General features: G+C 72.6%; 39 protein-coding genes and 2 pseudogenes (1 of these 41 running past the window's edge). 18 read left to right on the top strand and 23 right to left on the bottom strand.

The features are described 5' to 3' along the window. Positions 1-43 precede the first annotated feature (43 nt). Positions 44-1,156 (bottom strand): lytic polysaccharide monooxygenase, encoded by a 1,113-nt coding sequence (locus ACFXAZ_RS18090; RefSeq protein WP_384591585.1) that lies wholly within the window; start codon positions 1,154-1,156, stop codon positions 44-46. 189 nt (positions 1,157-1,345) lie between these two features. Here ACFXAZ_RS18090 and ACFXAZ_RS18085 point away from each other — a divergent pair, with 189 nt between their 5' ends. Next, positions 1,346-1,795 carry a GNAT family N-acetyltransferase gene (locus tag ACFXAZ_RS18085; protein WP_384591582.1) on the top strand — a complete coding sequence of 150 codons (450 nt, stop codon included), beginning with the start codon at positions 1,346-1,348 and terminating at the stop codon, positions 1,793-1,795. A gap of 16 nt (positions 1,796-1,811) precedes the next feature. Here the strand turns inward: ACFXAZ_RS18085 and ACFXAZ_RS18080 are convergent, their stop codons facing one another. Next, positions 1,812-1,946: a hypothetical protein gene (locus tag ACFXAZ_RS18080; protein ID WP_384591579.1), complete on the bottom strand. Its 135-nt coding sequence runs from the start codon at positions 1,944-1,946 to the stop codon at positions 1,812-1,814. 196 nt (positions 1,947-2,142) lie between these two features. On the opposite strand from ACFXAZ_RS18080, the gene ACFXAZ_RS18075 reads away from it, so the two are divergent. Continuing rightward, positions 2,143-2,799: a class I SAM-dependent methyltransferase gene (locus ACFXAZ_RS18075; RefSeq protein WP_384591576.1), complete on the top strand. Its 657-nt coding sequence runs from the start codon at positions 2,143-2,145 to the stop codon at positions 2,797-2,799. Between the two features lie 32 nt (positions 2,800-2,831). Here ACFXAZ_RS18075 and ACFXAZ_RS18070 read toward each other — a convergent pair whose 3' ends face one another. Continuing rightward, positions 2,832-3,338: a DUF402 domain-containing protein gene (locus ACFXAZ_RS18070; protein ID WP_384591573.1), complete on the bottom strand. Its 507-nt coding sequence runs from the start codon at positions 3,336-3,338 to the stop codon at positions 2,832-2,834. Beyond that, complete coding sequence (locus ACFXAZ_RS18065; protein WP_384591570.1) at positions 3,319-4,248, bottom strand: GNAT family N-acetyltransferase; 930 nt, start codon at positions 4,246-4,248, stop codon at positions 3,319-3,321. The genes ACFXAZ_RS18070 and ACFXAZ_RS18065 overlap by 20 nt, the downstream gene beginning before the upstream one ends. A 219-nt stretch (positions 4,249-4,467) precedes the next feature. Between ACFXAZ_RS18065 and ACFXAZ_RS18060 the strand changes: the two genes are divergently transcribed. Then, positions 4,468-4,836 (top strand): GntR family transcriptional regulator, encoded by a 369-nt coding sequence (locus tag ACFXAZ_RS18060; RefSeq protein WP_384591569.1) that lies wholly within the window; start codon positions 4,468-4,470, stop codon positions 4,834-4,836. Positions 4,837-5,072: 236 nt separating this feature from the next. Here ACFXAZ_RS18060 and ACFXAZ_RS18055 read toward each other — a convergent pair whose 3' ends face one another. Then, positions 5,073-6,167, bottom strand: a complete 1,095-nt coding sequence (locus ACFXAZ_RS18055) for a DUF5925 domain-containing protein (RefSeq protein WP_384591566.1) — start codon at positions 6,165-6,167, stop codon at positions 5,073-5,075. Positions 6,168-6,243: 76 nt separating this feature from the next. On the opposite strand from ACFXAZ_RS18055, the gene ACFXAZ_RS18050 reads away from it, so the two are divergent. Next, positions 6,244-7,647 (top strand): xylan 1,4-beta-xylosidase, encoded by a 1,404-nt coding sequence (locus ACFXAZ_RS18050; RefSeq protein WP_384591563.1) that lies wholly within the window; start codon positions 6,244-6,246, stop codon positions 7,645-7,647. A 67-nt stretch (positions 7,648-7,714) separates the two neighbouring features. Here the strand turns inward: ACFXAZ_RS18050 and ACFXAZ_RS18045 are convergent, their stop codons facing one another. From ACFXAZ_RS18045 to ACFXAZ_RS18015, 7 genes are all read right to left on the bottom strand, one after another. Then, a complete protein-coding gene (locus tag ACFXAZ_RS18045) occupies positions 7,715-11,584 on the bottom strand; it encodes a lipopolysaccharide biosynthesis protein (protein ID WP_384591560.1) in 3,870 nt (1,289 codons plus the stop codon). Next, positions 11,577-12,377 (bottom strand): polysaccharide deacetylase family protein, encoded by an 801-nt coding sequence (locus ACFXAZ_RS18040; RefSeq protein ID WP_384591557.1) that lies wholly within the window; start codon positions 12,375-12,377, stop codon positions 11,577-11,579. Before ACFXAZ_RS18040 ends, ACFXAZ_RS18045 begins: the two co-directional genes overlap by 8 nt. Before the next feature lie 452 nt (positions 12,378-12,829). Further along, positions 12,830-13,834: a glycosyltransferase gene (locus ACFXAZ_RS18035; RefSeq protein ID WP_384591555.1), complete on the bottom strand. Its 1,005-nt coding sequence runs from the start codon at positions 13,832-13,834 to the stop codon at positions 12,830-12,832. After that, positions 13,831-14,676, bottom strand: coding sequence for a glycosyltransferase family 2 protein (locus ACFXAZ_RS18030; protein WP_384591552.1), 846 nt, complete (start codon positions 14,674-14,676; stop codon positions 13,831-13,833). The genes ACFXAZ_RS18035 and ACFXAZ_RS18030 overlap by 4 nt, the downstream gene beginning before the upstream one ends. 352 nt (positions 14,677-15,028) lie before the next feature. Beyond that, positions 15,029-16,120, bottom strand: coding sequence for a GNAT family N-acetyltransferase (locus ACFXAZ_RS18025; protein WP_384591549.1), 1,092 nt, complete (start codon positions 16,118-16,120; stop codon positions 15,029-15,031). A 1-nt stretch (position 16,121) separates the two neighbouring features. Then, the gene (locus ACFXAZ_RS18020) at positions 16,122-16,568 is read right to left on the bottom strand and encodes a hypothetical protein (protein WP_384591546.1); all 447 of its coding nucleotides are present in this window, start codon (positions 16,566-16,568) and stop codon (positions 16,122-16,124) included. A 394-nt stretch (positions 16,569-16,962) separates the two neighbouring features. Beyond that, positions 16,963-18,171, bottom strand: a complete 1,209-nt coding sequence (locus ACFXAZ_RS18015; RefSeq protein ID WP_384591543.1) for a S8 family peptidase — start codon at positions 18,169-18,171, stop codon at positions 16,963-16,965. 317 nt (positions 18,172-18,488) lie between these two features. Here ACFXAZ_RS18015 and ACFXAZ_RS18010 point away from each other — a divergent pair, with 317 nt between their 5' ends. Further along, the gene (locus ACFXAZ_RS18010) at positions 18,489-19,292 is read left to right on the top strand and encodes an SGNH/GDSL hydrolase family protein (protein ID WP_384591540.1); all 804 of its coding nucleotides are present in this window, start codon (positions 18,489-18,491) and stop codon (positions 19,290-19,292) included. 9 nt (positions 19,293-19,301) lie between these two features. On the opposite strand, the gene ACFXAZ_RS18005 is transcribed toward ACFXAZ_RS18010, so the two are convergent. After that, entirely contained in the window at positions 19,302-20,939 is a 1,638-nt protein-coding gene (locus ACFXAZ_RS18005) for a protein kinase (RefSeq protein ID WP_384591537.1), read from the bottom strand. A gap of 384 nt (positions 20,940-21,323) precedes the next feature. Between ACFXAZ_RS18005 and ACFXAZ_RS18000 the strand changes: the two are divergent. Together ACFXAZ_RS18000 and ACFXAZ_RS17995 are read left to right on the top strand one after the other, a co-directional pair. Further along, a pseudogene (locus ACFXAZ_RS18000) lies at positions 21,324-21,689 on the top strand (anti-sigma factor); the annotation flags it as partial. 126 nt (positions 21,690-21,815) lie between these two features. Beyond that, positions 21,816-22,085 (top strand): hypothetical protein, encoded by a 270-nt coding sequence (locus tag ACFXAZ_RS17995; RefSeq protein WP_382691796.1) that lies wholly within the window; start codon positions 21,816-21,818, stop codon positions 22,083-22,085. 162 nt (positions 22,086-22,247) lie between these two features. Here the strand turns inward: ACFXAZ_RS17995 and ACFXAZ_RS17990 are convergent. From ACFXAZ_RS17990 to hmgA, 4 genes and pseudogenes are all read right to left on the bottom strand, one after another. Continuing rightward, positions 22,248-22,466, bottom strand: a pseudogene (locus ACFXAZ_RS17990) (ABC transporter permease); the annotation flags it as partial. Further along, on the bottom strand, positions 22,462-23,613 hold the full coding sequence (locus ACFXAZ_RS17985; RefSeq protein WP_384591534.1) for a type ISP restriction/modification enzyme: 1,152 nt from the start codon (positions 23,611-23,613) through the stop codon (positions 22,462-22,464). The pseudogene ACFXAZ_RS17990 and the gene ACFXAZ_RS17985, both read right to left, overlap by 5 nt. 264 nt (positions 23,614-23,877) lie before the next feature. Continuing rightward, on the bottom strand, positions 23,878-24,627 hold the full coding sequence (locus tag ACFXAZ_RS17980; protein ID WP_384591531.1) for a GntR family transcriptional regulator: 750 nt from the start codon (positions 24,625-24,627) through the stop codon (positions 23,878-23,880). A gap of 72 nt (positions 24,628-24,699) precedes the next feature. After that, positions 24,700-26,013, bottom strand: a complete 1,314-nt coding sequence (gene hmgA / locus ACFXAZ_RS17975; protein ID WP_384591528.1) for a homogentisate 1,2-dioxygenase — start codon at positions 26,011-26,013, stop codon at positions 24,700-24,702. A 188-nt stretch (positions 26,014-26,201) separates the two neighbouring features. Between hmgA and ACFXAZ_RS17970 the strand changes: the two genes are divergently transcribed. The 7 genes from ACFXAZ_RS17970 to ACFXAZ_RS17940 all read left to right on the top strand — a co-directional run bounded on the left by ACFXAZ_RS17970 (position 26,202) and on the right by ACFXAZ_RS17940 (position 33,765). Then, the gene (locus ACFXAZ_RS17970) at positions 26,202-26,885 is read left to right on the top strand and encodes a hypothetical protein (protein ID WP_384591525.1); all 684 of its coding nucleotides are present in this window, start codon (positions 26,202-26,204) and stop codon (positions 26,883-26,885) included. A 60-nt stretch (positions 26,886-26,945) separates the two neighbouring features. Further along, the gene (locus ACFXAZ_RS17965) at positions 26,946-27,602 is read left to right on the top strand and encodes a TetR family transcriptional regulator (protein ID WP_384591522.1); all 657 of its coding nucleotides are present in this window, start codon (positions 26,946-26,948) and stop codon (positions 27,600-27,602) included. 140 nt (positions 27,603-27,742) lie between these two features. Beyond that, complete coding sequence (locus ACFXAZ_RS17960) at positions 27,743-29,182, top strand: CitMHS family transporter (protein WP_384591520.1); 1,440 nt, start codon at positions 27,743-27,745, stop codon at positions 29,180-29,182. A 131-nt stretch (positions 29,183-29,313) separates the two neighbouring features. Continuing rightward, on the top strand, positions 29,314-30,546 hold the full coding sequence (locus tag ACFXAZ_RS17955) for an MFS transporter (protein ID WP_384591517.1): 1,233 nt from the start codon (positions 29,314-29,316) through the stop codon (positions 30,544-30,546). Positions 30,547-30,551: 5 nt separating this feature from the next. Then, positions 30,552-31,019, top strand: a complete 468-nt coding sequence (locus ACFXAZ_RS17950; RefSeq protein WP_384591514.1) for a DUF3574 domain-containing protein — start codon at positions 30,552-30,554, stop codon at positions 31,017-31,019. A 153-nt stretch (positions 31,020-31,172) separates the two neighbouring features. Then, positions 31,173-32,561 (top strand): aldehyde dehydrogenase family protein, encoded by a 1,389-nt coding sequence (locus ACFXAZ_RS17945; protein WP_384591511.1) that lies wholly within the window; start codon positions 31,173-31,175, stop codon positions 32,559-32,561. 118 nt (positions 32,562-32,679) lie between these two features. Next, entirely contained in the window at positions 32,680-33,765 is a 1,086-nt protein-coding gene (locus tag ACFXAZ_RS17940) for a Zn-dependent alcohol dehydrogenase (protein ID WP_384591508.1), read from the top strand. Between the two features lie 30 nt (positions 33,766-33,795). On the opposite strand, the gene ACFXAZ_RS17935 is transcribed toward ACFXAZ_RS17940, so the two are convergent. The 3 genes from ACFXAZ_RS17935 to ACFXAZ_RS17925 all read right to left on the bottom strand — a co-directional run bounded on the left by ACFXAZ_RS17935 (position 33,796) and on the right by ACFXAZ_RS17925 (position 36,424). Further along, positions 33,796-34,791, bottom strand: a complete 996-nt coding sequence (locus ACFXAZ_RS17935) for a DMT family transporter (RefSeq protein WP_384591505.1) — start codon at positions 34,789-34,791, stop codon at positions 33,796-33,798. A gap of 207 nt (positions 34,792-34,998) precedes the next feature. Next, a complete protein-coding gene (locus tag ACFXAZ_RS17930; protein WP_384591502.1) occupies positions 34,999-35,709 on the bottom strand; it encodes an ArsR/SmtB family transcription factor in 711 nt (236 codons plus the stop codon). Between the two features lie 61 nt (positions 35,710-35,770). Beyond that, entirely contained in the window at positions 35,771-36,424 is a 654-nt protein-coding gene (locus tag ACFXAZ_RS17925; protein ID WP_384591499.1) for a TetR/AcrR family transcriptional regulator, read from the bottom strand. Between the two features lie 143 nt (positions 36,425-36,567). On the opposite strand from ACFXAZ_RS17925, the gene ACFXAZ_RS17920 reads away from it, so the two are divergent. Then, positions 36,568-36,855 carry a YiaA/YiaB family inner membrane protein gene (locus ACFXAZ_RS17920; protein ID WP_382691780.1) on the top strand — a complete coding sequence of 96 codons (288 nt, stop codon included), beginning with the start codon at positions 36,568-36,570 and terminating at the stop codon, positions 36,853-36,855. Between the two features lie 94 nt (positions 36,856-36,949). Continuing rightward, the gene (locus ACFXAZ_RS17915) at positions 36,950-37,588 is read left to right on the top strand and encodes a TetR/AcrR family transcriptional regulator (protein WP_384591495.1); all 639 of its coding nucleotides are present in this window, start codon (positions 36,950-36,952) and stop codon (positions 37,586-37,588) included. Positions 37,589-37,685: 97 nt separating this feature from the next. Here the strand turns inward: ACFXAZ_RS17915 and ACFXAZ_RS17910 are convergent, their stop codons facing one another. Beyond that, the gene (locus ACFXAZ_RS17910) at positions 37,686-38,147 is read right to left on the bottom strand and encodes a MaoC family dehydratase (RefSeq protein ID WP_384591492.1); all 462 of its coding nucleotides are present in this window, start codon (positions 38,145-38,147) and stop codon (positions 37,686-37,688) included. 131 nt (positions 38,148-38,278) lie between these two features. On the opposite strand from ACFXAZ_RS17910, the gene soxR reads away from it, so the two are divergent. Continuing rightward, complete coding sequence (gene soxR, locus ACFXAZ_RS17905; protein WP_384591489.1) at positions 38,279-38,740, top strand: redox-sensitive transcriptional activator SoxR; 462 nt, start codon at positions 38,279-38,281, stop codon at positions 38,738-38,740. Positions 38,741-39,416: 676 nt separating this feature from the next. Here soxR and ACFXAZ_RS17900 read toward each other — a convergent pair. Continuing rightward, complete coding sequence (locus ACFXAZ_RS17900) at positions 39,417-40,019, bottom strand: hypothetical protein (protein ID WP_384591486.1); 603 nt, start codon at positions 40,017-40,019, stop codon at positions 39,417-39,419. 232 nt (positions 40,020-40,251) lie between these two features. Here ACFXAZ_RS17900 and ACFXAZ_RS17895 point away from each other — a divergent pair, with 232 nt between their 5' ends. After that, entirely contained in the window at positions 40,252-43,050 is a 2,799-nt protein-coding gene (locus ACFXAZ_RS17895) for a penicillin acylase family protein (protein WP_384591483.1), read from the top strand. Between the two features lie 23 nt (positions 43,051-43,073). Here the strand turns inward: ACFXAZ_RS17895 and ACFXAZ_RS17890 are convergent, their stop codons facing one another. Continuing rightward, positions 43,074-43,183, bottom strand: partial view of an exo-beta-N-acetylmuramidase NamZ domain-containing protein gene (locus ACFXAZ_RS17890; RefSeq protein ID WP_384591480.1) — the final stretch only. Its footprint extends 1,291 nt past the window's final position; 110 of the gene's 1,401 nt are visible here — the last part of the coding sequence; its start codon lies beyond the right edge, outside the window; its stop codon occupies positions 43,074-43,076.

Raw genomic sequence — 43,183 nt, 5'->3', positions numbered from 1 at the left:
GGCCTGAGCCGCCGGTCGGGCCCCGGACCAAGGGGGGCGTGCGTCAGCCGCCGTTGCGGGCCCGGCGCCGCACCGAGGCGAACAGCGCGGCCGAGCCCAGCGCCAGCGCCGCCGCACCGCCGACCGCGATCATCGGCGTGGCGCTGTCACCGCCGGTCTCGGCGAGGTTCTGGCCGGTGGAGCCGGCGTCCTGCACGGGCTGCGCCGGAGCACCGGCGGCCTGCGGCTCGTTACCACCGGCACCACTCTCACCGCTGTCGCCGCTGTCACCACTGTCAGCGCCGGCGCTGTCCGTCGTGGGGTCGGTCGTCGTCGCCGGGTCGTGGTCGCCGTGCCCGTTGTTCTCGATCGTCGACTTGTCGGTACCGGCGTCTATCTGCTCCTGCGACGGGGCGGAGGCGGTGGGCGCCGGGGTGGAGCCGGTCCCGGTCCCGGTCCCGGACCCGGCGTCGGTGCCGCTGTCGGTGCTGGTCCCGGTGCCGCCACCGCTCGCGCCACCGAAGGTGACGTCCGAGCAGGAGTAGAACGCCTCGGGGCTGTCCGAGCGCTGCCACACCGCGTACAGCACATGCTGGCCGGAACGCTCCGGAAGGGTGCCCTGGAAGGTGTAGAACCCGCCGGACGAAGTCCGGGTGGTGGCCGTCGACGCGACCGGGTTGGCCAGATCGAGGTCACCCCAGGCGAGCGCCTTCGACGGGTCGAAGCCGGGCTTGGTCAGATACACCTTCATGGCGCCCTGGTGCGGAGCCGTCACCCGGAACTTGAAGTTGTACGAACCGGCCTTGACGCTGGTCGCGGGCCAGTCGGCGCGCGCCAGATCCAGGCCCTTGAAGGTGGGGTCGTTGGCGCTGCACAGCTTGCCGTCCGGGATCAGCTCCTGGTGGCGGCCGTCGGCGTTGCCGATCCGGATGCCGTTCCAGTCGTAGAGCGCCTGGGTGCCACCGGCCGCGACCGCAGCCTTGCAGGCGGCGGACTTCGGGTTCTCCGGCCCCTCCGCCAGACACTGCGACACCCGGCTGACCGGGTCGCCCAACGCGCCGTGCGCGGACGCGGGCGCGGTGGAGAGCGCGGTCAGGGCGAGCGGGGCGACACCGACGGCCGCGACAGCGGCGGCCTTGCGGCGAACGGACAGGCGAACGGACAGGCGAACGGACATGGGGGAACTCCTCGTAGCGGTCGCTCGACGATCTCGCGGGACCCGGATGGATCTTGGTGATCCCGTGGGGGCGAGATGAAGCTAGCCGCAACGATCCGCGCGATCGGCTGCTGAGAGCCGCCTGTGGAGATCCTTATGCTCGCTTTAAGGAAGTGCTCAGACAGAGCTGAGGTAGGTACGGTTCAAGCCATGGACGACGTACGCATCCGGCCCGCGACGGCGGCTGACCTCCCCGCCGTGAAGGGCGTGACCGACGCCGCGTACCGGCACTACATCGCCCGGATCGGGGTGGTGCCGCAGCCCATGGAGGCGGATCACGCGGCGGAGGTGGCGGCCGGACGGGTGTTCGTCACGGGTGAACCGGTGACGGGCCTCGTGGTGATCGAGGCACACGCCGACCATCTCTTCCTGGACAGCATCGCCGTGCACCCCGACGCGCACGGCCGGGGCGTCGGCCGGCGGCTGCTGGAGTTCGTGGACGCACGGGCACGCGCACTGGGCCTGCCCGAGGTCCGCCTCTACACCAACGCCCTGATGTGGGAGAACCAGGAGATCTACCCGAAATTCGGGTACGAGGTCGTGGAGCGGCGCGTGGACGGGCCGTACGACCGCGTCCACTACCGCAAGCGGCTGGACTGAGAACCCGGCGGGGGGCTCAGCCTTCCGGCCACCACGTGCGGGCGATGTCCTCGCGCACCTCGGAGCGTTCCGCGGGGCGCTCCTCGCGCTTCTCGCGGACCCGTCTGGCGTCCGTCTTCTTCAGGGGCTTCTGCACGGTCACGCGGCGCATGGCTGCCTCCTTCAGTGCCTACCGGCTCCCGTGGCGGCACGGAGGTAGACCCTTTGGGCGAGAATTCCTCATCGATGCCGGTCTGTCAGTGGCGCATATCACGATTGAACTGTCCTTCGACTCACAACCCCTCTGTACCCATGTGCCCATGGGTGGTGAACGGCCGATTGTCAGTGCCGGGTGTCACTCTGGGTGCATGACGAACGACGCTGATGGTACGAAGGGGGCGGGCGCGGTGACGGACAGCGGATCCCGGGCGACGACGGACACGGTCGACTGGGACGCCGAGGCGGCCCGTTTCGACGAGGAGCCGGATCACGGACTGCGCGACCCCGAGGTGCGGGCCGCCTGGGCCGCGCGGCTGCGCTCCTGGCTGCCCGGCCGCCCCTGCGACCTGCTCGACCTCGGCTGCGGCACCGGCAGCCTGGCCCTCCTCGCCGCCGAGCAGGGGCACCGTGTCACCGGCGTCGACCGCTCCCCGGCCATGGTCGCGCGCGCCAGAGCCAAGCTCGCCGGCCGGGACGCCGCGGTCCTGACCGGCGACGCGGCGGCACCCCCCATCGGCGAGGAGCGCTACGACGTGGTGCTCGTCCGGCATGTGCTGTGGACGCTCCCGGACCCCGCCCGCGCCCTGCGCCGCTGGCGTGGCCTGATCCGCCCCGGCGGCCGGCTGGTCCTGATCGAGGGCGTCTGGGGCACGGCCGATCCGACGGGCATACCGGCCGACCGCCTCACCGCCCTCCTCACCCCGGCCGCGGCCGACCTGCGCATGGAGCCACTGTCCGAGGACACGGCACTGTGGGGGCGGGAGGTGCGGGACCAGAGGTATGCGGTGGTGGCGATGATGCGGTGACGGTCGGCCGCCCCCGGTCATGAGAGGAGCGGCTACGCCACCAGCTCCCCGAACCGCCCCGCACCCGCCAGCCGCTCCAGCTCCTCCAGCGCCGCCACGGCCGCCGCCGCTGCCGCGGGGTCCCGCTCCGCCAGACCGCTGTCCGCGAACTCGTCCTCGTCCAGGCGGCGTACGTCGGTGCCGTCGGCGGAGCGCCACAGGTCCAGGTCGAGATCCTCGACGGTCAGCTCACGGCCGGTGCGCACGGCGGGTCGGGTGATGTCGCAGTACCAGCCCTTGAGCGTGCCCCGGGCGTCGCGGACCTCCTTCACCGCGTACCAGCGGTCACGCCAGTAGTACTCGGTGAAGACATCGCCCTTCTCGAACCGTACGAAGCCGAAGTCCCGTGCGGCCTCGCCCGCCCAGGGGGCGCGCACCGCGATCCGGACACCGTCGTCGGCGAGCAGCTCGGCCGGGTAACGGATCTTCGTGCGGCCCGCCTTGACGAGCACGATGTCGAGGAGCGCGGGGCGGGCCGGGTCAGCCGAGGGTGCGGGCATGGCGGACCTCCGTCGCGCAGATCTGGTAGCCGAACCACTGGTTGATCGCGATCATCGGGCCGTTGCCGGAGTCGTTGCTGGTGATCGCCTCGGCGCACCCGGCGGCGCGGGCCCGGTGCAGCGAGTCGGTCTTGGCGAGCTTGGCCAGGCCCCGGCCGCGGTGGGCGCGGGCGGTGCCGGTCATGGCGGAGCCGTAGCGGCCGTGGCCGTCGGTGTAGGCCGCGCTGAACGCCGCGGGTTCGCCGTCTACCAGGACGACCGAGGTCAGGGCGTGGTTCAGCAGGGGGTGCCGCCAGGTCTCGGCGAGCCATGCCGGGTAGTCGGTCAGCTCGGCCGCGAGGTCGCCGGGCTCGTCCGAGGTGGCCTCGGCGTCCAGCGTGAACAGCGGGCGGGGGTCGTCGGCGTAGTCGGCGCCGGTGCGCAGTGCGACGCCGGGCGGCAGCGGCGGGAGCGGGGGGAGGGTGCCGGTCGAGAGGTCCAGGCGCAGGAAGTGGCTGGAGCGGCTGGGGTGGTAGCCGAGGCGTTCGGCGAAGGCCCGGTGGTCCGGCCCGTCCAGGACCCAGGCGAACACCTGGGTGGCGCCGCGCGTCGCCAGATGCTCCTCGGCCGTGCGCACCAGCAGCGAACCGGCGCCGTGGCGGGTGCGGTCGGGGCGGACGTGGACATTGAGGTAGCCGTGGCCGGGCTCGGGGCTGTCGAGGGCGATACCGGCCTTGGCGGTGCCGACGATCTCGCCGTCCAGCTCCGCCACCAGCAGCCGGTGATGCGCGTCCGGGCGGCTGTGGGCCAGGTCGTGGAGCACCGACTCCGGTGTGGCCAGCAGATATGGCAGCGCCAGCCGCCGGGCCGCGCAGAAGCCCTCGGCGTCGGCCCGGACCTCGGGGCGGATATCACGCACGATCACGGTCATGGCGCCGCACGCTACGGGGGCCCGGCACGGGGCGCCTCCGATTTTCCGCCGGGTGCGGGGCCGTTCTCCGCCGGGTGCGGGTGCCCGCCGGGTACCGGGTGCTCCGCCGCGTGCCAAGGGCCCGCCGCGTGCCAAGGGCCCGCCGGGTGCCAAGGGCCCGCCGGGTGCCAAGGGCCCGCCGGGTGCGCCGGTTCCGGCGGGTACGGGAGAATCGGGGGCGTGACCTTGAAGATCCGGATCGATGACAGCGCGCCGCCGTACGAGCAGGTGCGGGCACAGATCTCCGAGCAGGCCCGGTCGGGGCTGCTGCCGGTGGGGTACCGGCTGCCGACCGTGCGCGGGCTCGCCGAGACGCTGGGCCTCGCGGCGAACACCGTGGCCAAGGCGTACCGGGCGCTGGAAGCGGACGGGGTGATCGAGACGCGGGGCCGCAACGGCACGTTCGTCGCCGCCGCGGGCTCCGCCGCCGAACGGGAAGCGGCCTCGGCCGCCCAGGCCTACGCGGAACGGGTCCGCCGCCTCGGCGTGGCACAGCCGGCGGCCCTGACCGCCGTACGGGAAGCCCTGCGGGCGGCTTACGCGGACTGACCCGGGGCGTCACCCTCCGGGCCGGGCGTCCCGGGCGCCTCCGTGGGCGGGCACGTGGGTGGGCTACCGATGCCCGGGCGAAGCCCCAGCCCCCGCACTACAGATTCCCTGTACTACGGGTCCCCGCCCACGGATTCCCGTCGGCAGATCCCGCCCGTCTACAGACCCCGTCTAAAGACCGCGTCTATAGATCCCGTCCACAGATCCCGTCCACAGACCCCGTCCACAGACCCCGTCTACAGATAAAGCCCCGCATCCGTCCCGCCCCGGGGCTCCGGGAGGGTTCTCGGGGACGTCCCCCGGCGGAGGGCGTACAGCTCGGCCAGGGTCGCGCCCTCGCGGGGGACGTCCTTCTCCGTGCCGAGCCAGGTGACGGCCTCGGGGCGGGTCAGCGCGCCGACCTCGATACGGGCGAGGCAGCGGCCGGGGCGGACCACGGCGGGGTGCAGGCGCTCCAGGTCCTCGTTGGTGGTGACGCCGACCAGGACATTGCGGCCCTGGCCCAGGAGGCCGTCCGTGAGGTTCAGCAGCCGGGACAGGGCCTGCCCCGCCGTGTGCTTGGCCTCGCCCCGGATCAGCTCGTCGCAGTCCTCCAGGAGCAGCAGCCGCCAGCGGCTCTTGCCCGTCGAGTCGTCCTCGCCGATCGCGATGTCCATCAGATAGCCGACGTCGGAGAAGAGGCGCTCCGGGTCCAGGACGCAGTCCACCTGGCACCACTCCCGCCAGGACCGGGCCAGGGTGCGCAGCGCGGACGTCTTGCCGGTGCCCGGCGGGCCGTGCAGCAGGAGCAGCCGCCCGGCGATGTCCTCCGGCGTGGTCCTCATCAGACCGTCCATCACCTCCGCCACCGGCGCGGTGTAGTTGGCGCGCACCTCGTCCCAGGTGCCCGCCGCGATCTGCCGGGTCGTGCGGTACGGGCCGCGCCGGGGTGACATGTACCAGAAGCCCATCGTCACGTTCTCCGGCTGCGGCTCGGGCTCGTCGGCGGCGCCGTCGGTTGCCTCGTCCAGCACCTTCGAGGCCAGCTCGGCGCTGGTCGCGGTCACCGTGACATCGGCGCCCCGGTTCCAGCGGGAGATCAGCAGCGTCCAGCCGTCACCCTCGGCCAGGGTGGCGCTGCGGTCGGCGTCGCGGGACAGGCGCAGCACCCGGGCGCCCTGCGGCAGCAGGGTCGCGCCGGAGCGCACCCGCTCGATGTTCGCCGCGTGCGCGTACGGCTGCTCGCCCGTCGCGAAACGGCCGAGGAACAGCAGGTCGACGACGTCCGAGGGGGAGTCGGAGACGTCGACGTTGAGCCGGAGCGGCGGGACGTCGTGCGGAAGTGCGGACATGCCGCCATGATCGGGCACGCGCGGCCCGCGTGCACCCGGTTTCCACCGGGTGGTCGCACGGTTACTGTTGCCCTCGATGGGACGTCATGCGTGGAGTTCGGGGGCACGGCGGTGGCGCCTCACCGCACTGCTCGGAGTGGCCGCCGCCGTGATCGCGCTGGCCCTGACCCTGTTCAACACCGTTCCCGGGGGCGGCGGTTCCACGGCCGGGACGACCCCCGACGGCGACAAGGTGCACGGCACGCCCGCCACCCCGGAGCGGACGGGACCGGACGTCGGCTGGGGCTTCACCCACACCCAGTTCAGCGCCGACGAGGGCAGCGCGGCGGCGGTGGACCGGGTCGAGGAACGGCTGTCGGGCACCGGCCTGCCGCAGAACCAGCACATCATGGGCTGGGGCGCCGACAACCCCGAGCCCGTCGAGGGGCGGTACGACTTCGCCGCGCTGGACCGCCGGGTCGACTTCGCCCGCGCCACCGGGGCGACCCCGGTGATCACCCTGTGCTGCGCGCCCGACTGGATGAAGGGCGGCGCGTCCGGCGACACCGACTGGAGCCAGGCCGCCCTGGAGACCGCCCCGGAGCCCGAGCACTTCGCCGACTTCGCCGCCCTCGCCGCGACCGTCGCCCAGCGCTATCCCGACGTACGGCACTTCATCGTCTGGAACGAGTTCAAGGGTTTCTGGAACGACGCCGAGGCCCGCTGGGACTACGAGGGCTACACCCAGCTCTACAACCTGGTGTACGAGGCGCTCAAGGAGGTGGACGAGGAGATCATGGTCGGCGGGCCGTATCTCGTCATGGACAGCGTCGACCCGCGCCAGACGGAACTGGCCTCCACCACCCTGAAGGGGCCTTGGGGCGCGGCGGACCAGCGGGTCCTGGACGCCTTCGACCACTGGAACGAGCACCGGGCGGGCGCCGACTTCGTCGTCGTGGACGGCGCCAGCTACACCCGGGACGACGAGCTGCTGCCCGACGAGTTCGCCGCCACCGACAAGTTCACGGCGGTCAGCGAGTGGGTGCGCGCACGGACCGGGAACCTGCCGCTGTGGTGGGCCGAGTACTACGTCGAGCCCGCCGACTCCAACGACGACCGCGAGGGCTGGTCCGAGCCGCACCGGGTCGCCGTCCAGGCCGCCGGGCTGATCGCGCTGGCCCGTGGCGGCACCACCTCCGGCTTCTACTGGAACCCGGAGAACGAACGGGGCCCCGACTGCCCCGGCTGTCTGTGGACCCCCACCGACACCGCCGACGGCGGCCGTGCCCTGCCCATGTACGACCTGCTCTCCCGCTTCGCCGCCGCCTTCCCGCCCGGCACCCGCCAGGAGGACGTCCCCGTGTCCACCCCCGACGTCCGGACCCTCGCCTCCGCCGACACCGTCCTGGTCGTCAACACCCAGGACCGCCGGCTCACCGCCGAGATCGCCGGCGAACGCGTCGACCTGACGGCGTACGAGGTGCGCTGGCTCGACCGCTGAGCGCCCCCCCACCCCCCTCCCCGCGCCCCCGCCCCGCACCCCCCCGGGGGCCCGTACCCCCACCCCCTCACCGCATGGTCAAGAACCGCTGCACCAGCGAAGCGAAGAACACCGCCAGCAGCGGCACCGCGAACCAGAAGCCGCTCTGGAGCCGGCGCAGCTGCCGCACGCTCGGCCGCATCGCCACCCGCAGCACCTCACGGCCGGTGAGCAGCACGATCAGCGCGACGGCGGCGAGCGCGCCGACCACCGACCACGGCGTCCACGTCACCCGGGGCCCGGCCGGACCGGGATCGGCGCGCGGCACCGGGTCGGACGGCTGATCGCGCAGCGCGTAGATCGTGACGTCCGGGTTCACATACGGCTTCGTCAGCTCCGGCCGCTTGTCCAGGTTCTGGATCAGCCGCGCCTCCCAGGACACCGGATAGCCCGCGTCCATCGTCAGATAGGTCACCTGACTGCGGTTGACCATCAGATACGAGTGGGGACCCGCGTCCTTGAGCGCCTTGACCAGGCTCGACACCAGCACCGGGTCGGGCGGCGCGAGCGTGGGCACGTACTCCACCTTCTCCATGTCCCGCGCCCCCCACGGCATGGCGGGCGTGACATTGTCCAGGGTGTCGTTGCTGAGCCAGAGCAGCCGGAGCGTCGGATCGTCGTGCGCGTACACGTACTCCATGGCGGCGACCTCGCCGGGCCGGATCCGTTCGAACGGCTCGTTGCCCCAGCGGGCCACCAGGAAGCCGCCCATCAGCACCAGCCCGGCCAGCAGCGCCGCCAGCGGTGCCAGGCTCACCCGCTCCCTGTCACGTTCCTCGGCCGTCGCCCCCGTACGCGGGAACAACGCGAGCGCGGCGAGCAGGGCCGCGCCGGGCAGCGCGAACATGAAGACCCGCAGCGCCATCTCCCCGCCGTACGACTGCATACCGAAGCCGAGGAAGGGGACGAAGGTGAGGACCAGCAGGCTGCGTTCGCGGTAGCGGTGGAAACGGCGCCGCCACCAGCCCCAGCAGGCGAACGCCAGCACCCCGCCGGCCAGCAGCACCCGCGCGTACAGCACCAGTTGGTGCGTGGAGCTGCCGCCCTCGATCCGGCCCGCGACGGACGAGGAGACATTGCCGCCGATCCCGCCGATCCCGCCGAAGAGTTCGTCGAAGTGCCCCGACCAGTACGGCTCGGCGAGGAAGCCGATCCAGGCCGCCACCATCACCGTGAACAGCACCGGCAGACCGCGCAGCTCCGACCGGCCGGTCAGCACCAGGGCCGCGAGCACGCCGAGCATCACGAACGGGGTGAGCTGGTGCGCCGGGACGCTCGCCGCGAACAGCCCGATCACCACCAGCAGCAGCACCGTACGCTGGCGCCGGTTCGCCGGTTCCGCCTCGGACTCGCCGGGCCGCACCCGGCTCCATATGACGTGCGGGGCCCGGAACCACACCAGCAGCACCGCCACGAACACCAGATACAGCAGATACGTGAAGCCCTGCGGCGAGAAGTAGTCCTGCCCGACCCAGCCGCTCAGCACGAAGATCCAGACACCGGTCCAGCGCGCCCTCCAGCTCGCCCGCAGCGAGCGGGTCAGCAGGAACATCGGGGCCAGATAGAGCAGCTGGACGGTCAGCGGCCACCAGCGGATGATCTCCGTGAAGTCGTTCACCCCGCACGCCTGTGCGATGAACGCCGCCGCCGCGAAGAAGCCGGGCCAGCTCCAGCGCGCGTCCAGATCGGGCGCCGCCGTCCCGGTCCGCTCGATGTAGTCCAGGAACCCGAGATGCTGCCAGGCCGTCGCGAACCGCGGCTCGACCTCGATCACGGCGGGCAGCGCGTGCAGCGAGACGACGGTGGCGACCAGCGTCACCAGCAGCAGCGCCCGGCGCTCCCGGCTCAGCCACAGCAGCGAGGCGAACACCACGACCAGCAGCGCCGCGCCGGCGAGCGTGGGCAGCGGCAGGATCGAGATCAGACCGAGCCCGCCCATGCGGTCCAGGTCGCTCTCGCCCAGCCGGGCCGCCGGCACCCAGTACATCAGCAGGGCGGCGCCCAGCAGACAGCCGAGGACCACCCCGACACGGGTGGGCAGAAAGGAGGCGCGGGGGGCGGGGGGCGGGGGCGCGGGAGCCGGTACGGGTTCGGGGGCCGGGCGCTCCTCGGGTACGGCGGTGGCGGGCCGTTCCGCCGCGAGGCGCCCCGGCGCTCCGAACGGGTCGTCCTTCGCGAACGGCGCGTCCACCTCCCGGCCATCCGCCGCCCCGCCCGTCTCACTGGCCCTGTCCGACCCGCCCCTCCCCGGCGGCAGCGCCCACGACGGCGTCCGTACCACCGGGACCACCGGGATCGCTGGTGCCGCCCGGATCACCGGCACCCCCGCAGGCGGCGTACCCGGACCCGGCCGCACATCCGGCCGCCGCTCCACATGGTCGAAGTCGGCCGGGATGCCCAGCGCCAGGGTGTCGGCGTCCCGCGCCCAGGCCGGCCCCCGCCGACGCGTCCGCGCCGGTACGGCCGCCCCGCGCGTCCCCGGATCGGCGAGGTCACCGTCCGGCACGGCATCCTCGGGGGCGTCGGCGGCGGGCGCCGCCCGGACCGTGCGGTACAGCCGGGGCGCGGCGACGGCGACGATCACCGCGAGGCTGATGATCTCGGCGACCCCGGCACCGGTCAGGCCCATCCGGGGCAGCAGCACCAGCGTCAGCCCCAGCACCAGCGCGCACAGCAGGCCCTGGAGCCAGGCCAGTCCGGCGGTGCGGCTCTGCGCCCGCAGCACCGCGAAGTACGTCTCCATCACCACCCGCAGCACCGCGCCCACCGCGAACCAGCGCAGCAGCGGTGTCGCCGCGTCCGCGTAGCCCGGGCCGAACACCCCGAGGATCCAGGGCGCCCCGGCGAACAGCACGGCGGCGACCGGCAGCATGATCCTGGCCATCCGCTTCAGCGCGGCCCGGGTGTTGGCGGCGAGCCGCGCCGGATCGTGCGAGCCCTCCACGGTGAGCGAGGCGCCCATGTTGATGGCGAGCAGATTGACAGTGCCGCCGATGGTGACGGCGATGTAGAAGTACGCGTTGTCCACGGAACCGACCTGCGAGGCCACGATCACCGGCACCAGATAGACCGCGGCCAGCGAGAACAGCGAGCCGGTGTAGTCCCCGGCGAGGAACCGGCCGACCTCCTTGACCGTCGGCGCCGTGGTCCGCCCCTCGGTCGCCCGCACATGCCGGGGCACCAGCCGCCGGAACACCAGCCAGCCCAGCGGGAGCACGCTCACCGCGATCGCCGCGACCCAGGACACGAACACCCCGGCGGTCGGGATCGCCACCGCGAACACCACCAGCAGCCCCAGCTTGACCGCCGAGAACAGGGTGTTGCCGACCGGAACCCAGGTCGCGCTGCGCAGCCCGGTCAGCACCCCGTCCTGGAGGGTGAGCAGATTCCAGGCGACGACGGCGAGCACGAAACCGAGCGCGGGCAGCGGCCCGTTCAGAAAGCGGTACGACTCTCCCCAGAAGTCCAGCGTCAGCAGGAACAGCCCGGCCGCCACCGCCACGACCAGCGAACTGCCCGCGTAGGTACGGAAGATGAGCCGTCCGGTGCCGCGCCCGGCGATCGGGATGAACCGGGCCAGCGCCCCCGTGAGGGTCACCGCGGTGAGCCCGGCCAGGAGCTTCATCGCGGCGATGGCGGCGGAACTCTGCCCGACCGAGGACTCGTCGTAGTAGCGGGCCGCGGCGAGCCAGAACGCCAGGCCGAGCACCGCGGAGATCCCGGTGTTGAGCATCAGGGCGTAGGCGTTGCGCAACAACGGGGTGCCGCCGGAGCGGCCGAGACCGGGCAGCCGCAGCCGCAGCCGCCGCAGCCGCCGCGGTCCCTCGGCCCCGCCGCCGACCTGCCGGTTCTCGTTGTCGGTCTCGTCGGTCTCGGTGGCGGTGGTCGTGTCAGACACGGGATCGGGTGGCCTTCCGGCGGACCTGGCGGGCTCTGCGGACCACGGCGTACCCCTTGGTCAGGGCGCGGTCCCGGGCGAAGGTGCGGGCGATGGCACGGCCCTTGAGCAGCCGTTCGAACTCGGCGGCGTCCGTCCCGCGCCGCACGGTCACCCGGTGCAGCGCGTACGGCCCCTGCCGCCGGGCGGCGAGCGCGTTGCCGACGGCGAGCGCCTGGGCGTACCCGGTGGCGCGCACCTCCTCGCGCACCCGGCGGTCGGAGTGGCCGTAGGGGTAGGCGAACGACGCGGGCGGGGTGCCGAGTTCACCGGCGACGATCTCCCGGCAGCCCCTCAGCTCGGTGTGCAGGGTGTCGTCGTCGACCTGGTCGAGCTGCGGATGGCTGTGGCTGTGCCCGCCGATCTCCACCCCGGCGGCGGCCAGCTCGCGCACCTGGTCCCAGTCGAGCATGGTGTCCAGGGCGCCCCCGGTGTCGTACGCGCCGCGCAGCCAGCCGGTGGAGACGAACAGGGTGGCGGTGAAGCCGTGCCGGGCGAGGACGGGCAGGGCGTGCCGGTGCACGCCCTCGTACCCGTCGTCGAAGGTGATCAGCACCGGGCGCGGCGGCAGCGGGCGCCCCCGGCGCCACCGTCCGCACAGGTCGGCGGTGGTCAGCGGGGTCATCCCGAGCCCGTCCACCAGCCCCATCTGCTCGGCGAACGCCTCCGGCGACACGGACAGCGCCCGGGTGGCACGGTTCGGATCGACGGCGACCGAGTGATACATGAGGATCGGCACTCGCGCGTCAGCCATGGCGACCCCCTGCGGACGGACCGGGCGTGACCGTTTCCGGCGGCGCGTCGGCCGTGCCCGCTTCCCTTGACGGGTCAGTCACGGTGGCCCCTGTCGGCGTGTCAGGCGTGACGGCTTTTCTGGGCGTGTCGGTCATGGCCGTTTCCCTGGACGGGTCAGCCATGGCGGCCCCTGCCAGCGCCTCAGGTGTGGCCGTTTCCCCCGGCGCCTCGGTCGTGGCCGCTCCCCTTGACACGTCAGCCATGGCGACCCCCTGTCGAAGTGTCGGCCGTGGCGGCTTCCCCTGACCTGTCGGCCGTGGTGGCTTCCCCTGACCTGTCGGCCGTGGTCGCCACCCTCGGCGCGTCAGGCACGATCGCCTCCCCAACGCGTCAGGCGTGACCGCTTCCCCCGGCGCGCAAGCCGCAGCCCCTTCCCCCGACGCGCCGGCCAAAGCCCCTTCCCCCCGCACCTCAGCCACGACCGCCCCCCTCGACCCGCCCCGTCCCGATTCGTTCCGCCTCGAACGTCGTGCCCTCGCGGCGTGCCCGGACGCTTCCGACGACGTACCCACCGGCCGCCGTCACCACTCCGGCGACGATCGCGCCCGCGCGTCCCGCGCCGCCCGGCCGGGCGAGGACCGCGTCGCGCAGGCCGCGGGCGACTCCGGCGGGCAGCACCCGGGTGGCGTACCGGCGTTCGGACTCCAGTCCCTTGGCCGCGCCGACGCTGCGGGACACCAGGGCCTTGGACAGGCCCTCGGCGTAGGCGCGGGTGCGGAAGTAGGCGAACCGCTCACGCTGGCCCGGCACCCGGTGGTGGATCACCGCCCGGTCGTCCAGCAGCAGCACGGCGTCCGGCAGGGCGCGGGCCAGCCGGATGCACAGTTCCGTCTCCTCGCAGCCCAGCGGGCGTTTGTCGCCGTCGCGGCCGATACCGGTGGCGAAGCCGCCCGCCGCGTCGAACGCCGTACGGCGGAAGGAGGCGTTGCCGCCGAGGACATTGCGCACCCGGGCGATCCCGCGCGGCTGCCCGGTGTACGTACAGCCCACCACCCAGTCGAACTCCCGAGGGAACCAGACCGGCCGTCGCCCCGACGCCCAGACCGGCTCGGTGCGCCCGCCGACCGCCATCACGCGCGGGTCGGCGTAGTGCCCGGCGAGCCGCAGCAGCCAGTCCCGCTCGGCCACCGCGTCGTCGTCGAGGAAGGCGATGATCTCGCCGCGCGCGGCGGCGATCCCGGTGTTGCGGCCCGCCGACAGCCCGCGCGGGCCCGCGTTGGCGAGCACCCGCACGCCCCCGGTCTCCTGGTACTCCCCGCCCAGCCGGTCCAGGAGCGCCGGATTGTGGTCCACGACCAGCAGGGTCTCCAGGACCGGGCGGGACTGCGCCCGCACCGAGACGACCGCCGCGAGGATGTCGTCCCAGCGGTCCTCGGTGTACACGCAGATCACGACGGAGACGCCGGGACCGCTCAAGACACCTCTCCCCGGACCGTGTCGAGCATCGGGGAGCGGGCCGGGCGGCGCCGCAGCGCCCGCCGGTTGGAACGCTCCGCGAGGATCACCCTCAGCACCCGCAGCCCGTCGCGGACGGCCCGCAGATTGCTGGTGCCGTGGATGCGCAGATACTCGTGGCTCGGTATCTCCTGCACCTTCAGACCCGCCTTGACGACCCGGATGTTCATCAGGGTCTCCACCTCGAAGCCGGTGCAGTCGAGGTCGATCTCGTCGAGGCAGTGCCGCCAGAACGCGTTGTATCCGTAGCAGAGATCGGTGTAGCGGGCGCCGAACTTCCCGTTGACGACCGCGCACAGCACGCGGTTGCCCAGCCTGCGGATGAAGGTCATGTCGTCGGTGCCGCCGCCGTTCGCGAACCGCGACCCCTTGGCGAAGTCGGCGCCCGAGACCAGCGCCGAGACATACGAGACGATCTCGCCGCCGTCGGCCGAGCCGTCCGCGTCGACCATCACGATGATGTCGCCGGTGCACGCCTCGAACCCGGTGATCAGCGCGTCCCCCTTGCCCTTCCCGCGCTGTTCCACCACCCGGACGCCCGGCCACAGCGCGCGCGCCACGCCCACGGTGTCGTCGGTGGAATTGCCGTCGACCAGGACCACCTCATGGATCCAGTCGGGCAGCGTCCTGAACACGTACGGCAGGTTCTCGGCCTCGTTCATGGCGGGGATCACCACGCTCACCGGTGCCGTGATCGCCAGGTGGGAGGAGATCGGCCGGTAGGCGCCGGCGGTCGCCGGTTTCTTGGCCGTTTCCATGGACGGATCGTCACCCGTGCTCACCGGGTGCAGTACAGAACTCATGAGTCCGGTCCCTCTCGTCCGGTGGACCGCCCGCCCCTGGGCGGCCCGGCTCTGTGTCCGGTTCGAAAGGGGGGTATCTCACCTACGGCACACCGGAGCTGACGCTCTGTGTGTGCGAGGTGAGCTGGCAGTGCGCCGGATGCCGCAGCACGGCAGCCGGTCGCGCGGCTCGGCCCGTCGGCCTACGGCTTCCGGGCACGGCACCCCCCTGCCGCGCTCCCGCGCCGGTATCCCCCAGGGCCCTGAGCCCTCCCCTGGAGCCCTTGGACGATGATCCGGTGCGGGTGATTTGTATGACGGTATTGACGGTTGACCATTTATAGCAAGACCTACACCGAGGTCTCACTTTTTGTTACTTTGACCGAATCTTTCCTATCCGCTTCAGCAGCCGATCGGCGGGTTCGAACAGCTCCGGCCGGGTCACCACCGCGTTGCGCAGCGCCCGTACCGGCGCCCGCCGGGCCCGATGCCCGACCGCCACCGGGTGACGTCGGGTCACCCACCCCTCGGACACCTGGATTTCCCGGGTCTTCAGGGAGTCCTTGTATTCCTTCTGGCCGCGCCCGAGGTCCAGATAGGCGATCCCGTCGGCCGCCGCCGCCTCGGCCATCCGCAGATGCAGCACCAGACCGGGCGAGTACTTCGCGAACGCCGGGTCGTACGCGGGGAACCAGCAGGCCAGCACCCGCTCGCTGCGCAGCCCGAAGTGCGCGGCGACCGGCCGGTCCCCGGCGTACAGCACCGACAGCAGTCCGGCGAACGGCGCCGAACGGGTGTGGAAGAGCCGCTCCACCAGCAGGGTGATCCAGTCGTGCGCGAACCGGTCGCCGCGGCCGGTCCTGCGGTACTGCGCCGACTTCCAGTCCATCAGCGTGCGCAGCACGGCCGGATCGCGCTCGTCATGGACGTACCGGGTCCCCGCCGCGTCCCGCCCCAGCTTGCGTTCCTTGGCCAGGGTGGAGCGGGTGAACTTCGGCGCGTGCGTGCGCAGTTGTGCCAGATAGGCGTCGTATCCGCGGTCGATGTCCATGACCGGGGACGGGAAGGTGCCGGAGACCTGCGCCTCGAACGGCCGCTGGCCCGTCACCAGATGGTCGTACTCGAACACGGCCAGCCCGCAGCCCCGCAGCAGTTCGGCGGCGTCCCAGCTGAACCCCGGCCGGTGCACCACGCCCTGTGCGTCGGACACCCCGAGCCCGATCGCCCGGCCGACGCCCGCCGCCGTGCGCTGGAACGGAAAGTACGCGGCGGGTGCGCCGCCCTCCCGGACCACCGCGATCCGCACCCCGCGTCTGCACCGGCCGATCGCGAGCGCGAACTCCGGGGCGAGAAACGGATTGGCCAGTTCCGGTGTCCCGTGGAGATGGGCCTGGGCCTGGAAACCCGTCCAGGCCGCCCGGTCGGCGCCGGTCAGCTCGCCGGGGCGGTACACACTGATGTCCACGTCACGCGTCCTGTCTGTTCGCCGAACGGCGGGGCTCCGGGCGGCTGCGGCGGCGGAGCAGCACCAGCAGCAGGGTCACCGCGCTGAACGCGCCGACGGCCGCGATCCCGACGGTCACCGACCAGCGGTGCAGCGCCAGCATCCCCTGCGCCACCAGCATGTTCACGACGATCGCGCCCGCCACCGAGGCGATCAGCCGGCCGAACGGGTCCAGTCCGGACAGCGCGGCGGCCAGGGCCGCGGCCGGCGCGGCGAACAGGAAGAACAGGGTGAACGGCCCGCGCAGCGGCCAGTCCGACCCGGTCAGCGCCAGCACCGCGCCGATCCCCCCGACGGCCGTCGCGGCGCCCGCGAGCAGCGGTGACAGGTCCCTCCCCGGTCCCGGCCGCGCCCGCTCGGTGTCCCGCGGTGCCGTTGTTGCGGTTGTCTCTGTGTGTAAGCGCTGCATTGGCGACTTTGCCCCCCGAAGCGCCGGATGCCGGGCTTCAATGTCGCGCAGCCCGCGAGCACCCGTCAAGACGCGAAAGCCGGTCACCCACACGGCGGAAGCGCGCCCCGGCGGGGTGCGCGAGCCGTGCTTCGGTGCGCCGGGGGACGGACGGGGTACGGACGCCGGTCGCGCGCAACGCGTGCAGCGGGTCCCCCGGAGCGCGTGGGGGCGCCCGGGGAACCCGCCGGTCACACCGGGCGCGCTCCGGTGTCACACGGGTGGTGCCGGTCGTACTTGTGGTGCGGGTGTCACGGGCGGTGCGGAAGCCGCCGCCCCGAGGTCACTCAGATCGCTCAGATCGCTCAGATCACCCGGATCACCCGGATCACACAGGTCACCCGGATCACACAGGTCACGGGACGATCTTCAGCAGACGGTTCGGGGAACCGGTGCCGGGACCGACGACCTTGTTCGGGGTCGACCCGTTCACCAGCGCCGTGGCCACCTGGGCGGGCGTCGACGTGGTGTGGTTCGCGAGGTAGATCGCCGCCGCGCCCGCCACGTGCGGGGTCGCCATCGACGTACCGGAGATGGTGCTGGTCGCGGTGTCGCTGGTGTGCCAGCCGGCGGTGATGGAGGAGCCGGGGGCGAAGATGTCCAGCACCGTGCCGTAGTTGGAGTAGCTGGCGCGGGCGTCCGTGCTGGTGGTGGCGCCGACCGTGATCGCCTCGGCGACCCGGGCGGGGGAGTACGAGGACGCGTTGAGGTTGTTGTTGCCCGCCGCGACCGCGTAGGTGACGCCGGAGGCGATGGAGTTGCGCACCGCCGTGTCCAGCGTGGTGGAGGCGCCGCCGCCCAGCGAGAGGTTGGCGACCGAGGGGCCGGAGTGGTTCTGGGTCACCCAGTCGACGCCCGCGATGACCCCGGCGGTGGTGCCGGAGCCGCTGTTGTCCAGCACCCGCACCGCGACGATCTTCGCCTTCTTGGCGACGCCGTAGGTGGAGCCCGCGATCGTGGTGGCCACATGGGTGCCGTGGCCGTTGCCGTCGGCGGCGATGGTGTCGCCGTCGATGGCGTCGTAGCCGTAGGTCGCACGGCCACTGATCTGCTGGTGGGTGATCCGCACACCGGTGTCCACGACGTATACGGTCACGCCGCTGCCCGCGGTGTCCGGGTAGGTGTAGGTGCCGGAGAGCGGGAGCGAGGTCTGGTCCACGCGGTCCAGGCCCCACGGGGCGCTGGTCTGGGTGGTGTCGGTGACCTGGACGCGCTGGTTCTGCTCGACGGAGGCGACCGCCGGGTCGGCGGCCAGTCTGCGGGCCTCCTCGGCGGAGAGCGTCGCGGTGTAGCCGTTCAGCGCGCTGCCGAACGTCTTGTCCACCTTGCCGCCGTACTCGCCGATCAGGCCCTTGCCGGTGCTGGAGGACGCCTTGAAGCCCGCGTCCTTGTCGAGCGTGACGATGTAGCTGTCCTTGACGGCGGTGGGGGAGCCGGCCGCGATGACCTTGCCCTCGGCCGGAGCGGCCTGGGCGGGTATCGCGGTGAGCCCGCCGACGAGGGCGGCGGTCGCCAGGGTGGTTATCGCGGCGAGCCGCACCTTGTTGCTACGCAGGTGTGCCATTACGAGGGTGTCCTCCTGTTGGCGGCACGCGCCCGGGATATGGGCGCGCGACTGTGGGGGATGCGCGCGTATTCGCGCGGCACAACCCCTGGAACGTCGCGTTCCGTTCCGGGGCTGCGGTACAGCCTCGGTCATCCACCCGCGTAGATCAAGGGTGTTGAGCACCTGTCAACAAACGTGACATGTGCACGTAATCAAGCGGTGAAGACCTGCCGGAATTTGTGGACGATGTCTGAAGGTCTTGGCATGAACACTTCCAATCAACGCGCGTAGTCGGTACGCATGGTGCGGCAGAGATCCTGCTAAAGGGAGGTTCCATGAGACGTTCCCGGATCGCCGTGTTCCTCAGCTCGTTCCTCCTCGCCGCCGGTGCCGCCCTCACCGGGGCGAGCGCCGCACAGGGCGCCGAAGCCGCCGCGACCGGCTATGTGGCGCTGGGCGACTCCTACTCCTCCGGTGTCGGCGCGGGCAGTTACATCGGCTCCAGCGGCGACTGCAAGCGCAGCACGAACGCGTACCCCTCGCTGTGGGCCGCCGCCAACTCACCCTCGTCCTTCAACTTCACGGCCTGCTCGGGCGCCCGAACGGATGAAGTCCTGGCCGGGCAGCTCACCCCGCTCAGCGCGTCCACCGGTCTGGTCTCGATCAGCGTCGGCGGCAACGACGCCGGTTTCGCCGACATCATGACGACCTGTGTGCTCCAGTCCGACAGCTCCTGCATCTCCCGGATCAACACCGCGCGGACGTACGTGACCGCCACCCTGCCGGGCAAGCTCGACTCCGTGTACTCCGCCATCCGCTCCAAGGCCCCGTCGGCCCAGGTCGTCGTGCTCGGCTACCCCCGCTTCTATCTGCTGGGCCAGAGCTGCCTCGGCCTCTCGGAGACCAAGCGCAAGGCCATCAACGACGCCTCCGACCTGCTCAACACCACCATCGCCAAGCGCGCCGCCGACCACGGCTTCACCTTCGGTGACGTCCGCTCCACCTTCACCGGCCACGAGATCTGCTCCGGCAGCTCCTGGCTGCACAGCGTCAACTGGCTCAACGTCGGCGAGTCCTACCACCCGACCGCCGCGGGCCAGTCCGGCGGCTATCTGCCGGTCCTGAACAACGCGGCCTGACCCGGTACGTCAGTCGGTCGTTGTCGAGGAAGCGGAGGCCCCGCCGGTCGGGGTCTCCGTCACCTCCGGCACACAACTCACCGAGAACTCCACGACGTTCGACGTCACGTCCACCGGATCACGCACCTCCACACCCAGCGCGTTGTGATACGTCCCGCTCTCGTCGTACGCCGTCACCGTCACGCTCTCCTGCCGGGTCCGCGTCCCGCCCTCCGGGAACGACAGCGTCCGCCAGCTCTCGTCCGTGACCTCCCCGTCCCGCGCGACCCAGCGGTAGTCCACCTCGGCGGGCAGCCGCCCCACCGTGAAGGTCGCCGTGAACACCGGGGCCCCGGCCTCCGGCGGACAGGCGCCTTCGTACGCGGTGTGCGCCCCCGCCACCGTCACGGTCACCGACTGCGGCGGAGCGCTCGACCCGCTCGACCCGCTCGACGCGCTTTCCGCGACATCCGGGGTCGGACTCCCCGCCACGTCCCCGCCGGACGGCTCCTCCGGGGACGGCGTGCTCGACACCTCCGCCGAGGCCCGCGGACTCCCCCCGCCCGCACTCCCTTCGTCGCCGCCACCACCGTCGTCATTGCCGTCGACCAGCGCGTACGTCAGCCCGCCGATCGCCAGCGCGAGCGCGGTGACCCCGGCGACCAGGAACACCGCCGCCCGGCGGTCACGGCCGGGCGGGGTCGTGCCGGTCGCGGTGGTGTCCACCCCAGGCACAGGCACCGGCGCCGGCACCGGCATCGGCCGGGGCGGGGTGGCCGGGAACGGGGCCGCGACCGTCGGCGCGGTCGACGCCGACCACACGGTGTCCGCCCGGGGCGCACCGCCCGCGCCGACCAGCCGCAACTCCCGCTCCGCCCGCTCGGCGGACAGCCGCCCGGCCGGGTCCTTGCGCAACAGCCCCTCGATGACCGGGGCCAGCGCACCCGCCCGGCGCGGCGGCGGCAACTCCTCGTCCACGATCGCCCGCAGCGTGCTCAGCGGCGTGTCCTGACGGAACGGCGAGACGCCCTCCACCGCCGCGTACAGCAGCACGCCCAGCGACCACAGATCCGACTCCGGGCCCGGCGTCCGGCCCAGCGCCCGCTCCGGGGCCAGGAACTCCGGCGACCCCACGACCTCCCCGGTCATGGTCAGCGCCGAACTGCCCTCCACCATCGCGATCCCGAAGTCCGTCAGCACCACCCGGCCGTCGTTGGCCAGCAGCACATTGCCGGGCTTCACATCCCGGTGCAGCACCCCGGCCCCGTGCGCGGCCCGCAGCGCGGCCAGCACCTCCGCGCCGATGAGCGCGGCCCGCGGCGGCGGCATCGGGCCCTCCGCGTCCAGCGTGTCGGCCAGCGACAGCCCCCGGACCAGCTCCATCACGATCCACGGCCGGCCGTCGTCGGTGGCGACGTCGTACACCGTCACCACGTTCCGGTGCGTGATGCGCGCCGCCGCCCACGCCTCGCGCTCCAGCCGGGCGTACATCCGCTCCACGTCCGGCGCCGGCAGCCCCGCCGGGGCGCGCACCTCCTTGACGGCCACCTCGCGGTGCAGCACCTCGTCCCGGGCCCGCCACACCGTGCCCATACCGCCCGCGCCCAACGGCGACAGCAACCGGTACCGGCCCGCGATCACCCGCTCACTGCCCGGCTGTTCGGACACCGGCGCACCCCCCTTCGCCCCGCCCGACGCACCACGCCAGATTTCTCCCCAAAGTAGCTCAGCCCCATCCGGATGCGGCCCCCCTGAACACCGATCCGACCCCTGAACACCGTTCCGGCCCCAAGAACCGCCGCGACACCCGTGAATCCGCCCACCGCGCCGGCCCCGTCACCGGCTACGCGGCCCAGCCAGGCCACCCCACCGAGGTCCCGGATCACCCCGCACCCCCCGCACCCCCCCGTACGGGCCCGGCCCGAGGGCACCGTCCGGCTCACCTGGACGCCCACGGCCCCCCGCCCGAGGCCCTGCGCGCCCGGGTCCTGACCGCCGTACGCACCACCGCGCGGGAGCCCGCCCCCGCGCACACTCCGTCACCGCCGCTCCCCCCAGGACCGGCTGGATGCCGAGCGGGCCCGGGCGCGTGAGATCGCCCACGTTTCTGACCGCCCCGGACGCCCGGGGCCGCGGAATCGGAGTGATCGCCTCCACCCGGAGGGGCGCGCGGTGGTGACCTTGAGCGGATACGACGCCCTCCCGAGCGGACACGTGCACCCACCGCGGCTCATGCGCCCCCACGCGCAACCACGCTCCCCGGGGCTCTTCGCCGCCGACACGCCCTTGGCCGCGTCCGGTCTCGACCCCTCTGTGACGTCACTCGCCGTAACTGTCGGGCGAGATGGCGGCTCGTCACAGCCCACCGGCCAGCATGTTGTCCAACTCGCCCTGAAATCGGTTGGATTCGGAGAGTAGTCGCCGGGTGTGCGTCAACCCCCTTACGGGAAAGGTGAATCCTGTGACCTCGATACACGGGTGCCCCAAGGGGGCGATAGGGTTAGCCTGCCCGGGCCGGGTGGACTCGTACGGGTGGGGAGTGACATGGATCAGATAACAGCGCACAGCAGGGCAAGGGTCCCTGCGATCAGCTGCGGGAGCAGCGCGACCAGTTCGCGCCTCGACCGTCACCTGTCGGTGCTGGCGGGTCCCCCCGTGCCACAGCGGGAGACGGCCGAGGCCACCTCGCTGATGCGTGAGCTGACCGCGCGTGACACCGCGCACGACCCCAGCGCCCAGGGCGCCAAGGTACGCCGCGTCTCGCTCTTCGCACCGCTCCGCCGACTCCGCCGCTCCCTGTTCGGCGGACGCTGAGCAAGCCCGACGACCCCCGCTCCCCGACCGCCCACGACCCCCAGCGCTTGAACTGACGCCCCCGACTCCCCACGGGCGGCGTCAGTCGCGTACCCCGGCCCCTGCGCATTCCTCCCGTTCCCCCTCCCCCTTCACCCGACGGGCGCCGCCCGCCCTGACGCCTCACCCCTGCCCGCGCGCGTACCGGCGGACGGCGAGCGGGACGGACACCGCCGGCAGCAGCGCGCACCACAGCAGCGACCCGGTCACCGGGTGGGCCACCGGCCAGGCGGCGTCCGCCGGTACCGGCGCATCGCCGAACAGATCCCGCGGGGCCGTGGCCAGCGCGCTGATCGGATTCCACTCGGCCACCGTGCGCAGTCAGCCCGGCATCCCGTCAGAGCAGGGCGAGCTGGCCCTCCGGGCCCTCCTCGTGCGGGTCCAGCACCGACGCCGGGCGGCGGGACGACGGCGGGACCGGGAGCACGCCGGCCGCGCGCAGGTCGGCGGCCGTGACCGGGTCCGGGAACTCCTCCGGCAGCGGCGGGACCTCCGCGAGCAGGGCGAGGACCGTGATCAGCTCCAGCAGCTCCGACGTCCACGCCCGCCGCCAGCCCGCCGGGCGGATCGCCGACAGCACCCCCGGCTCGGGTTCACCCGTCCGGGCGATGAACCACCGCTCCAGGACCCGTTCCCCGCCCACCTCGAAGTCCCAGGCGCCCGGCGGCACCGGGGAGATCCGGCCCTCACCGAGACACAGGGTCTCCGTCGCGCGGTCGTAGTCGAGGCCGGGCGGGCGGTCCGGCAAGGGAGCGCGGACGTACGGGCGGCGCCCGCCGGGGAGCTTGGGGCGGTCGCCGTCGCGGCGCATCAGCCACAGGGCACGGCGGCCCGACGCCACGCCCCGCGCCCAGAGCCCGGGGTCCGCGGTGAGCGGCACGGAGAGATCGGCGCGGACCGCGCTCAGGATCCAGGCCAGCACATCCACCGGCTCCGGCAGCCCGCCGAGCCGGGCGCCCAGGTGCTCCAGCAGACCGGGCGCCAGATTGGGTTCGGTGCCGCCGGGGCGGCGGTACAGCGGGCGGATGCGGCCGGGCCGCAGCAGCGGCAGCAGCGAGGTCGCCAGCAGCGGCGGGCCGGTGCCGCCGGGCGTCTCCGTCACGAAGACCTGCCGCTCGTCCGCCACCCGCCACAGCTCGGGCCGGGCCGCGTCGATCAGCCGGTGATCGGGGATCAGCCACTGCTCGTCGAACGGCGCCACCAGCGCCCGCACCGGCTCGGGACAGGGACCCTCGGCCCGCGCCAGCCGCTCGGTACCGCCGGACCGGCCGGGCAGTCCGCCCACCGCCGAGTACGGCGTCCGGGCCCGCGTCGGCTCGAACAGGGCCGCGCGCTCGTCCCCCGCGGTCTTCATCAAGCGGTCCCAACGGGCCTTCAAGGACGCCGGATCAGGACCCGCCGGCCAGCCCCGGCCGAGCCGCGGAGGTGCGACGGACCACGGCATGAGGTCCGCCAGCGGCGGAGCGTCGTCGAGCGTCACGCCCGGCATCGTACGACGGGGCGGTGGGGCGGGGGCGAGGGATCGTCGTCCGGATCGGCCCGTCCACGGGGTGGGCCGCGGGGCGGGCACCGCTCGGCCGGCCCGGGCGCGGGGGAGCCGGGAGCCGGGTCCCGTAGGCGCGTTGTCGCCCGCCCCTCGCCGTGCGGCGCCGTGCGCGCACTCCCGCCCGGCCCGCGTGGAGGCACCGCCTCCGGGCGGACGGGGGGGATGCGGCGGCAAGTCCGGGGCCCAGCCGATGATCCCCGGAAGGGCCTACGTGGCGTCCACGGTCACCGTGAAGGAGAAACGGTCGCCCCGGTAGTGGATGACGGCCACGTCCAGGACCTGGCCGGCGGTGTCGTAGGCGATGCCGGTGTAGTGGAGGATCGGGCTGAGCAGCGGGACCCGCAGGAGACGCGCGGTCTCGGGGTCGGCGAGACGGGCCTGGACGGTGTCGGTGATCCGGCTGATGTCGGCGCCGACGATGTCCCGCAGCACCTTGGTCATCGGCCAGCGGGCCAGGTCCCGCGGGTCGATGCGGTCGGCGAGTTCGGGGCGGACGTAGTTGCGGGCGTGGTTGGTGGGCTCGCCCGTCTTCGCGTCGCTGCGCAGCCGGTGGTACGTCATCACCTCCCCCAGATCGGGGAAGTGCTCGGCGTACTCGGCGGGCACCGGCACCCGCCCCTGCTCCAGCAGCTCGGCGGTCATGCCGGACTGCTGGGCCACGATGGTGTCCACCGAGCCCAGCAGCAGCACCGGGGCGCCGCGGGTCGCGTCCGGCTCGATGAAGGTGCCCCGGCGCCGGTGCCGGGTGATCAGCCCCTCGTCCTCCAGCTCCTTCAGCGCCTGCCGCATGGTCAGCACACTGACCCCGTAGTGGTCCGCCAACCGCTCCTCGGTGGGCAGCCGCAGCGAGTCCCGCGCGGATCGGCCGAGTATCGAGGCGCGCAGCGACTGCGACACCTGGTACCACAGCGGCAGCTTGCGGTTGAGGACGATCGAGTCAGGAGCGAAGGAGGTCACGGGGCCATCCGTACCGGCAGGGAATGTGTCCGTGCAACCGGGTGAGCCGTACCCGGCGGGGGGCGGGGGCGCTCACGGCGTGCGGAAATGCCGTTCGAGGCCCTGCCAGACATCGTCGTAGCCCTGCTGGAGATGGCCGGCGTCCGCCGCCTGCGGGGCGAGCGTCACCGGCCAGCGGGTCTCGAACATGAAGGCGAGCCCGTCGTCGATCTTCTGCGGCCTCAGCTCGGCCGCGCTCGCCCGGTCGAACGTCTCCCGGTCCGGCCCGTGCGCCGACATCATGTTGTGCAGCGAGCCGCCGCCCGGCACGAAGCCCTCGGCTTTCGCGTCGTACGCGCCCTCGATCAGGCCCATGTACTCGCTCATCACATTGCGGTGGAAGTACGGCGGCCGGAAGGTGTTCTCGCCCACCAGCCAGCGCGGCGCGAAGACGACGAAGTCGACACCGGCCAGACCCGGGGTGTCGGACGGGGACGTCAGCACCGTGAAGATCGACGGGTCCGGGTGGTCGTACGAGATCGAGCCGATGACATTGAAGCGGCGCAGGTCGTAGACGTACGGCACCAGGTTGCCGTGCCAGGCGACGGCGTCCAGCGGGGAGTGGCCGTAGGTCGCGGTCCACAGGTTGCCGCAGAACTTGTTCACCACCTCCACCGGGCCCTCGATGTCCTCGTACGCGGCCACCGGGGCCTGGAAGTCACGGGCGTTCGCCAGACCGTTGGCGCCGATCGGGCCGAGGTCGGGGAGGACGAACGGGGCGCCGTAGTTCTCGCAGACATAGCCGCGCGCACAGGCGTCCAGCAGTTCGACGCGGAAGCGGACCCCGCGCGGGATCAGGGCGATGTGGCCGGGCTCGGCGCGCAGCAGCCCGAACTCGGTGCGCACAAGCAGCCCGCCGTGCTCCGGCACGATCAGCAGTTCGCCGTCCGCGTCGCTGAACACCCGCTCCATGGAGGCGGTGGCGTGGTAGAGGTGCACGGCCATGCCCGTGCGCTGGGTGACATCGCCGTTGCCGCCGAGGGTCCACAGCCCGGCCACGAAGTCCGTCCCCGGCTCCGGCTCGGGCAGCGGGTTCCAGCGCAGCCGGTTGGGGTCGGGCGCGGTCCGGGTGAACGGGGCCGTGCGGATCTCTCCGTTGCGGGTGCGGGTGAACGCCGGGTGCGCGGCCGAGGGGCGGATGCGGTACAGCCAGGAGCGGCGGTTGTGCGCCCGGGGCTCGGTGAACGCGGTGCCGCTGAGCTGCTCCGCGTACAGCCCGAGCGGGGCCCGCTGGGGCGAGTTGCGGCCGATGGGCAGCGCGCCCGGGACCGCCTCCGAACCGTGCTCGTTGCCGAACCCGGAGAGATAGACCAGCGATTCGGCCGTCTTGCGCGCGTCCGCACTCATGTTCCGCTCCTTGCGATCCCTGATTCCGCGACCCTGATGCCCTCTGATTCCTATGGTCCACCATAGGATTGAGGGGGAGGGGGCGCAAGGGTGTACCCGGGGACTCGTCTGTAGGGACTACGGCCGGACGGTGGAACCAGCCTTGAGGCGGATTCAGGGCGTCGTACCGGTGTTCTACGCTCGCCCGTATGACGTGGACACGGGGGACACTCACCGTGCTCGCGGTCTGTGTCCTGCTGCTGACCGGATCCGCGGGCTGTGACTCGGACGGCGGCCAGGAGCGCGCCGCGGACCAGCCGTACCCGGTGGGCGAGGTGCTCGACGACACCGACTCCGACGGGCGGCACTACCGCGAGATCGACGAGAGCGACGCCCCCGAGGTCGACATCGAGGTGCAGCCGGTCGGTGACGGCGAGGGCTGGGAGGTCCGGCTGACCGTCGAGCACTTCACCTTCTCGCCGTTCGGGACCCGGGCCCAGGCCGTGGCCGGCCGGGGCGTGGCCCGGCTGTTCATCGACGGCCGCCCGGTCGTCGACCTGCACACCCCCTCGCACCGCCTCGCCGCCGACCTCATGGGGCGCGGCACCCACCAGGTCACCGTCCGGCTCTACGCGGACGACGGCACGGTGTGGGCGGCCGACGGTGAGCCCGTGGAGTCCACGGCGGACATCACGGTGTCCGAGCCCGGTCCGGGGGCGTCGGCGCTGTCGGCGCCGGGTCCGTCGGCGTCGGGTCGGTCGGCGTCGGTCTCTGTGTCGGCCGGGGCCTCGGCCGGGGCTTCGGGGCCGTCCGGATCCGGTCCGTCCGCATCCGGTCTGTCCCCATCCGGTCCGTCCGCCTCGGCCGTGGTGCCGGTCCCGGCCGCCGGTTAGCGTCCGGCCGCCCCCCCCGTGCCGGAGGCCCGCTTCACCCCGGCCCGGCGGAAAGGCATCATGATGCCCGTGCCCCATGCGACGACCCCGCTCCGCCGCGCCCCCGTGCAGCGGCGCAGCGCCGAGCGGCTGACCCGGATCCTCGACGCGTGCGCCGACCTCCTCGACGAGGTCGGCTACGACGCCCTGAGCACCCGGGCCGTCGCCCAGCGCGCCGGTGTCCCCATCGGGTCGGTCTACCGCTTCTTCGGCAACAAGCGGGCGATGGCCGACGCCCTCGCCGGGCGCAATCTGGAGCGGTACACCGAGCGGGTCCGGGCGCGGCTCGACGCCCTGGACGGTGCGGTCGATGACGCCCCGGGCGGCGACGGCTGGCGCGCGGCCCTGGACGCCGTACTCGACGAGTACCTCGCCATGAAGCGCACCGCGCCCGGCTTCTCCCTCGTCGACTTCGGCAATCAGATCCCGGTCGGCTCCCGCCACGACGAACCCAACCACCGGGTCGCCGACCGTCTCGCCGGTCTTCTCGCCGGCCATCTCGGCCGCCACCCCGACGACGACGCCCTGCGGCGCACCTTCCTGGTCGCGGTGGAGACCGCCGACACCCTGGTCCACCTGGCCTTCCGGGTCGATCCGCGGGGGGACGCGGCGATCATCGAGGAGATGCGGAAGATGCTGCGCGCCTATCTGGGACGGGCACTGGATCCCTGTGACTGACCTGAGCAAAGCTGTGACCTGGAGTTTTGCGCTTATTGCTCGCGTGTCAACGTCTTGTTAACACTCTTTGACCGGACCTAACGTCGTCGCACCGCCGGCCCTGGTGGGAGTTCAAGGGCGAACGTTAGGTATCCACAAACATGCTGACCATCCTCGGCTTCGCCATGATCGCGACCTTCCTGGTCCTGATCATGATGAAGAAGATGTCGCCGATCGCGGCGCTCGTGCTGATCCCCGCACTCTTCTGTGTGTTCGTCGGCAAGGGCGCCCAGTTGGGCGACTACGTCATCGACGGTGTCTCCAGCCTCGCCCCCACCGCGGCGATGCTGATGTTCGCGATCGTCTACTTCGGACTGATGATCGACGTCGGGCTGTTCGATCCCGTCGTCAAGGCCATCCTGAAGTTCTGCAAGGCCGACCCGATGCGGATCGTCGTCGGCACGGCCCTGCTCGCCGCGATCGTGTCGCTGGACGGCGACGGCTCGACCACCTTCATGATCACCGTCTCGGCCATGTACCCGCTGTACAAGCGGCTCAAGATGAGCCTGGTCGTGATGACCGGTGTCGCCGCCACCGCCAACGGCGTGATGAACACCCTGCCGTGGGGCGGCCCGACGGCCCGCGCCGCGACCGCGCTCAAGCTCGACGCCAGCGACATCTTCGTCCCGATGATCCCGGCGCTCGCCGTCGGCCTGCTCTTCGTGTTCGTCCTCTCGTACGTCCTCGGGCTGCGCGAGCGCAAGCGGCTCGGGGTGCTGACGCTGGACGAGGTGCTCCAGGACCCGGTCGAGGACAAGGAGACGGTGCTGGTCGGCACGGGCTCCGGCACCGGCCGGGTCAGCTTCGAGAAGGGCGGCGCGGCGGCGACCGGGGCGACCGGGGGATCGGGCTCCGGCACGGACGCGGAGGCCACCGGGGACGCCGATGAGGACGACGACTTCCAGGGCCTGGACCCCGACCGGCCCACCCTGCGCCCCAAGCTGCTGTGGTTCAACGTGCTGCTCACGCTGACCCTGCTCACCGCCATGATCATGGAGGTGCTGCCGATCCCGGTGCTGTTCCTGCTCGGCGCCGCGCTCGCGCTCACCGTGAACTTCCCGCGCATCCCGGAGCAGAAGGCCCGTCTCGCCGCCCACGCCGACAACGTCCTGAACGTCTCCGGCATGGTCTTCGCCGCCGCCGTCTTCACCGGTGTGCTCCAGGGCACCGGCATGGTCGACTCCATGGCGAACTGGCTGGTCGACATCATCCCCAGCGGCATGGGCCCGCACATGGGCATCGTCGCCGGTCTGCTGAGCCTCCCGCTCACCTACTTCATGTCCAACGACGGCTTCTACTTCGGTGTCCTGCCGGTCCTCGCCGAGGCGGGCGCCGCGCACGGGGTCAGCCCGCTGGAGATGGCCCGCGCCTCGCTCGTCGGCCAGCCGCTGCACATGTCCAGCCCGCTGGTCCCGGCCGTGTACGTGCTGGTAGGCATGGCGAAGGTCGAGTTCGGCGACCATACGCGCTTCGTGGTGAAGTGGGCCGCGCTCACGTCGCTGGTGGTTCTGGGGGCGGGGATCCTGTTCGGGATCATCTGAGGTGGCCAGTCGGGTGGCGCGGCCAGTTCGGGCCAGTCCGGTCGTCCGAGGTCCCCGGCCCGTCCGAGGCGCCTGAGTCGTTCGAGGCACCCGAGTCATCCGGAACCGTGCGTCAGCAGGAGGTCCGTACCGTGAGGCCCGGCAGGAACCGGGGCTGGCTGCTCCGTCTCGTCATCGCCTTCAGCTTCGCGCAGGCGGCGGTGTCGATGGCCCGGCCCGCCGTCTCCTACCGGGCCCTCGCGCTGGGCGCCGACGAACGGGCGATCGGTGTGATCGCCGGGGTCTACGCCCTGCTCCCGCTGTTCGCCGCCGTCCCGCTGGGCCGCCGTACCGACCACGGCCGCTGCGCGCCCCTGCTGCCCGCCGGGGTGGTGCTGATCGCGGCGGGCTGCGCGCTCAGCGGACTCGCCGGGTCCCTGTGGGCGATGGCGGTCTGGAGCGGGGTGATGGGCCTCGGCCACCTCAGCTTCGTCATCGGCGCCCAGTCCCTGGTCGCCCGCCAGTCCGTCCCGCACGAACAGGACCGCAACTTCGGCCACTTCACCATCGGCGCCTCCCTCGGCCAGCTCATCGGCCCGATCGCCGCGGGCGCGCTGATCGGCGGCCACGACATGGCCGGCACCAGCGCCCTCGCCCTGGTGGTCGCGGGCGCGGGCGCCGCCGTCGCGGTCACCTCGCTGTGGCGGATAGAGGACCGTACGGCACTCACCTCCCGCACCCGCCACGGCGACCGGGTGCCGGTGCGGCGGATCCTGGGCGCGCGGGGCGTCCCGGCGGGCATCCTGATCAGCCTCTCCGTCCTGTCCGCGACCGATGTGCTCACCGCCTACCTCCCGGTGGTCGGCGAGCACCGGGGCATCGCGCCCTCCGTCGTCGGACTGCTGCTCAGCCTGCGCGCGGCGGCCACCATCGCCTGCCGGCTGGTCCTCACCCCGCTGCTCAAGCTGGGCCGCACCCCGCTGCTCACCTCCACCTGCCTCCTCGCGGCCCTGCTCTGCGCGGCCATCGCCCTGCCGGTGCCGGTGTGGGCCCTCGCGACGCTGCTGGCCGCGCTCGGCTTCTGTCTCGGCGTCGGACAGCCGCTGTCCATGACGACGGTCGTCCGGGCGGCCCCCGAGGGCGCCCGCTCCACCGCCCTCGCCCTGCGCCTCACCGGCAACCGCCTCGGCCAGGTGGCCGCCCCCGCCGGAGCGGGCCTGGTCGCCGGGGTCGCGGGCGTGGCGGCCCCGTTCGTGCTGCTCGGCGGGCTTCTCCTGCTGTCGGCGGGGGTGGCGCTGCGCTCGCCCGCCCGGGAACCGGCCGACGTACCGAAGGACACCGCCCGCGCGGCGGAGGGACCCGCGGGGGCGGAATCCCGTAGGTGAGGGGCATGAAGATCCAGCCGGTCCGTACCCGGACCGCCCTCGTCACCGCCGCCGCCCTGCTGGCCGTGGGCGTCCCCACCGCCGCCTACGCCACCCTCGACGGCTCGGGGGCCGGGGGCCACACGTCCCCGGCGGTGCGCGGTGAGCCGTACGCCGAGACCCGGCTGTTCTTCGGCACCGCGCGGATCGACGGCGGCCCGGCGGTGACCGACCGGCAGTTCATGACGTTCATCGACGAGGAGGTCACCCCGGCCTTTCCCGACGGGCTGACCGTACGGAGCGGGCGCGGCCAGTGGCGGGACGGCACCGGCACGATCGAGAAGGAGCGGTCGTACGAACTGCTCCTGCTGTACCCGGTCGGGGAGGCGGCCCCGGCCGACCGGGCGATCGAGGAGATCCGCCGGGACTACGAGAAGGCGTTCGGGCAGGAGTCGGTGGGGCGGGCGGATGACCGGGTACGGGTCGACTTCTGAGGGGCACCCCTTTTCCGGGTGGCGCCCTCTCGGTGTTCCGGCGTCTCAGCGTGAAGGCGTTCCGGCGTCCCGAGCGGCGGACGCCCCTGGCGAGAAAAAACTATCGCCGCTAGTTTGGAAGCTGGACGACACCGCTGTTTCGGGAGGCAGAGCATGAAGGCCCAGAACGGGATGTACATCGACGGCGCCTGGCGCCCCGCGGCGGGCACCGGATACATCGACGTGGTGAACCCGGTCGACGAGCAGGTCATCGGCCGGGTCCCGGCGGGCACCGCCGAGGACGTCGACGCGGCGGTACGGGCCGCGCGGGCCGCCCTGCCGTCCTGGGCGGCCACCCCGCCCGCCGAGCGCGCCGCCCGGCTCGCGGCCCTGCGGGACGCCCTCACCGCCCGCAAGGACGAGATCGCCGGGACCGTCACCGCCGAACTGGGCTCCCCGCTCCCGTTCTCGCAGGCCGTCCATGTCTCCATGCCGATCGCGGTGGCCGCCTCGTACGCCGAACTGGCCGCCACCCACCTCTTCGAGGAGCAGGTCGGCAACTCGACCGTCCTCCAGGAGCCGGTCGGCGTGGTCGGCGCGATCACCCCCTGGAACTACCCGCTGCACCAGATCGTCGCCAAGGTCGCCCCGGCGCTCGCGGCCGGCTGCACGGTGGTCCTCAAGCCCGCCGAGGACACCCCGCTCACCGCCCAGCTGTTCGCCGAGGCGGTCCATGAGGCGGGCGTGCCGGCCGGGGTGTTCAACCTGGTCACCGGCCTGGGCCCGGTCGCCGGGCAGGCGCTCGCCGAGCACCCGGGCGTCGACCTGGTCTCCTTCACCGGCTCCACGGCCGTCGGCCGCAGCATCGCCGCGACGGCGGGCGCGGCCATCAAGACGGTCGCCCTGGAACTGGGCGGCAAGTCCGCCAACGTGATCCTGCCGAGCGCCGACCTCGCCCGTGCCGTCCATGTCGGGGTCGCCAACGTGATGTCCAACTCCGGGCAGACGTGCAGCGCCTGGACCCGGATGCTGGTCCACCGCGAGCGGTACGACGAGGCGGTCGCGCTGGCCGCCACGGCCGCCGCCAAGTACGGCGAGCGCATCGGCCCGGTCGTCAACGCCAAGCAGCGGGAGCGGGTACGGGGGTACATCGCGCAGGGCGTCGCCGAGGGCGCCCGGCTGGTGGCCGGAGGCCCCGAGGCGCCGCGCGAGCGGGGTTACTACATCAGCCCGACCGTCTTCGCCGACGTCACCCCGGAGATGACCATCGCCCAGGAGGAGATCTTCGGCCCGGTCCTGTCCCTGCTGCCCTACGAGGACGAGGAGGACGCCCTTCGGATCGCCAACGGCACGGTCTACGGGCTCGCCGGTGCCGTGTGGGCGGGCGAGGTGGCGGAGGCGGTCGCCTTCGCCCGGCGGATGGACACCGGCCAGGTCGACATCAACGGCGGGCGCTTCAACCCGCTGGCCCCGTTCGGCGGCTACAAGCAGTCGGGCGTGGGCCGGGAACTGGGCGCGCACGGCCTCGCGGAGTACCTCCAGACCAAATCCCTTCAGTTCTAGTCAGTTCTGATTGATTCTGGTCACTTCTAGACGATCCTCACCCGTCTGATCGCTCCCGGCTCGATCCCTTCCGGCCTGGTTCCTTCCGGCCTGACCCCTTCCAGGAGAGTCGCCCCTCATGACGACCGTACGCGCCGCTGTCCTGACCGCCGTCGGTGCTCCGCTGGAGATCACCGACATCGAGCTGCCCGAGCCGGGTCCGGGCCGGGTCCGGGTGCGGCTCGCAGCCGCCGGGGTGTGCCACTCCGACCTGTCCCTGTCCAACGGCACCATGAGCATCCCGGTCCCGGCGGTCCTCGGTCACGAGGGCGCGGGCACGGTGGTGTCCGTGGGGGAGGGCGTCACGGACCTCGCCCCCGGTGCTCCCGTGGTGCTCAACTGGGCCCCGTCCTGCGGAAGCTGCCCCGCCTGCGAGCGCGGCGAGGTGTGGCTGTGCGCCAACGCGATGAACGGGGCCGCCGATGTCCACGCCCGTACCGTCACCGGCGTCGATCTGCATCCCGGCCTGAACGTGGCCGCGTTCGCGCAGGAGACCGTCGTCCCGCGGTCCTGTGTGCTGCCGCTGCCCGACGGCATCCCGCTCACCGACGCGGCCCTGCTCGGCTGCGCGGTCCTCACCGGCTACGGCGCCGTGCACCACTCGGCACGGGTGGCGCCCGGCGAGAGCGTCGCCGTGTTCGGCGTCGGCGGGGTGGGCCTGGCCACCCTCCAGGCCGCGCGGATCGCGGGCGCCTCCCGGATCGTGGCGGTCGATGTCTCCCCGGCCAAGGAGGAACTGGCCAGGGCTGCGGGCGCCACCGACTATGTGATCGCCTCCGAGCGCACCGCCCGGGACATCCGCGCCCTCACCGGTAAGCAGGGCGTGGACGTGGCCGTGGAGTGCGTGGGCCGCGCGGTCACCATCCGTACGGCCTGGGAGTCCACCCGGCGCGGCGGACGCACCACGGTCGTCGGCATCGGCGGCAAGGACCAGCTGGTCACCTTCAACGCCCTGGAGATCTTCCACTGGGGCCGCACCCTGTCCGGCTGCGTCTACGGCAACTCCGACCCCGTACGGGATCTGCCGGTCCTCGCCGACCACGTCCGCGCGGGCCGCCTGGACCTCGCGTCCCTGGTGACGGCACGCATCGGCCTGGACGGCATCCCGGCGGCGTTCGAGAACATGGTGGCGGGGAAAGGGGGACGGGCGCTGGTGACGTTCTGAGGGGCGTCGCGACGCGGGGACGTCAGGGCATCAGGCGGCGTCGGCCCGTCCGGCTGCCGGGGAAGGGGCAGGTCCGGGGCCGACGGGTGGGGGCACTTCCGGGTCGATGGCAGGGACGGCCCGGGACCGCGACCGCGATACCCCCACACCCACCAGACACAGCACCCCACCCGCCAGCGTGAGCACCCCGGGTACCTCACCGAGCGCCAGCCACGACATCAGCACCACCAGCGCGGGAACGGCGTACGTCGTCGCCCCCATCCGGCTCGCGGTCGTCCGTGCCAGGGCGTAGGCCCAGGTGGTGAAGGCGAGCGCGGTCGGGAAGATGCCGAGATAGACCATGTTGAGCGTGGCGGACAGCGGCGCCCGGGACGCCTCGGTGATCAGCTGCCAGGAGAACGGCAGACACAGCACCGCCCCCACCGCACAGCCGAACGTCGTCACCTGGAGGACGCTCGCGTGCCCCAGCGCGGGTTTCTGCGCGACCACACCGCCCGCGTACGCGACGGCCGCGATCAGGCACAGCACCACGCCGAGCACGGACGCCCCACCCTGCCCCGACATCGACAGCCCGACGGTGACGGCGCCCGCGAACGACACCGCGATGCCCGCCAGCAGCCGCGGCGGCATCGGATCGCCGAGCAGCCGGGCGCCGAACAGCGCGATGAGGATCGGCCCGGTGTTCACGACCAGCGCGGCGGTACCGGCGTCCACCTGCTGCTCGCCCCAGTTCAGGACGACCATGTAGACGCCGAACCACAGCACCCCCGATATCGCGATGCCGGGCCACGCCGCCCGCGCGGGCCACCCTTCCCGCCGTACGAGACACCACGCGCCCAGCGCGAGCGCGCCCGCCGCCAGCCGGCCCAGCGCGAGCGCTCCCGGCGAGTACGCCGCGCCGGCGCTGCGGATCGACACGAACGCGGACGCCCACAGCACGACGGTGACCACGACGGCGGCAGCGGCCGTCACCTCGGGGCGCCGAGCGAGGCGACGCGAGGGGCGGCCGGGGGAGTGGTTCATCATGCTCCTGAGCGTAGGAATGCTGACGGGGAAGGGCTGGCGGATTTCGGACGGCACGCCAGAGGCCGAGGAGTGTTCGCAGGTCAACGGCCGGGGGGTTGCGCAGATCAACGCAGGACGGACGTCGGCGGGGGCCGACCGGTCAGCGCGGCGGGCGGGGCGCCGGTCAGTGCGAGGCCGGGGTATCGGTGAAGGCGGGCGGGAGTGCGGTCAGCTCAGGGCCCCGGCGTCGATGCCGAGCAGCCGCCCCAGCGCCCGTTCCCCCTCCCCGGTCACCTTCACGGCCCGCTGGGACCCGATCCGCACACACCAGCCCGTGTCGAGGGCGTGCCGGCACAGCGCGGCCCCCGCGACCCCGCCGAGATGGGGCCGCCGCTCGGTCCAGTCCAGGCAGGCGCGGGCGAGCGGGCGGCGTCCGGTCCGGCGCAGCGCGATGCCCGCCGCGTCGAACCAGTCCACCCCGTCGTCGGTCAGCGCGAACCCGGTGTCCTGCCGCAGCAGCCCGCGTGCGGTCAGCGCGTCCGTGAGCACGATGCCGAGCCGCCCGGCGAGATGGTCGTAGCAGGTCCGCCCGCGCGCCATCGCCGACCCGGCCCCGGCTTCGCGCAGGGTACGGGGCTGCCGTACGGCGTCCGGCCCGACCCGGGCCGCCAGATCCTCCACGAGCTGGGCGACGGACGGGCCCGCCAGCCGTACGTACCGGTGCCGGCCCTGCCGTTCCTCGGTCAGCAGCCCGCCCGACACCAGCTTCCCGAGGTGCTCGCTCACCGTGGACGCGGCGACCCCGGCGTGCCGGGCCAGTTCCCCGGCGGTCCAGGCCCGCCCGTCGAGCAGCGCGAGCAGACAGCGCACCCGGGTCTCATCGGCGAGCAGCGCGGCGAAGGCCGCGAACTCCGGAGCCCGGGGGTCGTTGGTCGACATGTCTCCAGCGTGCGCCACGGACGGTTCGGCGCCCACCGAAACACCTCCCCGCTACGACGGCTCAGCCGCCCTCGCCCCGCACCCGCTCGAACCGCACCGCCAACCCGTCCAGCAGCGCGGTGAGCCCCACCTCGAACGCCCGCTCGTCCACCTTGCGCTGCCGCTCGGGGAGCAGATGGGCCTGCCCGAGATGCGGGTAGTCGGCGGGGTCGTACGCGCTCTCGTCCCGCACGAAACCCCCGGCGAACGAGCCGAGCGCGGACCCCATGATGAAGTACCGCATCAGCGCCCCGATCGATGTGGCCTGGGCCGGCGGCCAGCCCGCCGCGACCATCGCCCCGTACACCACGTCCGCGAGCCGCAGCGCGGCCGGACGCCGGCCGGGACCACCGGCCAGCACGGGCACGATGTGGGGGTGGTCGCGCAGGGCGCCGCGGTAGGAGAGCGCGTAGTCGTGCAGCGCGGTGCGCCAGTCCCGGCCGTCCTCGAACATCGACAGATCGACCTGCTCGATCACCGACTCGGCGACCGCCTCCAGGATCTCGTCCTTGGTGCGGAAGTGGTTGTACAGCGAGGGCCCGCTCACCCCCAGCTCGGCGGCGAGCCGGCGGGTGGAGACGGCGGTGAGCCCCTCCGCGTCCACCAGTTCCCGGGCCGTCGCGACGATGCGTTCGGTGCTCAGCAGGGGTTTGCGGGGTCGGGCCATGGCGCACATAGTAGGGCGGGGGGCCAGAAACTAGCGGTGCTAGTCCGGATGCCGGGTGCGGGCCGGCGTCGTAGCGGGTGCGGGCCGTCTGAGTAGCTCTCTGAGTACACCGACGGATGTGGCGGGCGCCACGGTCGCCGAACCTGTTCCGCATGAGTGACACACCCGTCAAACAGCAGACCACCGCCGCCTATCACGGTCAGGCCGTCCTCTCCTTCGCGGTCGCCCTGGGCGCCACCGGCATCGGCATCTTCCAGCTGGACGCCGACCCCTGGGTCCGCTCCTTCCTGGCCGTCGCCGTCCTCTACCTCGTCACCTCCGCCTTCACCCTCGCCAAGGTGGTCCGCGACCGCCAGGAGGCCGGGCAGATCGTCAGCCGGGTCGACCAGGCCCGCCTGGAGAAGCTGCTCGCCGAGCACGACCCCTTCGAGAAGCTCTGACCCGCCCGGCGCAGTGCGGCGCCCCGTCCACTAAGCGCCCGCTCACCCTCGGCTGTATGGTGGGGGCGCTGTCGGCGAGAGGGACGAGGACGCGATGAGTACGGCGCAGGAAGCGGCGGCCGGCGACGAGGACGAGTCGTGGGCCGAGGTCACCCCGGACGCGGCGCGGCGGCTGCTGATCGCCGCGGTGGAGGCCTTCGCCGAGCGCGGCTACCACGCCACCACCACCCGCGACATCGCGGGCCGCGCGGGGATGAGCCCGGCCGCGCTCTACATCCACTACAAGACCAAGGAAGAGCTGCTCCACCGGATCAGCCGGATCGGCCACGAGAAGGCGCTGGACATTCTGCGCACCGCCGCCCGCGGTGCGGGCACGGCGAGCGAGCGGCTGGCCGACGCGGTCGCCTCCTTCGTCCGCTGGCACGCGGGACGGCGTACCACCGCCCGGGTCGTGCAGTACGAACTGGACTCCCTCGGGCCGGACGCGCGCGCGGAGATCGTCGCGCTGCGCCGGCAGTGTGACGCCGAGGTCCGCGGGATCATCGAGGAGGGGGTCGCGGCGGGTGAGTTCGAGGTGCTCGACGTGCACGGCACCACCCTCGCCGTGCTGTCGCTCTGCATCGACGTGGCCCGCTGGTTCAGTACGCGCGGCCCCTGGACCCCCGCCGAGGTCGGCACGCTGTACGCGGACCTGGTGCTGCGGATGGTGGGGGCGGGGAAGCCGGGGCGGTAGCCGGGTTGGTGGCCGGAATGGTGGCAGGGGTGGCGGCCGGGTTGGTGGCCGGAATGATGGCCGGGGTGGCGGCCGGTTTGGTGGCCGGGGTGGCGGTCTAGAGGTAGTAGCGGGACACCGACTCCGCCACGCACACCGGCTTCTCCTCGCCCTCGCGCTCGACCGTGAAGGCGAGGGTGACCTGGACGCCGCCCGGTACCTCGTCCACCGCGGAGACCGTCGCCGTCGAGCGCAGCCGGGAGCCGACCGGGACGGGGGCGGGGAAGCGCACCTTGTTGGTGCCGTAGTTGACGCCCATCGTCACGCCCTCGACGCCGATCAGCTGCGGGGCGAACAGCGGCAGCAGGGAGAGGGTGAGGTAGCCGTGGGCGATGGTCGTGCCGAACGGGCCGGTCGCCGCCTTCTCCGGATCGACATGGATCCACTGGTGGTCGCCGGTCGCCTCGGCGAACAGGTCGATCCGCTTCTGGTCGATCTCCACCCAGTCGGTGTGTCCCAGCCGCTCGCCCACCGCGGCCTTCAGCTCGTCCACGGACGTGAAGATCCTCGCCTCTGCCATGCCCCGGCCTCTCGCTCGACCCATCGATCACGTACGTCGATCACGCACAGTGCTAAGCAACTGCTTAGCTTGGTGTGGGGTGGCGAGGATGTCAACGGAGGAGAATCCCGCGGATGGGTAGTGTTGCGGTGATGCCGCAGATTCCTGAGAACATCCATGAACTCACCGTCGGCCAGTTGTCGGCGCGCAGCGGCGCGGCCGTGTCCGCGCTGCACTTCTACGAGTCCAAGGGGCTGATCAGCAGCCGCCGGACGACGGGCAATCAGCGCCGGTACTCGCGTGACGCCCTGCGGCGGGTCGCCTTCGTCCGGGCGGCACAGCGGGTCGGCATCCCGCTCGCCACGATCCGTGAGGCGCTGGCGGAACTGCCGGAGGAGCGGACGCCGACGCGGGAGGACTGGGCGAAGCTGTCGCAGGCGTGGCGCTCGGAGCTGGACGAACGGATCCGGCAGCTCAATCGGCTGCGGGACCATCTGACGGACTGCATCGGGTGCGGGTGTCTGTCGCTGGACAGCTGTGTGCTGTCCAATCCCGACGACGCGTTCGGCCAGGAACGGGCGGGGTCGCGGCTGCTGGTGGAACGGCGACGGTAAGGGACGGCTCGCGCGGATGCCCGGTGCGGATGTCCGGTGCGGATGTCCGCTGCCGGGTGCCGGTACGGGGGGCCGGACGCCGGGTGCGGGTGGTTCGTGGTGATTCGCGCAGTTCCCCGCGCCCCTCAGGGCGTCACGGCCGGCCCGGCTGCGACCAACGCGGCGCTGGAGTCCACCCGTTCGCCCGTGGGCAGGCTCAGGGTGTCCGCCAGGCCGTACGTGTCCTGCGGCCCACGCCTGACCTGGATCGGTCGCCGGCGCTCAGATCCCGCCCGCCGCCGATCCGCCGCCCTCCGACACCTACGCCCGCGCCACCCCGGAGCAGATCCACCGCCGACACTCACACCCCACCGGCCACCGACCGGCCCTGCTCAACAGCCCCGTACCCGCGCCCGCCTGGGCAGTGACCCGGTACCGACCTCGCGCCCGCCTGGGCAGCGACCCGGTACGACCTGCGCCCACCTCGGCGCCGACCCATCGCCGACCACGACCACGCTCACCTCGCCGCCGACCTGCGCTCGCCGTGCCCACCGACCCGGCACCCACCTCGGCCTTGATCCGGCGCTCACCTCGACACCACCCCGACACCACCTCGCACAGTCCCGCCACTCACCCCACCAGCACCCACGCCCCCACCAACCAGCGCCGCGGCACCTCACCCCCCGCGCGGCAGCGCCTACGCCGACATCAGCAACTGGCCGCGTCGCGCATACGCCAGTGCCTCCGGCGTGAGCACCGGGCGCGGGACCAGGATTCCGCAGTCCGTGCAGACCGGGCCGGAGGACGGCTCGTGGTCGAGTTCGTATTTCCAGACGAGGCGTTCGCCGCCACAGACGGGGCACTCGGCGCCCGGCTCGCGCTCCAGGGCCGCGATCAGCCGGCGCAGCACCTCCGCGAGGGGCTCACCGGGGTGCACCCGGGGGTCGTCGCACCACGCGGCGCCGAATCCGCCCCAGGTCAGCCGGTGCCAGTCGTCCACGCTGCCCGGCCTGCGCAGCCCGTCGTGCTTCTCCTTCCTGCGGCGCTCGGCGAACTCGGTCTCATAGGCCAGCCAGACCACCCGCGCCTCTTCCAGCTCCTCCAGCGCGGCCACGAGCCGCACCGGGTCGGGAGAGCGGTCCTCGGGGCCGAACCCGGCCCGGGAGCACAGATGATCCCAGGTCGCTCTATGCCCATAAGGGGCAAATCGCTCAAGGCACTTGCGCAGTGAATAGCGCCGTAGTGCCAGATCGCACCGAGGATCGCGCACCTGTCTTGCCAGACTCCGGAAACCGGCCATCGCCCTGCACCTCCGTCACACCTGCACCTGTACTTCGGTCACTGCGGCGTCATCGAACGGACTTCGCCGAATAGACGTATCGACAAGCGATTCGGCTCCCTTCCGGCTCCCACTGATTTCCGGCGGCCCCGCCGAGCAGCGGGAGCGACCCGGAAACTTGACGCATGTTCATCTTTTAACCGGGGGATACCGCCGGTAACGTCCGGCCCCATCCCCATCGGGAGGAGCTGCCATGTCACGGCGCACCCCACGCACCGACCTCGACAGACTGAGAACTCCCCACACTCCTCGTGGGTTCCTGAAGACCGTCTCCGTATGCGCTCTGATTGCCGGGCTTTTGTCTCCGCTTTCCCAAGCCGCCTCGGCCACCACCCCCACGGTGGCCGATGCGGCGGCGGTCGCGGACCACTGCGGCAACCAGTGCTCGGACATCCTGCCGCCCGGCCAGAACGGCAACGCCACCCTCGCCCAGATCCTGCTCAACCAGGCCTTCGGCACCCAGCCCGAACACGCCCAGGACCAGCTCGGGCCCTATGCCAAGCTCCCCACCGGCTACCAGTCGCTGACCGACGCCACCCTCAACACCTTCTTCAACGACGCCTCCTTCGGCGTCCCCGCCGACCAGGTCGCCTCCACCCTCAAGCCCGCCGGACGCACGGACGTCACCATCGTCCGCGACAAGAAGACAGGTGTGCCGCACATCACGGGCACCACCCGCTACGGCACCGAGTTCGGCGCCGGTTACGCCGCCGCCCAGGACCGGCTCTGGCTGATGGACCTGTTCCGGCACGTCGGCCGCGGCCAGCTCACCTCCTTCGCGGGCGGCGCCCTCGACAACCAGGGCCTGGAACAGACCTTCTGGCGCAACGCCCCCTACACCGAGGCCGACCTCCAGGCCCAGATCGACCGCGCCACCGCGACCAACGGCGAACGGGGCCGCCAGGCCCTCGCCGACGTGAACGCCTACGTCGACGGCATCAACGCCTACATCGCCGCCGCCGACAGCGGTCGCTACTTCCCCGGCGAATACGTCCTCACCGGCCACAAGGACTCCCTCACCAACGCGGGCACCATCAAGCCCTTCAAATCCACCGACCTGGTCGCCCTCGCCTCCGTGATCGGCTCGCTCTTCGGCGCCGGAGGCGGCGGCGAGGTCAACAACGCCCTCTCCCTGCTCGCCGCCCAGCAGCGGTACGGCGTGCAGCAGGGCACCGAGGTCTGGGAGTCCTTCCGCGAGCGCAACGACCCCGAGGCCGTGCTCACCGTCCAGGAGGGCAGCTTCCCGTACGGCACCAAACCCGCGAACCCGCAGGGCACCGCCCTGCCCGACCCGGGCTCGGTCACCCAGGAACCCCTCATCCACGACCGCACCGGCAGCGCGGCCACCCCGGCGGCCACCGGCACCTCCGCCGACGCCGCCGCGAACGCCGTCACCTCCGCCAAGCGCGGCATGTCCAACGCCCTGGTGGTCAGCGGCGAACACACCGCGAGCGGGAACCCCATCGCCGTGTTCGGGCCGCAGACCGGCTACTTCGCGCCGCAGCTGCTGATGCTCCAGGAGATCCAGGGACCGGGCCTGAGCGCCCGCGGCGCCACCTTCGCCGGACTCGGCATGTACGTCCTGCTGGGCCGCGGCCAGGACTACGCCTGGAGCGCCACCACCTCCGGCCAGGACATCATCGACACCTACGCCGTCGAGCTGTGCCAGGACGACTACCACTATCTCTACCGGGGCGTGTGCACGCCCATGGAGAAGGTCGAGCAGAAGAACACCTGGAAGCCGACCGTCGCGGACGGCACCGCCGCCGGTTCGTACACCATGCGGGTGTGGCGCACCGAGTACGGTCCCGTCGAGTACCGCGCCACCGTCGGCGGCAAGAAGGTCGCCTACACCACCCTGCGCTCGTCCTTCCTCAACGAGGCCGAGTCGATCATCGGCTTCCAGATGCTCAACGACCCCGGCCATGTGAACAGCGCGCAGACCTTCCAGCAGGCGGTGCAGCACATCAACTACACCTTCAACTGGTTCTACGCCGACTCCGCGCACACCGCCTACTACAACAGCGGCGACAATCCGGTCCGCGCGACCGGCGTCGACCCCGAGTTCCCGGTCTGGGCGCAGCCGGCGTACGAATGGCGCGGCTGGGACCCGGCGACCAACACCGCCGACTACACCCCGCCGTCCCAGCACCCGAACTCCATCGACCAGGACTACTACATCTCCTGGAACAACAAACAGGCCAAGGACTACACCGCCGCCCCCTGGGGCAATGGCTCGGTGCACCGCGGCGATCTGCTGGACGACCGGGTGAAGAAACTCGTCCAGCAGGGCGGGGTGACCCGGTCCGCGCTGGTCAAGGCCATGGCCGACGCGGGCCTCGCCGACCTGCGCGCCGAGCAGGTGCTGCCCGACCTGCTGACGGTCCTCACCAGCACCCCCGTAGCCGATCCGGCGGCGGCCTCGGCGGTGAGCAAGCTCCAGGCGTGGGTGACAGCGGGCGGCAAACGCACCGAGACGTCCGCGGGCTCCAAGACCTACGCCCACGCCGACGCCATCCGGATCCTGGACGCCTGGTGGCCGCTGCTGGTCAAGGCCCAGTTCGAACCCGGCCTCGGCAGCGACCTCTACACGGCGATCACCGCGAACCTGCCCGTCGACGAGTCCCCGTCCGCCGCCCACGGCCCGACCGGCGCCCACGCCGGAAGCGCCTTCCAGTACGGCTGGTGGAGCTATGTCGACAAGGACATCCGCGCGGTGCTCGGCGAGTCCGTCCAGGGCCCGCTCGGCGACACCTACTGCGGCGACGGCTCCCTCACCGCCTGCCGGGACGCCCTGATCACCACGCTCAAACAGGCCGCCGCCAAGACCCCGGCCCAGGTCTACACCGGCGACGACCTGTGCGCCGCCGGTGACCAGTGGTGCGCCGACTCGCTCAACCAGCGGGCCCTCGGCGGCATCACCCACCCCCACATCAGCTGGCAGAACCGGCCGACCTATCAGCAGGTCGTGGAGTTCACCTCACACCGCTGAATCACCGTTGAATCGCCGCTGAGTCACGGCCGCGGGGGGGCGGCCCCCCCCCCCCCCGCCGCCCCGCGAGCGCCCCAAACCCCCCCCCCGCCCCCCCCCCCCCCCCCCCCCCCCCCCCCCCCCCCCCCCCCCC

It is taken from the genome of Streptomyces sp. NPDC059477, assembly GCF_042749375.1.
GTDB lineage: Bacteria > Actinomycetota > Actinomycetes > Streptomycetales > Streptomycetaceae > Streptomyces.
The sequence above is the reverse complement of the archived record's forward strand: the minus strand, read 5'-3'. Positions and strand labels throughout refer to the sequence as shown.

Coding starts and splice junctions, on each gene's coding strand:
- ACFXAZ_RS17930 (WP_384591502.1), bottom strand. CDS start 35,709: ATGTCGACCAACGACCCCCGGGCTCCGGAGTTCGCGGCCTTCGCCGCG.
- ACFXAZ_RS17935 (WP_384591505.1), bottom strand. CDS start 34,791: ATGATGAACCACTCCCCCGGCCGCCCCTCGCGTCGCCTCGCTCGGCGC.
- ACFXAZ_RS18050 (WP_384591563.1), top strand. CDS start 6,244: ATGGGACGTCATGCGTGGAGTTCGGGGGCACGGCGGTGGCGCCTCACC.
- ACFXAZ_RS17940 (WP_384591508.1), top strand. CDS start 32,680: ATGACGACCGTACGCGCCGCTGTCCTGACCGCCGTCGGTGCTCCGCTG.
- ACFXAZ_RS18080 (WP_384591579.1), bottom strand. CDS start 1,946: ATGCGCCGCGTGACCGTGCAGAAGCCCCTGAAGAAGACGGACGCCAGA.
- ACFXAZ_RS18055 (WP_384591566.1), bottom strand. CDS start 6,167: ATGTCCGCACTTCCGCACGACGTCCCGCCGCTCCGGCTCAACGTCGAC.
- ACFXAZ_RS18020 (WP_384591546.1), bottom strand. CDS start 16,568: ATGCAGCGCTTACACACAGAGACAACCGCAACAACGGCACCGCGGGAC.
- ACFXAZ_RS17910 (WP_384591492.1), bottom strand. CDS start 38,147: ATGGCAGAGGCGAGGATCTTCACGTCCGTGGACGAGCTGAAGGCCGCG.
- ACFXAZ_RS17900 (WP_384591486.1), bottom strand. CDS start 40,019: ATGGCCGGTTTCCGGAGTCTGGCAAGACAGGTGCGCGATCCTCGGTGC.
- ACFXAZ_RS18085 (WP_384591582.1), top strand. CDS start 1,346: ATGGACGACGTACGCATCCGGCCCGCGACGGCGGCTGACCTCCCCGCC.
- ACFXAZ_RS18075 (WP_384591576.1), top strand. CDS start 2,143: ATGACGAACGACGCTGATGGTACGAAGGGGGCGGGCGCGGTGACGGAC.
- ACFXAZ_RS17920 (WP_382691780.1), top strand. CDS start 36,568: ATGAGTGACACACCCGTCAAACAGCAGACCACCGCCGCCTATCACGGT.
- ACFXAZ_RS18070 (WP_384591573.1), bottom strand. CDS start 3,338: ATGCCCGCACCCTCGGCTGACCCGGCCCGCCCCGCGCTCCTCGACATC.
- ACFXAZ_RS18010 (WP_384591540.1), top strand. CDS start 18,489: ATGAGACGTTCCCGGATCGCCGTGTTCCTCAGCTCGTTCCTCCTCGCC.
- ACFXAZ_RS17995 (WP_382691796.1), top strand. CDS start 21,816: ATGGATCAGATAACAGCGCACAGCAGGGCAAGGGTCCCTGCGATCAGC.
- ACFXAZ_RS17960 (WP_384591520.1), top strand. CDS start 27,743: ATGCTGACCATCCTCGGCTTCGCCATGATCGCGACCTTCCTGGTCCTG.
- ACFXAZ_RS18065 (WP_384591570.1), bottom strand. CDS start 4,248: ATGACCGTGATCGTGCGTGATATCCGCCCCGAGGTCCGGGCCGACGCC.
- ACFXAZ_RS17945 (WP_384591511.1), top strand. CDS start 31,173: ATGAAGGCCCAGAACGGGATGTACATCGACGGCGCCTGGCGCCCCGCG.
- ACFXAZ_RS17895 (WP_384591483.1), top strand. CDS start 40,252: ATGTCACGGCGCACCCCACGCACCGACCTCGACAGACTGAGAACTCCC.
- soxR (WP_384591489.1), top strand. CDS start 38,279: ATGCCGCAGATTCCTGAGAACATCCATGAACTCACCGTCGGCCAGTTG.
- ACFXAZ_RS17950 (WP_384591514.1), top strand. CDS start 30,552: ATGAAGATCCAGCCGGTCCGTACCCGGACCGCCCTCGTCACCGCCGCC.
- ACFXAZ_RS18030 (WP_384591552.1), bottom strand. CDS start 14,676: ATGAGTTCTGTACTGCACCCGGTGAGCACGGGTGACGATCCGTCCATG.
- hmgA (WP_384591528.1), bottom strand. CDS start 26,013: ATGAGTGCGGACGCGCGCAAGACGGCCGAATCGCTGGTCTATCTCTCC.
- ACFXAZ_RS18015 (WP_384591543.1), bottom strand. CDS start 18,171: ATGGCACACCTGCGTAGCAACAAGGTGCGGCTCGCCGCGATAACCACC.
- ACFXAZ_RS17970 (WP_384591525.1), top strand. CDS start 26,202: ATGACGTGGACACGGGGGACACTCACCGTGCTCGCGGTCTGTGTCCTG.
- ACFXAZ_RS17915 (WP_384591495.1), top strand. CDS start 36,950: ATGAGTACGGCGCAGGAAGCGGCGGCCGGCGACGAGGACGAGTCGTGG.
- ACFXAZ_RS17965 (WP_384591522.1), top strand. CDS start 26,946: ATGATGCCCGTGCCCCATGCGACGACCCCGCTCCGCCGCGCCCCCGTG.
- ACFXAZ_RS17925 (WP_384591499.1), bottom strand. CDS start 36,424: ATGTGCGCCATGGCCCGACCCCGCAAACCCCTGCTGAGCACCGAACGC.
- ACFXAZ_RS18090 (WP_384591585.1), bottom strand. CDS start 1,156: ATGTCCGTTCGCCTGTCCGTTCGCCTGTCCGTTCGCCGCAAGGCCGCC.
- ACFXAZ_RS17985 (WP_384591534.1), bottom strand. CDS start 23,613: ATGCCGGGCGTGACGCTCGACGACGCTCCGCCGCTGGCGGACCTCATG.
- ACFXAZ_RS18040 (WP_384591557.1), bottom strand. CDS start 12,377: ATGGCTGACGCGCGAGTGCCGATCCTCATGTATCACTCGGTCGCCGTC.